Below are 57,671 nucleotides of genomic sequence, written 5' to 3'. Positions count from 1 at the left end.
GGCGGAGCGGTTCGCGCGGGCGCTGGCACCGCTGCGCCCGGACGGCCCGCCCGGCGAGCCGGACGCGCGCGTGTCCGCGCCGCTGCCGCAGTCGGCGCGGCTCCTGGACGAGCTGGGGCTGGCCCGCGCCACCCCCGCCTCGCTGATGGCGCGCTGGGCGGACGCGGCCGACGACGCGGAGGCGCTGGGCGGACGGGCGCGGGCGGTACTGGGTGCCGGGCCGCGCGGGCCGCTCACCGCCGACCTCGTGGCCGACGGGCCGCACCTGCTGATCGAGGGGCCGGTGGGCAGCGGCCGGACCGAGCTGCTGCGGGCCGTGGTCACCTCGCTCGCCGCCGGCGAGCGGCCGGACCGGCTGGCCGTGGTGCTGCTCGACGGCCGGGACGGGGTGGGCACGGGCGCCGGGCACGGCGAGGGCCTGCGCGCGTGCACGGACATACCGCATGTGACCACTCACCTGATCGCCAACGACCCGGTGCGCATGCGGGAGTTCGCCCAGTCGCTGACGGCCGAGCTGAAGCGCCGCGCGGAGTTGCTGGGCCGGACGGACTTCGCCCGGTGGCACGCCGGGCGGGAGGTGTCCGGCCGGATGGTGGCGCAGCGCACGTCCGCCGCCGGGGACATGCTCGCGCAGCGCACGTCCTCTTCCGCCTCCGGTGACATAGAAACGCCGCCCAGCTCCACCCTGCGGCTGCGGCCGGGCGCGGCGGCCCGGCGGCGCGCCGGCGCGGCGCCGCCCTTGCCCCGGCTCGTGGTGGTCGTCGACGACCTGGACGCGCTGGTCTCCCCCGCGCTCGGTTCGCCGGGCCGGCCCGCCGCGGGGTCGGTGATACGGGCGCTGGAGGCGGTGGCCCGGGAGGGCGAGCGGCTCGGTGTGCATCTGGTGGCGGCGGCCGCGGCCGGGGGACGTACGGCGGAGTCGGAGACGGCGCGCCGGGCGGCCCTGCGGGTCGTACTGGACGCCCCGCAGCCCGGGCCGGACCAGCCGGCGCCGGGACGGGGGCGGCTGGCGTACGCGGACGGGCGGACCGTGGGCTTCCAGGGCGGCCGGGTGACCGGCCGTATCCCGCGTACCGCGACACAGCGGCCCACGGTGGTCCCGCTGGACTGGCAGCGCATGGGTGACCCCCCGGCCCGCCGGCCGGTGCGGGAGCTGGGCAACGGCCCGACGGACCTGGCCCTGCTGGCGAGCGCGGTGGAGCGGGCGGCCCGGGAGGTCGCGGCGGCGGAGGTGCCGTCACTCCTCTAGGACCTGTCCGACGCTTCCCCTCGGTCGCGTAGAACCTGTCCGACGCTACCCGCCTGCCGCGCGCGACCTCTCCGCCACTCCCCGCCTGCCGCGCAGGACCTCTCCGCCACTTCCCGCCAGCCGCGCAGGACCTCTCCGCCACTTCCCGCCTGCCGCGCAAGCGCTGTCCGACGCTTGCCGTCCGTCGCGTTCGGGGCGATCACGCGAAGTGGCAGACAGGACCCAGCTGAACCGGCTGTCCCCGGCCGCCGGAAACCGGCACGCATGCACCCCTGGTCACGAGCCGGTCACGATGCACCGGTTGACACCGCAGGCGCTCTTGCCCGCCCGGAGCGGCCCGGCGTACACCGGACCGCACGGGACAGAGATCTGACGTTCAACGACGTTCAACGGAGAACGACCGAACGGGGAAGTGATGCACAGCAAGAGCAGCACGTTCCACACCCACAGGGCCGTCACCACACTCGCCGCCCTGCTCACCGGAGCCCTCGCGCTCACCGCCTGCTCCAGCAGTGACAACGACAAGAAGGACAACGGGGAGAAGAGCGACGGGGCCACCGGCTCCACCGTCTCCCTGCCGAAACTGAACGGCGCCCGTCTGGAGGTGGCGGCCGTCTGGACCGGTGGTGAGCAGGCCAACTTCAAGAAGGTCCTCGCCGAGTTCGAGAAGCGCACCGGCGCGAAGGTCACCTTCGTGCCCGCGCAGGACCCGATCATCAACTTCCTCGGTTCGAAGATCGCGGGCGGCCAGCCGCCGGACGTCGCGCTGCTGCCGCAGCCCGGCGCCATCAAGCAGGCCGTGCAGAAGGGCTGGGCCAAGCCCGTCGGGCCGGAGGGCCAGAAGGAGCTGGCGAAGAACTACTCACAGGGCTGGCAGGACATCGGCAAGGTCGACGGCAAGCAGTACGGCGTCTACTACAAGGCCGCCAACAAGTCGCTGATCTGGTACAACGCCAAGGTCTTCGAGAACGCGGGCGCCCAGGAGCCGAAGTCCTGGCAGGACCTGCTGACCGCGTCGCAGGCGGTGTACGACTCCGGGGTCACGCCGTTCTCGGTGGCCGGAGCGGACGGCTGGCCGCTGACCGACTGGTTCGAGAACATCTACCTCTCCCAGGCCGGACCGGAGAAATACGACCAGCTCGCCCAGCACAAGATCAAGTGGACCGATCCGTCGGTGAAGCAGGCGCTGACCACCCTCGCCCAGATCTGGGCCAAGAAGGACTATCTGGCGGGCGGCCAGGACGGCGCGCTGCAGACGGAGTTCCCGCAGTCGGTCACCCAGACCTTCACCGGCGGCGACCAGCCGAAGTCCGCGATGGTCTACGAGGGCGACTTCGTGCAGGTCAACATCGGTGAGACCAAGGCGAAAGTGGGCACGGACGCGAAGGTGTTCCCGTTCCCGGCCGTCGGCTCGGCCGCGCCGGTGGTCTCCGGCGGTGACGCGGCCGTGATCCTGAAGGACTCCAAGGCGGCGCAGGCGCTGATGACCTTCCTCGCCTCCCCGGACGCGGCCACCATCCAGGCCAAGCTCGGCGGCTACCTCTCCCCGAACAAGAACGTACCGGTGTCGGCGTACCCGAACGCGGTGCAGCAGAAGATCGCCAAGGCGCTGATCGCGTCCGGCGACGACTTCCGGTTCGACATGTCCGACCAGGCCCCGCAGGCATTCGGCGGGACGCCCGGCAAGGGTGAGTGGAAGGACCTCCAGGACTTCCTGAAGAACCCGAAGGACATCGCGGGCGCCCAGGCGAAGCTGGAGAAGGACGCGGCGGCGGCCTACGGGAACGGGGGCTGATCCGGCCATGGCGTCGGCAGCGGCGGCCGGGGCCCCACCGGGCCCCGCCGCGCCCCGCAGTCGCAAGAGCGTGACCGGCACCCGCAGGACCGTGGCAGCCCTGTTCCTGCTGCCCGCGCTGGTACTGCTCGGCGCGCTCGTGGTCTACCCGATCGGGTACTCGCTCGTCCGCAGCTTCTACAACGCCTCCGGCGACGGTTTCGCCGGCGTCGACAACTACAAGTCGCTCTTCACCGACGACGGCATCCGGACCGCCCTGAAGAACAACGTCATCTGGGTGGTGTTCGCGCCGACCGTCTCCACCGCGCTCGGTCTCGTCTTCGCGGTGCTGACCGAACGGGTGCGCTGGGGAACGGCGTTCAAGCTGGTCGTCTTCATGCCGATGGCGATCTCGATGCTGGCCGCCGGGATCATCTTCCGGCTGGTGTACGACCAGGACCCGGACAAGGGCGTCGCGAACGCGGTGTGGGTGGGCGTGCACGACACGTTCGCGCAGGCGTCGGCGTTCCCGAAGGCCCACCCGGGCCGCCGGTCGCCGCTGGTGGCCGAGGGCGGCGGTTTCGTCACCAGGGCCGCCGTGCACGCCGGGCAGCCGGTCACCCTGCCGCTCGTCGGCGTCGCCCCGGAACAGCTGCCGGACGGCGCGGAGAAGGCCGCCGCCGCCCGTCCGGAGCCGGCGAAGGTCACCGGCACCACCTGGCAGGACTTCACCCGCGGCAAGGGCGTCGGCAAGCTGGGCGCGCCCGATGCGTCCGAGGTGGGTTATGCCGGGATGCTGATCGAGGCGGTGAAGGACGGCAAGGTGGTCGCCTCGGCGAAGGCGGCCGGTGACGGCACCTTCACCCTGCCCGCGTCGGCCGACGGGGCTCGCCTCAGGCTGCCCGCGAGCAACTTCAAGGAGCCCTACAACGGGGTCGACTGGCTCGGCCCGGCGCTGGTCACGCCGTCGATCATCGGGGCGTACGTGTGGATGTGGGCGGGCTTCGCGATGGTGCTGATCGCGGCCGGCCTCGCGGGCGTGCCCCGGGAGCTGCTGGAGGCGGCACGGGTGGACGGCGCCTCCGAGTGGCAGGTGTTCCGCAAGGTCACCGTGCCGCTGCTGGCACCGGTGCTGGCGGTCGTCGTCGTCACGCTGATGATCAACGTGCTGAAGGTGTTCGACCTCGTGTTCATCATCGCGCCGGGTTCCTCCCAGGACGACGCGAACGTGCTGGCGCTGGAGCTGTACCGCAAGGGCTTCGCGGAGAGCCAGCCGGGCATCGCGAGCGCCATCTCGGTGTTCCTGCTGCTGCTGGTGATCCCGGTGATGCTCTTCAATATTCGCCGGCTGCGGCGGGAGGTGCGGCGATGACGCCGGATGCGCCTGACAACGACCGGGGGTCCGGGGGTCGCCCCCCGGGACGGCACAGCAATATTCGCCGGCTGCGGCGGGAGGTGCGGCGATGACGCCGGATGCGCCTGACAACGGCCGGGGGTCCGGGGGTCGCCCCCCGGGACGGCACAGCAATATTCGCCGGCTGCGGCGGGAGGTGCGGCGATGACGGTGACCGTCGGGAGCGTCGGGAAGGCCGAGCCGGTCCGGACGGCCGGGGCCAGGCAGTCGGTCGGTTCCCGTGTCGCCGAGAAACTGAGCGGCGGACTGGTCCGCGTGGTGCTGATCGTCGTGGGCCTGTTCTGGCTGGTGCCCACCATCGGACTGCTCGTCTCCTCGCTGCGCGCGCCGCAGGACATGAGCGCGAGCGGCTGGTGGACGGTGTTCTCCAAGCCGTCCCAGCTCACCGTCGACAGCTACCAGAAGCTGCTGGAGAACTCCGACATCACCAGCTCCCTGCTGAACACGGTGCTGATCACGGTTCCGGCGACCGCCCTGGTCGTGGTGATCGGGGCGCTGGCCGGGTACGCGTTCGCGTGGATGGAGTTCCCGGGGCGGGACTGGTGGTTCCTGGGCGTGGTGAGCCTGCTGGTGGTACCCGTGCAGGTGGCGCTGATCCCGATCGCCGAACTGTTCGGCAAGCTGGGGCTGTTCGGGACGATCTTCGGGGTGATCCTGTTCCACACCGGGTTCGGTCTGCCGTTCGCGGTGTTCCTGCTGCGGAACTTCTTCGCGGAGATCCCGCGCGAGCTGCTGGAGGCGGCCCGGCTGGACGGCGCGGGCGAACTGCGCCTGTTCGCACGGGTGGTGATGCCGCTGGGCGGCCCGGCGATCGCCTCGCTCGGCATCTTCCAGTTCCTGTGGGTGTGGAACGACATGCTGGTCGCCCTGGTGTTCACCAAGTCGGGAACGCAGCCGATCACGGTCGCCCTCCAGACGCAGGTACGGCAGTTCGGCAACAACATCGACGTGCTGGCGCCCGGTGCGTTCATCTCGATGGTGATCCCGCTGGCCGTGTTCTTCGCGTTCCAGAAGCAGTTCGTGACCGGGGTGATGGCGGGAGCGGTCAAGTAACCACGAAAGGGAGGCGTTCGGAGGGGCGGGCCGTCAGGGGACCGCCCCTTCGCGTTCACCTGAAGTAGCCCGAATGCCGTACGGAACCGTAACCAAGTCACTCCATCGGCCGTTCCCGGGCAGAACGCCCGCGCCGACCGACCCATGGATGTCCCTTGCCCAGGTTCAGTGTCATCGTCCCCGCGCACAAGGTCCAGGCGTATCTCTCCGAGTGCCTGGACTCGGTGCTCTCGCAGTCGTATCCCGATCTGGAACTGATCGCCGTCGACGACTGCTCACCCGACGCCTGCGGCGAGATCATCGACGAGTACGCGGCCCGGGACGCGCGCGTGAAGCCCCTGCACCTACCCGAGAACCAGGGGCTGGGCCGCGCCCGCAACGCGGGCATGGCGGAGGCGACCGGTGACTACCTGGTCTTCCTGGACAGCGACGACACGCTCACCCCGGACGCGCTGCGGTCGGTCGCCGACCGGCTCAAGGAGACCGGCGACCCGGACGTCCTGGTCTTCGACTACGCGCGCACCTACTGGGACGGCCGTCAGGTGCGCAACCAGCTCGCCGCCCACCTCACCGAACAGGGCCCGGCGCCGTTCCGGCTGGAGGACCGGCCGGGGCTGCTGCGGGTGCTGATGGTGGCCTGGAACAAGGCGTACCGGCGCGAGTTCGTGCGGGCCCACGGATTCACGTTCCCGCCGGGCTACTACGAGGACACCCCCTGGACCTTCCCGGTGCTGCTGACGGCCGAGTCGATCGCCACCCTGGACCGGGTCTGCGTGCACTACCGGCAGCGCCGGCAGGGCAACATCCTGGGCACCACCAGCCGCCGGCACTTCGACTTGTTCGAGCAGTACGAGCGGGTGTTCGCGTACGTCGAGGAACGGCCCGAACTCGCCCGCTGGCGGCCCGAGTTGTTCCAGCGGATGGTCGACCACTACGCGGTGGTGTTCACCCGGCGGGGCCGGCTGCCGCGCGGCAGTCACGGCGACTTCCTGCGCCGGGCCCGCGAGCACTACCGCCGCTACCGCGTGCCGGGGACCCGGCTCCGGACGCGGCACGCCCTGCTCCGCTTCGGCCTGCACCGCACGTTCCGGGCGCTCCGGCTGGCCGCGGCCGTCCGCCGGCGCACGCGGAAGTCCGCGGCACGGCTGGCCCGCGCCCTGCGCACCGGTGCGCTCCAGCTGCACTACCGGATCCAGCTGCGGCTGCCGCTGCGCCCGGACCGGGCGGTGTTCGCCGCCCGGGAGGGGCGCGGCGATCCGGCCGCGCTGGAGGAGGCGTTCCGCACGCACGCCCCGCACCTGAGCACGGCGTGGATCGCCCGGCCCGGGCAGGAGCACGCGGCGCCGCCGGGTCCGCGCCGGCTGACGCCCGGCACGGCCGCCTACTGGTCGGCGCTGGCCCGCTCCCGGTACCTGGTCAGCGACGCCGGCTTCGAGGGGCGGCTGCGCAAGCGGGCCGGGCAGGTCTTCGTGCAGACCCAGCAGGGCACCCCGCTGGGGCACGCGGGCCTCGATCTGCTGGAGCACCCGGCGGCGGCCCGGGACACGGACTTCGCGGAACTGCTGCGGGGCGTGGACCAGTGGGACTACGTCCTGTCCGGCAACCGGCACGCCACCTTGACCTGGGAACGGGTGCACCCGGGCCGCTACGCCACGCTGGAGTACGGGCTGCCCCGCAACGACGTCTTCCAGCGGGCGACCACGGCGGACGTGGCCCGGCTGCGCGCCTCGCTGGGCGTTCCACAGGGCGCGGTCGCGGTGCTGTACGCGCCTGCGTACCGCGATCACCGGCGCACCCAGCGCCCGCTGCTCGACCTGGAGCGGGTCCTGCGCCGCCTGGGCCCGCGCTTCGTGCTCCTGGCCCGCGCCCACTGCCCGGTGCAGGGCACCCGGATCATCGACGTCTCCGGCCACCCGGACCTGGCCGCCCTGTGTCTCGCCTCGGACGCGCTGCTCACCGACTACGCGCCCGTGCTGTTCGACTACGCGGGCCTGGACCGGCCGATCGTGGTGCACGCCGAGGACTGGACGGCGTACGAGGCGGCCCGCGGCGTCTATGTCGACCTGCCCGCCTTCCCGCCGGGCGCGGTGGCACGCAGCGAGGACGAGCTGATCGACATCTTCGCCACCGGGCACTGGCGCGGCTCGCGCTCGGCGCAGCTGCGGGCGGCGTTCCGGCAGCGGTTCTGCCCGTGGGACGACGGGCGCGCCGCCGAGCGGGTCGTACGGCGGGTGGTGCTGGGCGAGACGGAGCTGCCGCCGGTGGTGCCGCTCGCGGACCGGACACCGGTGCCGTCGGCCTGCGCGCGCTCCCCGCTGGCCACCGTGCCGCAACCTTCCGGCCCCCTTCCCGTCACCGGGAGCCACTGAACACCGTTGGTCCTTCCGGGAGTTCCCATGCCCCTCGGCTCGACGCGGCCCAGCCCGAGCCGGCCGTCCACCTGGCGTCCGGCGGGACGGCCCGGCCGCGTCCGCACGACGACAGAAAGAACCACATGCCCCGCTTCAGCATCATCGTCCCCTCCCACGGGGTCGCCGGCCGGCTGTCCCAGGCGCTGGACTCGGTCCTCGGCCAGTCCTTCGGCGACCTCCAGCTGATCCCGGTCTGCGACGCCCCCGACGCCCCGGCGGCAGCGGTGGCGGCCGGGTACGCCGAGCGGGACTCCCGGGTGACCCCGGTCCACTCGCCGCCGTCCGCCGGTCCGAGCGGGGCGCGCAACGCCGGGATGGCGGCGGCGACCGGCACGTATCTGCTGTTCCTGGACGGTGACGACCTGCTGCTGCCGGGCGCACTGGCCGCGCTGGACGCCCGGCTGTCGGAGATCGCGGACGTGGATGTGCTGTACGCCGAGCACGAGCGCGTCCCCTGGTGGGAGGGCGAGCCGACGAATCCGGCCGCGCCGCTGCTCGCGGAAGCTCCGCGGGGCGCCTTCGCTCCCGTCGAGCTGCCCAAGCTGACCGGCGTCCAGCTGCCGGCGTGGAGCGCCGTCTACCGCCGTGCCTTCCTCATCGAGCGGGAACTCACCTTTCCCGACGGTCACTTCACCGATCTCGGGTGGGGCGGGCTGGTCGGTGTCGCCGCCGGGCGGATCGCGGTGCTGCGCCGGACCGTCGTACGGCACCGGCTGCGCCGCCAGGGCAGCCGGCTCAATCTGCCCGGGCCGCACCAGCACGATCTGCTGGACCAGGTGGAGCGGGTGCTGACCGGGGCGGCCGAGCACGCCCTGCCCATCGAGCGGACCGGCCCCCTGTTCGACCAGCTGTTCGCCGTGGTGCTGAAGACGGCGTCCCGGCCGGAGCGGCTGCCCTCCGGGCACCGGGCGTTCTTCCGCCGCGCGGCCCGGCTCTACCGGAAGCACCGGCCGGCCGGGCACCGGGTGCCGGACGGCAGTCTGGGCGTGCAGCACCGGCTGCTGGCGTCGGGCGCGTACACCGCCTTTCGTGCGCTGCGCGGCAGCCGCCGGGCCGTCGACGGCGCCGCCCGGCGGCTGCCGCGCCCGCGCATGCTGCGCACCCGGCTGCGCTACGCCCGCGACCTGCGCCGCCCGCTCGACGAGAACCTCGCCGTGTACTGCGCCTACTGGGGCCGCGGCTACGCCTGCAACCCGGCCGCGATCCACGCCAAGGCCCGTGAACTCGCCCCGCACATCCGCTCGGTGTTCCTCGTCGAGGCCGGCCAGGAGCACGCCGTGCCGCGGGACGTCGAGTGCGTGGTGATCGGCTCCCGCCGCTACTGGGAGGTGCTGTCCCGCGCCAAGTTCCTGATCAACAACGCGAACTTCGCCGAGGGCATCGTCAAGCGGCGCGGCAGCGTGCACCTGCAGACCCAGCACGGCACCCCGCTGAAGACGATGGGCGTGGACCAGTCGACGTACCCGGTGGTCGCCGCGCGGTCCGGCAGCTTCACCAGGCTGCTGGGCCGGGTCGACCGCTGGGACTTCAACCTCTCCGCCAACCGCCACTCCACCCAGATGTGGGAGCGTGCCTTCCCCGGCTCCTACGAGCACCTGGAGTACGGCTATCCGCGCAACGACGTCTACTGCACGGCGACCGCCCGCGACGTGGCCCGGATCCGGCGCGAACTGGGCGTCCCGGAGGGCATGACCGCCGTGCTGTACGCGCCGACCCACCGCGACCACCACACCGGCTTCGAGACCGGCCTGGACCTGGAGGCGTTCTGCGCGGCGGCCGGTGAGGACGTCGTCGTGCTGCTGCGCACCCACTACTTCTACGACCGGGGCCGCCCCCAGGGCTCGGACAGGATCATCGACGTCACCGCGCACCGCTCCTCGGAGGACGTGTGCCTGGCCGCGGACGCGCTGGTCACCGACTACTCGTCCATCATGTTCGACTACGCCAACCTGGACCGGCCGATCGTCGTGTACGCCGACGACTGGGACGTCTACCAGGAGACCCGGGGCGTCTACTTCGACCTGCTCGCCGAGCCGCCGGGCGTGGTCGCCCGGACCCCCGAGGAGCTGGCCGCCGTCTTCCGCGACGGCTCGTACCGGGGCTCGGAGGCCGGGGCGCTGCGGGCCGCGTTCCGGGAGCGGTTCTGCCAGTTCGACGACGGGCGGGCCGCCGAGCGGGTGGTGCGGCGGGTGCTGCTCGGAGAACCGCCGGAGGCGGTCCCGCCCGTGATCCCGCTCGCGGAGCGCATCCCCGCCCCCGCCGCCGCGACCCTCGTGAGGAGCTGACCCGCCGTGCCCCGCTTCAGTCTGATCGTGCCCTGTTTCAAGGTGCAGGGCTTTCTGCGCGAGTGCCTGGACTCGGTGCTCCGGCAGTCCTTCGCCGACTTCGAGCTGATCGCCGTGGACGACTGCTCCCCGGACGGCTGCGGCGCGATCCTGGACGAGTACGCAGCGCGCGACCCGCGCGTGAAGGTGCTGCACCTGCCGGAGAACGTGGGTCTCGGCCGGGCCCGCAACGCGGGCATGCCCGAGGCGACCGGCGACTACCTGTTCTTCCTGGACAGCGACGACACGCTCACGCCGGGCGCGCTGCGGGCCGTCGCCGACCGGCTCACCGAGGCCGACGAGCCGGACGTGCTCGTCTTCGACTACGCGCGCACCTACTGGTGGGGCGGCACCCGGCGCAACGTCCTCGCCCAGGTCCTGGCCGAGGCAGGGGCGGACACGTTCACCGCCGCGGAGCATCCGCGGATCCTCGACCTGCTGATGGTGGTCTGGAACAAGGTCTACCGCCGGGAGTTCGTCACGGACAACGGCTTCGTGTTCCCGCCCGGCTACTACGAGGACACCCCCTGGACCTTCCCGGTCATGCTCAGCGCCCGCCGGATCGCCGCCTTGGACCGGATCTGCCTGAACTACCGGCAGCGCCGGCAGGGCAACATCCTGTCCACCACCAGCCGTAAGCACTTCGACATCCACGACCAGTACGAGCGGGTCTTCGCGTTCGTGGCCGAGCGGCCGGAGCTGGCCGGCTGGCGGCCGTACCTGCACCGCAAGATGGGCGAGCACTGCCTGGACATCCTCGCCAAACCGGACCGGCTGCCGCCCGCCGACAAGGCCGAGTTCTTCCGGCGTACGGCGGAGATGTTCCGCCGGCACCGGCCGGCCGGCGCCCTGGTGGACGGCGAGGTCGCCGCGCTGGCGGGCTCCTGGACGAGCTACCGGCTGCGACGGCAGGCGGCGCGGGCGGGACGGATGGCGGCCCGGCGGGCGGACCGGGTGCGCCGGACGGCCGCCGCGCGGGCCCGTACCGGCTGGGCGGGGCTGCACGCCCACCGCCCGCTGGACGACGGCCTGGTGGTGTACTCGGCGTCCTCGCACCGGGGCCTGCTGGGCGACCCGGCGGCCGTGTACGCCGCGGCGCGTGAGATCGCGCCGCAGCTGCGCGGGGTGTGGGTGGTACGGGACGCGGAGACGGCCGCGCAGCTGCCGCCCGACGTCGAGCACGTGATCGTCGGCTCCCGGCGCTATCTGGAGGTGACCGCACGCGCGAAGTTCTTCGTCAACGACGTCAACTGGCCGGGCACGCTGGTCAAGCGCCCCGGCAGCGTGCACATCCACACCCACCAGGGCACACCGCTGAAGTACCTGGGCGCCGACCTGCTGGACAAGCCGGGCGCGCGGCTCGGCTTCGACGTGCCGCAGATGCTGCGCCGGGCCGACCGCTGGGACTACAGCCTGGTCGCCAACCGGCACTCCGAGCTGGTCTGGGAGCGGGCCTACCCCTGCCACTTCGCCTCGGTGCGCACCGGCAGTCCGCGCAACGACGTGCTGGTGAACGGCGGCGCCTCGGACTTCCGGGAGCGGCACGGCATCCCGGCGGACCACACGGTCGTGCTGTACGCGCCGACCCGCCGGGACTACCGCCGGGGCGGGCACGTGGACCGGATCGACCTGGCCCGGTTCGCCGCCGACCTCGGCGAGGGGCGCACGCTCGTGGTCCGGCTGCACCCGTCGCTGGCGGACGGTCCCGCGCGGGGCCTGGGCCTCGCGGAGCTGGCCCGGCGCGGGGTCGTGGTCGACGCGACCGACGAGCCGCGGGCGGCCAACGTGCTGCTGGCGGCGGACGCGCTGGTCACGGACTACTCGTCCATCATGTTCGACTACGCCCACCTCGACCGGCCGATCGTGGTGCACGCCGACGACTGGCCGTCGTTCACGGCGAGCCGGGGCGCCTATCTCGACATCACCGCCGAGCCGCCGGGCCATGTCTCGCGCTCGTACCGGGAGCTGTCCTGGCTGTTCGCCGCGGGCACGTGGCGGGACGCGGAGTCGGCGCGGCTGCGCGCCCGGTTCCGGGAGCGGTTCTGCGAGTTCGACGACGGGCGGGCGGCCGAGCGGGTCGTACGGGTCCTGCTGCTGGGCGAGTCGATGCCCTGGCCCGCGGTCCGCATTCCGGGCCAGGCGTCGGCCCCGGACGCGCTGGCGTCGGCGTAACGGCCGCGGGGGCCGGCCCCCGGCCGGGACCGGCCCCCCCGTGCCACGGGGCCGGCGGTTACTCGATGACGAGGTCGACGTCGATGTTGCCGCGGGTGGCGTTGGAGTAGGGGCAGACCTGGTGGGCGGTCTCGACCAGCTTGCGGCCGGTCTCCTGGTCCACGGTGTCGGGCAGCTCGACGCGCAGGGTCACCTTCAGGCCGAAGCCCTCGCCCTGCTTGCCGATGCCCACCTCGGCGGTCACGGCCGCGTCGCTGACGTCGACCTTCGCCTGGCGTCCGACCAGCCCGAGGGCGCTGCCGAAGCAGGCGGCGTAGCCGGCGGCGAAGAGCTGCTCCGGGTTGGTGCCCTCGCCGTTGCCGCCCAGCTCCACCGGCGGGGCGAGCTTGAGGTCGATCCTGCCGTCGGAGGAGACGGCACGGCCGTCGCGGCCGTGGGTCGCGGTGGCGACGGCGGTGTAGAGCGCGTCCATGGAGATCATCCCTTGCGGAAGTCGAGTGTGGCGGCGGTCCCTGTCCTGTCCGCCGTACGACCATAAGTAGAGCACACAATTCAGTTGTGTACAACTAAATGCCGTGTGAGAGCTACCCTGGACTCATGACCGCCTCGCCCCCGCCTCCCGGCGCCCCGGGAACCCGAGCCGACTGGCTTCGGCTGGACCGCCAGATCTGCTTCTCCCTGCACGCCGCGTCCCGTGCCTTCAACGGCGTCTACCGCGTGATCCTCAAGGACCTCGGGCTCACCTATCCCCAGTACCTGCTGATGCTCGTGCTGTGGGAGCAGGGCGACCTGCCGGTCAAGGCGCTCGGCGAACAGCTGCGGCTGGACTCCGGCACGCTGTCCCCGCTGGTCAAGCGGCTGGAGGCGGCCGGTCTGGTACGGCGCGAGCGGAGCGCCGAGGACGAGCGGTCGGTCCGGGTCCACCTCACCGAGGAGGGCGCGGCGCTGCGCGAGCGGGCCCTGGAGGTGCCGCGCCGGATCATGTCGGCGACCGGCTTCGACCTGGCGGAGATCGGCGAGCTGCGCGCCCGGCTCGACCAGCTCACCGCCGCGCTGGACGCGGCGGCGCGGACGGAGGCCGTGGGCGGGCGCTGACCGGGCGGACGTAGAGGCGTACGGTCACCCCGCCCCGCACGGCCTCCGCACGGCCGACGAACTCCTGCCGGAGGACGGCGGCCTTCGCCCGCTCGACGGGGTCGCGCGGGGCCCAGCGGCCGGCGAGCAGCCTGCGGTCCCCGACGACCCACACCCGGTCCAGCCGGGCCAGCCTGCGGCGCAGCTCGCTCACGCCGGCTTCCCGTCCGTACAGCGTCCCGGACTCGGCCGCCCCCGCCACCAGCGCGACGTCCCGGGTCCCCCGCAGCGACCGGGGGTAGGTGAGCGCCACGTTCCGCAGGGGCGCCGGCACGAACAGCACGGGCTCACCGGCGCCCACTTCCCGCGCGGCCGCCCGGGAGACGGCAGCGAGGTCATCGGGCCGCCGACCGGGATCCCGGTCCCTCTGGAGAAGGGGGAACTGGTGCAGGAGCGAGAGCGCGACGGCGAGAACACCGGCGAGAGCGACAGAGGGCGACCACCACAGAGGACGCCTCCCCGACCGACCACCGCCGACCGACCCGCCCTCCCCCAGCACGGAGCGCCCCATCGGCCGGCCCTCGGCACCCTCACCACCCTCCCCCACCACAGGGCGCCCCATCGGCCGGCCCTCGGCACCCTCACCACCCTCCCCCACCACAGGGCGCCCCATCGGCCGGCCGTCGGCGTGTGGGCAGCCGTCGCGCGGGGCGGAACGGGTGGGCACGCGGCGACCGCCCAGCGGCAGGCGGCCGACCAGGGCCGCCACCCGCTCAGCCCCCGCGGCCACCACCAGCGGCGCCCCCGACAGCGCGTACAGCACGTACCGGTCGACGTACAGCGGCGACATCTGCGACACCAGCATCAGAACGGCCGGCGGCACCACCATCACCGGCAGCCCCACCCCCGCACACGTCATCTCCCCCCGCCGCCCCACCAGCCCGAGCAGCCCTACCAGAGCCAGCCCGAGACACACCGCGTACACCTCGTCCGTCGGCCCGAGAAACCCCCGCAGCAGCCCGCCCGCCGTCTCCGCCGTGGGCTCCCGCAGCCACGCCACCTGCGCCGCCTGCCCCCGCGACACCAGCACCATCGGCAGCAGTGCGAGGACGACCGCCGCCGCCGCGCGTCCCCAGCCCCGCCACACCCGCGCCCCGGCCCGCGCCGACGCCAGCGACACCGCGTGGGCGAGCAGCAGCAGGACGGCGAACTCGTGCAGCCAGCAGGTGAGGCCGAGCACGGTGCCGTACGCCCACCAGGAGCCGTCCCGCACGGCCCGTACGAACAGCAGGGTCGCGGCCGTGGCGCCGGCCGCGACCAAGGCGTAGGAGCGGCCCTCCTGGGCGTAGTGCCCGGCCATCGGCGTGACGGCGTAGAGCAGTCCGGCCCACAGGCCGACGCGCGGCCGGACCAGCCGGGTGCCGAGCGCCGCCACCAGGGCCGCCGAGCCGGCCGCCGCGCACACCGACGGCAGCCGGAGGGCGACCTCCCCGGGGTGGACGGCGAGGACGGCGTGCACCAGCAGGTAGTACAGGCCGTGCACCGCGTCCACGTCGTGCAGCAGCAGCCAGATCCGCGGCACCGTACGGCGCCCGACCTGGAAACTGACCGCCTCGTCGCGCCACATGCCGCCCCGGTCCAGCCGCCAGAGGCCGAGCGCCAGCATCACCAGCGCGGGCACGCTCACGGCGGTGGCCCGGCACAGCCGTTCCCGGGCGCGCCCGGGTGCCCTGCGCGGTGGGTGGCTCGTTGCACCGGTCGGCACGCCGGTGGTCGCTCCAGCCGCCCGACGCGACTGCGGTTTCACACGAAGCCCGACGTTCACCATGGCCCGATCTCTTGCGATTAGCCAATATTTGCGGCCGTTGACGGCGTATCAGCATGGATACACCATCCGCACCGCTTAGGCTCCCATGTGATGAACCGTCTCCGTGTCACCCCCGGCCCGGTCCTCACCCTCACCGCCATGTGGCTCTCCACCCGTGCCCTGATGCTGTGGCTGATCACCCACAGCGGAGGACGGCTGCTCGGCGGGGGTTCGGTGACCCGGGAGGTGTGGCGGCTGTACTTCCACTGGTACGGCGTGCTCGCGCACGGCTCCTTCCCGGCGCACGACACGCTGTGGCAGTACCCGCCGGGCGCGGGCGCGGTACTGCTGGCGCCCGGACTGCTGCCGGGCCTGACGTACTTCCAGGCGTTCGTCCTGCTCACCCTGGCCGTGGACGCGCTGACCGGGGCGGCGCTGGTCCGCGCGGGCACCCGGCCCGGGCGCAGCCTGCTCGGCGCGGCCGTGTGGACCGGCGGCCTGCCACTGCTGCTGCACCTGCCGCTCGCCCGGTACGACGTCCAGGTCACCGCCCTGGCCGTGCTGTCCCTGCTGGCCTCGGCGCGCTCCCCGCGCGCGGGCGGCGTGTTCGCGGCGCTGGGCGCGCTGGTGAAGGTGTGGCCGGCGCTGGTGCTGCTGGGCATGCCCCCGGGGCGGCCGGCCCGCAGCGCGTGGACGTGGGCGGCGTGGACGGCGATCACGTGTCTCGCCCTGCTCGCCGCCTGCCTCACCCACCCGTTCTCCTTCCTGCGGGAGCAGGGCGGCCGGGGTGTGCAGCTGGAGTCGCTCGGCGGTACGGCGCTCAACCTGGCCCGGCACGCCGGCTGGTCCGGCCGGGTCCGCTACCGGTACGGCGCGATGGAACTGGTCGGCCCGCACGTGCACGCCGTCGCCACCGCCTCCCTGGCGCTGACGGCGGTCTCCTTCGGGCTGCTGGTGCTGTGGCGGGTGCGGGCGCGGCACTGGAGCGAGGCCACGCCGTACGACGCGGCGCTGAGCGCGGTGCTGCTGTTCACGGTCACCAGCCGGGTCATCAGCCCGCAGTACCTGATCTGGCTGATCGGGCTGGCCGCCGTGTGCCTGACCTCACGGCACACCAGCCAGCGGCCGGTCGCGGTGCTGGTGCTGGCGGCGGCCGCGCTGAGCACGGTGGCCTACCCGTTGTGCTACCGCGAGATCATCGGCGGCACCTGGCCCGGCTGCCTGCTGATGCTGGCCCGGAACGGGCTGCTGACGGCCGGCACCGTATTGTCGTTCGTGCGGCTGTGGCAGGCCGCACGGCCACCGGCCGAAAAGATCGCGCCGGCGACGGAACCGCACCCCGATTCCCACCGTCTTCCGAAGCGAGCACTAAGCGCCTCTTAACGGAGTATTACAAAACATTTATAAGCTCCCGTCCGTGGACTCCATGCACCCAGAACAGCGAGACCCACACCCGGCACCGGTATCGGCACCGGAGCCGGGGTCCCAGGTCGCCGTCGTCGTCATCGGTTACAACGACCGCGCCCATGTGACCGCCGCCGTGCGTTCGGCGCTGGCGCAGGGGCCCGCGGTCGCCGAGGTGATCGCTGTGGACGACTGCTCCACCGACGGCAGTGACGAGCTGCTCGCCCGGCTGGCCGTCGGCGAGCCGCGGCTGCGAGTGGTGCGCCGGGAGGTGAACAGCGGCGGCTGCGGCAGCCCGCGCAACACCGGGATCGACGCGGCGACCGCGCCGTACGTGATGTTCCTGGACAGCGACGACGTGCTGCCGGCCGGTGCGGTGGACGCGCTGCTGGCGGCGGCGACGGAGGCGCGCGCCGAGGTCACGAGCGGCCTGTGCGTGCGCCGGGAGCTGCCTTCGGGGAGCGAACAGCCCTGGCAGGCGCCCCTCTACACGGCACGCACCGTCCTCGACCGCCCCTCCCAGAACCCCCGCCTGGTCCACGACACGCTGTGCGTCAACAAGCTGTATCGCACCGACTTCCTGCGCGAGCACGGCATCCGCTTCCCCGAGGGCCGCTTCCTCTACGAGGACTTCGTCTTCATCGCGCGCGTGCTCGCCGCCGCCCCGCGCCTCGCGCTCGTACCGGACCGGGTGTACGTGTGGCAGGTGCGCCGGTCGGCCGAGCGGCTGTCGCTCTCGCTGGACCGGGGGCGCGTCGCGAACTGGACGGCGCGTATCGAGGCGTGCGCGCTGGCGTACGACATTCTGCTGAGCGCCGGGCAGAAGGAGCTGGCGCGGGCGACGCGCGCCAAGTTCCTCGACCACGATGTGCGCATGTACGTGCGCGAACTGGGGCTGCGCGACGCGGACTACCAGCGCGCGTGGTGGACGCGCACCCGGGAGTACCTCGCGCGTTACGACGCGGCCGACTGGGAGCCGCACCCCGCCACCGCCGGCCGCCTGCTCGCGCGGGTGGTGCTGGCCTCCCCCGAACCGCGCGACCTGCCCAGGCTGCGGGAACTCGCCGCCCGCCCGGCGCGCCTGCTCCCGCCCTACGCCCGCACCCCCGACGGCGTCCCCGTGTGGTCCGCCGGTCTGCCCCAGGTCTCCCTGGCCCCGCTGCTGAACCGGCCCGTCTCCACGCTCCCGCTCGCGGTGGACGCGGAACTGCGCCCAGGCGCGCGTGCGTCGCTGCTGCGCCTGCGGCTGCACGAGCTGTACGGCAGGGTGGCCCAGGCGGGCCCGTGCGAGGTGGACGTGGCGTGGCAGGCACGCGAGGACGACCGCACCCGTGGGCGTACGACGGTGGCCTTCGCGCCCTCCGTCGCGGACACCTGGGCGGCGGAGGCGCCCGTCGACCTGGCAGGGCTCGGCTCGGGCACCTGGGACCTGCGGCTGACCGTCCGCTTCGCGGACGGCGAGCAGCGGGAGGTCACGGCGCACGCCCTCACGGGCGCCGGCCGGCTGCGGCGGCGTGTCGTCCCGAGCGCCGTGTACGGCGTGCTCCTGGCGCAGCCGTACGTCACGCACTCCGGCGCACTGGCGCTGCGGGTGGCGACCGGCCTGAGCGGAGTACTGAGGGTGGCCCGCGGCCGTCTTCGCCGCCTGCTTCACTGAGACGGGGACACGGGCCGGCACCGACACCGGCCCGGGACAGGGAAACGGACCGGCCACCGACACCGGCCCGGGACAGGGACCGGCCACCGACACCGCCCCCGGGCCGGGCGCGGGCCGGCCGACGAGCTGACGAGTTGAGCTGACGAGGAGACGGCCGCACATGACCTGGCTGATCACCGGCGGCGCCGGATACATCGGGGCGCACGTCGTACGGGCGATGACCGAGGCGGGCGAGCGCACGGTCGTCTACGACGACCTGTCCACGGGGCTCGCCGAGCGCGTACCGGCCGAGGTCCCGCTGGTGCGCGGCTCGGTCCTGGACGCGGACCTGCTGGCCCGGACTCTCGCCGGGCACCGGATCACCGGGGTCGTCCACCTGGCGGCGAAGAAGCAGGTGGGCGAGTCGGTGGACCGCCCGCTGCACTACTACCGGGAGAACGTGGAGGGTCTGCGCGTCCTCCTGGAGGCGGTGACGAGGGCCGAGATCCCCTCGTTCCTCTTCTCCTCGTCCGCGGCCGTGTACGGCATGCCCGACGTCGACCTGGTGACGGAGGAGACCCCCTGCCGCCCGCTGTCCCCGTACGGCGAGACGAAGCTGGCCGGCGAGTGGCTCGTCCGTGCCACGGCCCGGGCGACCGGCCTCGCCACGGCGTCGCTGCGCTACTTCAACGTGGCGGGCGCCGCCGCCCCGGAGCTGGCCGACACCGGCGTGTACAACCTGGTGCCGATGGTCTTCGAGCGGCTCACGGAGGGCGCGGCGCCGCGCGTCTTCGGCGACGACTACCCGACCGCCGACGGCACCTGCGTCCGTGACTACATCCACGTGGTCGACCTGGCCGAGGCCCATGTGGCCGTCGCCCGCGCCCTCGACTCCTCCCCCGGCGCCGATCTGACCCTGAACATCGGGCGGGGCGAGGGCGTCTCCGTTCGCGAGATGATCGACCGCATCAACTCCGTGACCGGCTACAACCGCCCCCCGACGGTCACCCCGCGCCGCCCCGGCGACCCCGCCCGCGTCGTCGCGTCGGCCGCCCGCATCGCCACGGAACTGGGCTGGCAGGCCAAGTACGACGTGCAGGACATGATCAGTTCGGCGTGGGAGGGCTGGGTGCGGCTGCATCCGGAGGCGGCGCGCTCGTAGGAGACCCGCCGTCGTGGTGCGGGCCGGCCGCGGGCCGCGGGGCCCGTCCCGGCCGTCCGCGCGGTTGTCCGCGTCCCCGCGTCCCCGCGTCCCCGCGTCCCCGCCCGGGCCACGGCGGCGCGGTGCGCGGAGCCGGCCGGTGCGGCCCGGCGGCCGGCCGGTGGCGTCACAGCGCCTTGAGCGCCCCCGCCGTGGCCCGTGCCAGTTTCTCCAGGTAGCCCTTCGGCAGTTTCGGGGAGCGGATCACCACCGCGCGCCAGTACAGAGGACCCGAGACGATGTCCAGCGCCAGGTCGGGGTCGACGCCCGCGCGGACCTCTCCCCGCCCCTCCGCCGCCGCCACGATCTTGCTGGCCACGCCCTCCTGGCCGTCCCGCAGCGCCTTCTGGAACGCCTCCGCGATGTCGGGATTGCGGGCCGCCTCGGCCTGGAGGTCGGGGATGATCTGGGACGCGACGGGGTGGCGCAGGGCGCGGGACGTGACCTCGTAGAGGAGGCGCAGGTCGCCCTCCAGGGAGCCCGTGTCGGGGACCGGGAAGCCGGTCACGGCCATCGCGGAGACGACGTCCAGGACCAGGTGGAGCTTCGAACGCCAGCGCCGGTACACCGCCGTCTTGCCCACACCGGCCCGGCGGGCGATCCCCTCGATGGACATGCGCGCGTAGCCGGCGGCCGCCAGTTCCTCGAAGACGGCCGCCCGGATGGCCTCGGTCACGTCCTCCCGCAGCACGGCCGCCCCGGCGGGCACCCGGCGGCGCGCAGGCGCCGGCGGCTCGTCGGCGGGCTCGGCGGCGTTCGTCGTCATACCTCACAGCATAGGGCGTTACGACGAAACGGTTGCGTTCCGACGTCGATTGGGCCTACTCTCACGTTGCGACGATACGGTCCCGTCCCGACGTAAGAGAACGTGAAGAGAAACGTAAGGAAACGACGGACGACGGGCACGGACGCGGCGGCCCCGGCGAGAGTCGGCCGCGGCACCCCCACCCCCGAGCGAAAGCAGCGGATGTGAGCCAGGTTCTCCACACACCGCCCCCCACCCGGGCCCCGGCCGCCGACGACCTCTCGGCACTCGCGGCCCGGCACGGCCTGTCGGTCAGCGGCGCCCGCCCGTCCCTGCCGGAGTACGTCCGCGAGCTGTGGGCCCGGCGCCACTTCATCAGCGCCTTCGCCACCGCCAAGCTCACCGCGCAGTACAGCCAGGCGAAGCTCGGCCAGGTCTGGCAGGTCATGACCCCGCTGCTGAACGCGGCGGTCTACTACTTCATCTTCGGCGTGCTGCTCGGCACCAAGCACAACGTGCCGGACTACGTCCCCTTCCTGGTCACGGGCGTGTTCATCTGGACGTTCACGCAGAGCTCGATCATGGCGGGCACCCGGGCGATCTCCGGCAACCTCGGCCTGGTCCGCGCCCTGCACTTCCCGCGCGCCGCCCTGCCGATCTCCTTCGCGCTCCAGCAGCTCCAGCAGCTGCTGTTCTCGATGGCCGCGCTGGTCGTCATCCTGCTCTGCTTCGGCGTGCCGGTCGCCGCTTCCTGGGTGCTGGCGATCCCGGCGCTCGTCCTGCAGTTCACGTTCAACGCCGGTGTCTCGATGATCGTGGCGCGGCTGGGTGCCAAGACCCCGGACATCGCCCAGCTGATGCCGTTCGTGCTCCGTACCTGGATGTATGTCTCCGGCGTGATGTGGAGCATCGACAAGCTGACCACGAAGGAGCCGCACGCCGTCAGGGTCGTGCTGGAGCTCAACCCCGCCGCCGTCTACATCGACCTGATGCGGTTCGCGCTGATCGACAGCTTCCACGCCGCGTCGCTGCCCCCGCACGTGTGGGCGGCGGCCACCGGCTGGGCCCTGCTCGCCGGCGTCGGCGGCTTCATCTACTTCTGGAAGGCTGAGGAGACGTACGGCCGTGGCTGAGCAGACCCAGACCGAGAAGATCCCCACCGTCATCGCCGACGACGTCGACATCGTCTACCGGGTCAACGGCACCGGCGCCGGCCGTGGCACCGCCACCGCCGCCCTGAACCGCATCCTGCGCCGCAGGCAGAGCGAGAAGGCGGCCGGGGTGCGCACGGTGCACGCGGTGAAGAAGGTCTCGTTCGTCGCCTACCGGGGCGAGGCGGTCGGACTCATCGGCACCAACGGTTCCGGAAAGTCGACCCTGCTCAAGGCCGTCGCCGGGCTGCTCCCGGTGGAGAGCGGGCACATCTACACCGACGGCCAGCCGTCCCTGCTGGGCGTCAACGCGGCCCTGATGAGCGACCTCACGGGCGAGCGGAACGTCTTCCTCGGCGGTCTCGCCATGGGCATGTCCCGGGAGCAGATCAAGGAGCGCTACCAGGACATCGTCGACTTCTCCGGCATCAACGAGAAGGGCGACTTCATCACCCTGCCGATGCGCACCTATTCCTCCGGCATGGCCGCCCGGCTGCGCTTCTCCATCGCCGCCGCCAAGGACCACGACGTCCTGCTGATCGACGAGGCACTGGCCACCGGCGACCGCTCCTTCCAGAAGCGTTCCGAGGCACGGATCCGCGAACTGCGGCAGCACGCGGGTACGGTCTTCCTCGTCAGCCACAACAACAAGTCGATCCGCGACACCTGCGAGCGGGTCCTGTGGCTGGAGCGCGGCGAGCTGCGCATGGACGGGCCGACCGAAGAGGTCATGAAGGAGTACGAGGCGTTCACCGGCGACAAGAAACCGGCCCCGAAGAAGCCCGCGCCGAAGGCGGAGGCCGCGAAAGCGGGCACACCGCAACCGGCCGCGCCGAAAGTGCCTCTTTCCTCCTGAGCCCTGCCTGCAATCACCCCCAGGGGTGACCATCCCTTTCATATACTTAGTGACAGTATGTTATGAAAGGTTAGCCCGAAGATATTGAGTCGAAGGAGTCCACTGCGATGCCCCAGCTGAGCCTGATCATCTACGGGCCGAACGCACAGGGGCGTCTGACCGAGCTGCTGGACTCCCTGGCGGCCCACCCCCTCACCGACGCCGAGGTGATCGTCGTCGCGGTCGGCGACTGGGCGCGGGAGACGGCCGAGAGCCACGCCCCCGAGACGATCGTCGTACCGCTGCCGGAGGGTACCGGTGACGCGGCGGCGCGGGCGGCCGGCGCCGCCCGCGCGTCCGGCCGCTGGCTGCACTTCGTCCACGCCAAGGACGGCCTGCCCGCCGGCGCGCCCCGCCTGATCGCCGAGCGGACCGCCGAACTGGACGGCGCGAGCGCCTCCGAACCCGGCGGCGCACCCGTGGACGTACTCCTCTTCGACCACGTCACCACCACCTGGCAGACCGCCGCCGCCCCCTCCCGCGACGGCCGCCACCTCGCCGCCGTCGGCCGCGCCGGCCTGCCCCTGGCCGACGCCGCCGACCTGCTGCGGCTCACCCCGCTGCTCGGCAACCGCGCCCTGCGTGCCGCCTTCTGGCAGGCCCACGAGGAGCAGCTGACCACCGACGACGAGCCGCGCGCCGCCCACGCGGCCCTGCTGCACGCCGGCCGCGTGGCCTGCCTGAACCAGACGGCGTACGAACACCGCGTGCTGCGCCCCGAGAGCCTGCCGCCGCGCGCCCCCGAGGACCGGCTCGCGCTCATCGACCGGTACGAGTCCCTGCTCCCGCTCACCCGGGACCGCCGCGCCCCCCACACGGTGCTGTACGACCTGATGGTGCGCGATCTGGTGCGCACCTTCGCCCGCGAGGACCTGCCCGACCCGGTGGCCCGCGAGTTCTTCCGCCGTGCCTCCCTGGCCACGGTCCGCTGGCGCCCCGAGGGCCACCGGCGCCCGGCGGGCCTGGAGGGCGTACGGCACGCGCTGCTGGAGGAGGGCGCGTACGCCAGGTACCGCGCGTTCCAGACGGCCAACCGCACCCGGCGCGCCGCCCGCAAGGCCGTACGCACCCGCAAGCGCGAGCTGGGCGCCAAGGTCCGCGACCACCAGTACCAGCGCGCCCTGACCCGCCCGCTGGACCCGAACCTCGCGGTGTTCTCGGCCTACTGGGACCGCGGAGTGGCCTGCAACCCGGCCGCGATCGCCGCGAAGCTCGCCGAACTCGCCCCGCACATCCACCCGGTGTGGGTGGTGAGCAAACAGAACACCGCCCTGCTGCCGCCCGGCACCGACCACGTCGTCCCCGGCACCCGTCGCTACTGGGAGACCCTGGCCACCGCCAAGTACCTGACGAACAACGTCAACTTCCCGAACGGGGTGGTCAAGCGCCCGGACGCCATCCACCTCCAGACCCACCACGGCACCCCGCTCAAGCGCATGGGCCTGGACCAGATGGACCACCCGGCCGCCGCCAAGGGCCTGGACTTCGCCGCCCTGCTGGCCCGCATCGACAAGTGGGACTACAGCGTCAGCGCCAACAGCCACTCCACCCGCATGTGGGAGCGCGCCTACCCGTCGCGCTACACCTCGCTCGACCACGGCTATCCGCGCAACGACGTCTACTACGGCAGCGATGCCCGGACCGTGCGCGCCGCCCGCGAACGCCTGGGCATTCCCCCCGGCAGGACGGCCGTTCTGTACGCCCCCACGCACCGCGACTACGAGGCCGGCTTCACCCCCCGCCTCGACCTCGCCGCCCTCGCCGACCGCCTCGGCGAGAACACCGTCCTCCTCGTCCGCGCCCACTACTTCTACGGCGGCGCCGCCTCCCCGCTGACCGGGCTGCGCCGCTCCGGCCGGATCATCGACGTCTCCTCCTACGACCCCGTCGAGGAACTGTGCCTGGCCGCCGACGCGCTGGTCACGGACTACTCGTCGATCATGTTCGACTACGCCAACCTCGACCGGCCGATCGTGATCTACGCCGACGACTGGGAGACCTACCGCACCACCCGGGGCGTCTACTTCGACCTCATGGCCGAGCACCCCGGCCAGGTCGCCCGCACCCAGGAGGAACTCGCGGAGATCTTCACCTCCGGCGCCTGGCGCGACGAGAGCGCGGCCAAGGCACGGGCCGCGTTCCGGCGCCGGTTCTGCGAGTACGACGACGGTCGCGCCGCCGAACGGATCGTACGGCGGGTGTTCCTGGGCGAACCGGAAGAGTCGCTGCCACCGGTGCTCCCCATCGAGGACCGCACCCCCGCCCCGACCCCCGAGGAGACCTCCGCATGACCAGCCCCGACGTCACGGTGACGGTCATCGTCTACAACGACGCGGCCCGCCTGCCGCGCGCGGTCGCCTCCCTGCTCGCGCAGACCCACGGGAACATCGAGATCGTCATCAGCGACGACCACTCGACGGACGAGACGCCCGCGGTCGCACGGGAGCTCGTGGCCCAGGACCCTCGCGTCCGGTACATCCGCCTGCCGGAGAACAGCGGCGGCTGCAGCGCCCCGCGCAACCGGGCCATCGAGATCGCCCGGGCGCCGTACCTGATGTTCCTGGACAGCGACGACGAACTGCCGCCGCGCGCGGTGGAGTTGCTGCTCGCCGCCCACCGGGAACGCGAGGTGGACTTCACCATGGGCGCGGTCCGCCGGGTCCGGGTGGACAACGGGCGCCGCACGACCTGGATGCCGCACGTGGTCGCCGAGCGCCGCACCGTGGAGGGCATCGAGGCGGACCCGAGGCTGCTGTTCGAGCACCTGTCGACCAGCAAGATGTACGCCCGCGCCTTCCTCGACCGCCACCAGCTGCGCTTCCCCGAGGGCATCCACTACGAGGACCAGTTGTTCTCGGCGCAGGCGTACTGCCTGGCGAAGGCGTTCACGATCATCCCGGACCCGGTGTACGTGTGGTACATCGAGCCGTTCGCCGCCGCGGCCTCCGCCTCCATCTCCAACCAGCGGCACAAGATCTCCAACGTCCGCGACCGCGTGCACGTCCAGCGGCTGATCGACGATTTCCTGGTCAGCAGCGGGCACGCGGGGCTGCGTGAGGACAAGGACTACAAGTTCCTCAAGCACGACTTCCGGATGTACGCCGGCGACCTGCCGTACCGGGACGAGGAGTGGCTGGCGTCCTTCGCGGACCTCATGAATCCCTACCTGGACACGCTGTCCCCCGGCGCGTACGACAGGCTGCCGCGGGCCGAGCGGGTGGTGCTGGAACTGCTGCGGGACGGCCGCACGGCCGAGGCCCGGGTGGCGGCGCGCGGACTGGGCCACGGGGTGGCGCCACGGCAGGTGACGACCGACGGCACGGGTGCGGCGTACTGGGGCGACAGCGCTCCGTCCACGGACCGCGCCCGCCGTGAACTGGACGTCTCCGATCTGGAGCTGGACACCCGGCCCTTCCCCACCGCCCAGTTCCGCCACGAGATCACGGAGCTGACTCCCGGCCCGGGTGCGGCCCTGACCCTCGCGATCCGCACGTACGACCCCGGTCTGCGTCTGCCCGTGGGCCCGCAGCGCGCGTCCCTGCTCCTGACTCCCGGCAGGCGTCGGATGACGGTCCCCTTCCGGCTCGACCCGGTCCGCCCCGGCGTCTTCGAAGGCACCGTCCGGCTCGACCTGGCCGCCGCCTCGCTCCCCGTCCACGGCTTCGAGGGCGTACGCCATCCCGTGATCCGGCTGGCCCAGCAGGGCCTGTCCAACGCGGCCCTGCTCCTGGCCCCCCTCGACTTCCCGACCCGCACGACCCGCGTCGGCGACCACCAGCTCACCGTCGAACCGGAGGGCCGCAACCCCGGCCGCCTGCAGATCCGCTGGCGTCCGGTGGGGGTGACGGCACGGGTGATCCGCCCGATGGTCCGGCGGGTCGACCGGCCCCGGGTACGGAGCGCTGTGCGGCTGGTGTCGAGCGTGCTGAGGTGACGACGGCGGCGCGACAGCGCCGTCGCGGTGCCTGTGCGTGAGCGGCCGCGGCTTCGTCGCACGTGCGGGCAAGCGCTGTCGCGGTGCCTGTGCGTGAGCGGCCGCGGCTTCGTCGTGGTCGCTCACGCGGTTCCCCGCGCCCCTTACGGGGGCGCCCACGCAGCTGCGGGCAGTCGTGCCGCTGGGGCGGCACGGGTGGGCGCGGCGGCACCCCGCCGGTGCGGGCGAGCGACCCCACGCCCCGGCCCGCCGCGGCTCAGGGCACCACTCGGTACAGGATCTGTCCGCCCGGTCCCGCCGCCGCCTCACGGAGCCACGGCGCCGCCGACCACCTGCCCGCCACGACCCACTTCACCCCGTACTCCCGCAGCACCGCCCGCCGCTCCGCCGCCCCCGTCCCCGGCGCGAAGTACCGCTCCACCGCCGCCTCCCGCCGCCCCGCGTCCTTCAGGAACACATCCGGATACCCGGGCGCCACGGTGTACGGCCCGTACGCGGGGATCTGCCGGGCCGGAAACGTACGGGTCATCACCACGTCCCCGTACTCCACCCCGGCCCGCATGATCCACTGATACCCGACCCACGGCGTCCGGTACTTCTCCGCGACCACCCCGGGCAGCGCGTCCTGCCCCACCACGTACCCGAGCGTCCCGACCTGCGTCCACGCGCCCACCGCCAGCGCGGCCGTCAGCACGCACGCCCACCCCCTGCGCACCGCCCGCCGCCCCGCGGACACGACCTCCAGCGCGGCCGCGAGCTGTGCCGGGACCAGCGCGGCGGGCAGGGCGCGGCCCCAGGAGTAGTGCCCGCTCAGACCCCCCGCCGCGAACACCAGCGCGCCGAGGGCGAAGAAGAACACCAGCGGGTCCCGGCGGTCCCGACGCCACCGCAGCGCCAGCGCCACCACCCCGAGCAGCACGAGCCCGAACCGCCCGGCCAGGTCCTCGTACAGCGGCCGGTGGATGGCCTCCAGGTCCCCACCCGCGGAGAACAGCGCGAAGAAGTCGTAGTACGGCCAGAGCCACAGCACGACCAGCCCCAGCACCAGCCCGGCGCCGAGCCGGAGCAGCGCCGTCCGGGCCGGCCGTGCCGCGAGCAGCGTGGCGAGGACGCCGAGGGACGCCACGACCCCGGTGAACTGGTGGCACAGCAAGGTCAGCGCCCACAGCGCCCCCAGTCCGAGCCACACCCCCCAGCCGGCCTGCCCGCGCAGCGCCCGCGTCAGCCATGCCCAGAGGTGGAAGGCGAGGCCGAGCGCGAAGACGCTGGGGTACGACACCGTCAGCGCGAGGGAGTTCAGCCCGAGGAAGCCGCTCCAGCTGAACAGCACCGGCCCCCAGAGGAGGAGCAGGCTCAGCAGCGCCAGGGCGGGGGCGGCACGGTGGGCGCTCAGGGTACGGACGTACCGCAGGACGCCGGTCACCAGCAGTCCCAGTCCGGCGAGCGCGGCCAGGCGCAGCACCACGAACACCGACAGGCCCGTCAGCTTGGCCACGACGCCGAGCAGCAGCATCCACGGTGAGTAGTACGGGCTCGGCGTGTCGGCGTCGACCAGCGGGTTGCCGGGGTGCACCAGGCTGTGGCGCAGGCGTTGGATCGTGGCCGCGTGCATGCCCAGGTCGCCCGCCCACGGCAGGCGGACGACGACCAGGAGCAGCAGCACCACGACGAGGGCCGCGGCGGCCTGCGCCGACATCCGGCCGACGCGGGCCGCGGAGCCACGCACCGGTGCCGTACGGCGCTTCGGTTCGGTATCGGACGGCACGGTCTGCATGATCCACCGACCCTACAACCCGAGCACACAAAAGGCGCCCCGGGCCGTGAAGTGCCCGGGGCGCCCTTCGTGCCGTCCGGCTACGAATGCGTGCGCAGCAGCGTCCGCATGGTGCGCATCGCCACCGACAGGTTGGCGAGGTCGAACGAGTCCGAACTGCGGATCTCGTCCAGGGTGGTGCGGGCCCGGCCCAGGATCGCGCTGTTCTTCTGCTCCCACGCCTTGAACCGCTGCTCCGGCGTCGACGTGCCGTTGCCGGCGGCGAAGACGTCCGCGGTGAGCGCCGCGTGGGCCGCGTACAGGTCCTCGCGGATGGAGGCGCGGGCCATGGACTGCCAGCGGTCGGCGCGGGGCAGCTCGATGATGCGGTCCATCAGCTGGGTGATGTTCAGCCGGTCGGCGAGGTCGTAGTAGATCTCGGCGACGTCCAGCGGCTCCTTGCCCAGGCGGTCGGCCACCGACACGATGTCGAGCGCCGGGAAGGCGGAGGAGAAGCCGGCCACGCGGGTGGCCAGCTCGTCCGGGACGCCGGCCGCGGACAGCTCGTCGTACACGTGCTGGTACCACTCCAGGTCCGCGCCCTTGAGCAGCTTCGGCAGCTCCTGCCAGACCCGCTCGACCCGGTCGGCGAAAAACTCCATCGTCTCGGCGAGCTGGAGCGGCTGCGGCCGGTTGTTGAGCAGCCAGCGCGTACCGCGCTCGACCAGGCGGCGCGAGTGCAGCCGGATGCGCGTCTGGACGGCCGCCTCGACCCTGTTGTCCAGGGCCTCGACCGCGTCCCACACCGGTGCCGAGCGGAAGATCGTGCGGGCCGCGGTCTGGGCGCGGACGATCTCCTCCAGGGAGGCGCCGGTCTCCTCGCGCAGGCGGTGCAGGTACGTCGTACCGCCCGTGTTGACCGTGTCGTTGACCAGCACGGTGGTGGTGATCTCGCGGCGCAGCGGGTGGTTGTCGATGGCCTCGACGAAGCGCTCGCGCAGGGCCGTCGGGAAGTACGCGTGCAGCAGGGTGCGCAGGTACGGGTCGTCCGGCAGCGAGGTGTGCAGCAGCTCCTCGGCCACCGTGATCTTCGTGTACGCCAGGACGACGGCCGTCTCCGGGCCGGTCAGACCCTGGGTCTGGGCGAGGCGCTCCCGGATCTGCCGGTCGGTCGGCAGGAACTCCAGCGCCCGGTCCAGGTGGCCCTCGCGCACCAGGTGGCGGATGAACCGCTGCTGGGCGTGGAGCATGTCCTTGGCCTGGAACAGGGCGTTGGCCAGGGCGGTGTTCTGCGCGTAGTTGTTGCGCAGGACCAGCGCGCCGACCTCGTCGGTCATCTCGGCGAGCAGCTTGTTGCGCTGCTTGACGGTCATGTCGCCCTCGGCGACCAGGCCGTTCAGCAGGATCTTGATGTTCACCTCGTGGTCGGAGGTGTCCACGCCGGCGCTGTTGTCGATCGCGTCGGTGTTGATCCGGCCGCCCCGGAGCGCGAACTCGATCCGGCCGAGCTGGGTCAGGCCCAGGTTGCCGCCCTCGCCGACGACCTTGACGCGCAGGTCGGCGCCGTCGACGCGGATGGCGTCGTTGGCCTTGTCGCCGACGTCCGCGTTCGACTCCGAGGACGCCTTCACGTACGTACCGATGCCGCCGTTCCACAGCAGGTCCACCGGCGACTCGAGGATCGTCTTCATCAGGTCGGCCGGGGTCATCTTGGTGACCTTGTCCTCGATGCCGAGGGCCTCGCGGATGTGGCTGTTGAGCGTGATCGCCTTGGCGCTGCGCGGGAAGATCCCGCCGCCCGCGGAGAGCAGCTCGGTGTTGTAGTCGGCCCAGCTGGAGCGGGGCAGCTCGAACAGGCGGCGGCGCTCGGCGTAGGAGGTGGCCGCGTCCGGGGTGGGGTCGATGAAGATGTGCCGGTGGTCGAAGGCGGCGACCAGGCGGATGTGCTCGGAGAGCAGCATGCCGTTGCCGAACACGTCGCCGGACATGTCACCGATGCCGACGACCGTGAAGTCCTCGGTCTGCGTGTCCACGCCCAGCTCGCGGAAGTGCCGCTTCACGGACTCCCAGGCGCCGCGCGCGGTGATGCCCATGCCCTTGTGGTCGTAACCGGCCGAGCCGCCGGAGGCGAAGGCGTCGCCGAGCCAGAAGTTGTACTGCTCGGCGACCCCGTTGGCGATGTCCGAGAAGGTCGCGGTGCCCTTGTCGGCGGCGACCACCAGGTAGGTGTCGTCGCCGTCGTGCCGGACCACGTCCTGCGGCGGCACGACCTCACCGGCCACCATGTTGTCGGTGATGTCGAGCAGCGCCGAGATGAACGTCTTGTAGCTGGCGACGCCCTCGGCCAGCCAGGCGTCGCGGTCCACACCCGGATCCGGCAGCTGCTTGGCGACGAAGCCGCCCTTGGCGCCGACCGGCACGATCACGGTGTTCTTCACCATCTGCGCCTTGACCAGGCCGAGGATCTCCGTACGGAAGTCCTCGCGCCGGTCGGACCAGCGCAGGCCGCCTCGGGCGACCTTGCCGAAGCGCAGGTGCACGCCCTCCACGCGCGGCGAGTACACCCAGATCTCGTACGCCGGGCGCGGCGCGGGCAGGTCCGGGATGGCCTGCGGGTCGAACTTCATGGAGACGTAGTCGTGCGGCTCGCCGCCGAGCGTCTCCTGGAAGAAGTTCGTGCGCAGGGTCGCCTTGATGACGGTCAGGAACGACCGCAGGATGCGGTCCTCGTCCAGGCTGGCCACCTGCTCCAGGGCCGCGTCCAGCTCTTCCAGCAGGGCGTCGGTGATCTCGAGCCCGGCCTTCTGCCGGTCCGGGGACATCCGCGCCTCGAACAGGGAGACGAGGAGCCGGGTGGTGTGGACGTTGTTGCGGAGGGTGTCCTCCATGTAGTCCTGCGAGAAGGTCGAGCCGGCCTGCCGCAGGTACTTGGCGTAGGCGCGCAGCACCATCGCCTGCCGCCAGGTCAGCCCGGCGCTCAGCACGAGGGCGTTGAAGCCGTCGTTCTCGGCCTTGCCGGTCCAGGTCGCGGCGAACGCCTCCTGGAACCGCTCACGGCCGTCCTCGCCCAGGTAGTCGCCGTTGCCGCCGCCGAGCGACTTGGGCATGCGCAGCCCGAAGTCGTAGATCCAGGCGGTGGTGCGGTCCGCGCAGCGCAGCTCGTACGGCCGCTCGTCGGTCACCTCGACGCCGAGGCGGCTGAGCACCGGCAGCACCTTGGAGAGGGAGACCGTGCCGCCCTTCTGGTAGATCTTGAAGCGGCGCTCGTCGGGCACGGCGCCCACCGGCTCGTACAGGCTCAGCGAGAATGCCTTGTCCTCGCTGAGCTGCTCCAGATGGACCAGGTCGGCTACCGCGGCCCGCGGGCTGTGGTCGGCCTTGTAGCCCTCGGGGAAGGAGTGGTTGTAGCGGCGCAGCACCTCGGCCGCGTGCTCCTCGCCGCACTCGGCGGTCAGCGCCTCGGCGAACGCGTCGGCCCAGGAGCGGGCCGCCTCGACCAGGCGCGCCTCGATGCGCTCCTTGTCGGAGTCCGACAGCTGGGGCAGCTCGGTGCCCTGCGGGACCCGGACGACGAAGTGCAGCCGGGACAGGATCGACTCGGTGTTCCAGGCGGTGAAGTCGACGCTGATGCCGCCGAGCTCCTCCTTCAGGATGTCGATGATCCGCAGGCGGACGCCGGTGGTGTAGCGGTCACGCGGGAGGTAGACGAGGGCCGAGTAGTAGCGGCCGTACTCGTCCTGGCGCAGGTACAGCCGCAGCCGCCGGCGCTCCTGCAGGTAGAGCACGCTCGTGACGATCGACTGCAGCTCGGCGACCGGCGTCTGGAACAGCTCGTCGCGCGGGTAGGTCTCCATGATCTGGAGCAGGTCACGGCCGTCGTGGCTGTTGGGGGAGAACCCGGCGAGCTTCAGGACCTCCTCGACCTTGCGGCGGATGACCGGGACCCGGCGGACGGACTCGGTGTAGGCGGCGGAGGAGAACAGGCCGAGGAAACGGCGCTCGCCGATGACGTTGCCGTCCGCGTCGAACTTCTTGACGCCGATGTAGTCCAGGTACGACGGCCGGTGCACGGTGGCCCGGCTGTTGGCCTTGGTCAGCACGAGCAGTTTGTGCTCGCGGGCCTTGGCGCGGGCGTCGGCCGGGAGGCGTTCGAAGGAGGGGCTGACCGGGTGCTGCTCGTCCTCGGCGTGGTGCGGGTCCGAGCGCAGTATGCCGAGACCGGTGCCGGGCACGGCGGCGAGCGTGTCGTCCTCGCGCAGCCGGTACTCGCGGAAGCCGAGGAAGGTGAAGTGGTCCGCGGACAGCCAGTGCAGCAGCTCACGCGCCTCCGCGACCTCGGGCCGCGGCAGGTCCGCGGGGGCGGGCTCGCTCTCCAGGCCGTCGGCGATCCGGTTCGCCGCGTCCCGCATCTTCTCCCAGTCCTCGACGGCCTCCCGGACGTCGGACAGGACGCGCAGCAGGTCGGCGGAGATCTGCTTCAGGTCGGCGCGGTCGGTCTCCCGGTCGATCTCCACGTGGATCCAGGACTCGACGTGCGCGTCGTGCGGGAGGTCGCCGGTGGGCGGGGTCCGCAGCACCTCGATCAGTTTGCCGGTCAGATCACGCCGGACGACGACCTGCGGGTGGATGACGACGTGGATGCCACGCCCCTGCCGGGTCAGCTCGTTGGTCACCGAGTCGACGAGGAAGGGCATGTCGTCGGTGACGACCTCCACCACGGTGTGGCTGCAGGTCCACCCGTTCTCTTCCACGGTCGGCGTGTGCACCCGGACGTTCGCGGTGCCCTGGGGGCGGTTCTCGGCGAGACGGTAGTGCGAGAGCGCGGCGCCGAAGACGTCGACCGGGTCGCGGTCGGCGATGTCTTCCGGGGCGGTGTGCAGGTAGTAGCGCTGGAGGAACGCGAGCACTGTTTCGCTGTCCGGGGTGCCGGGGGTGCCCTCGCTCGTCGTCCCGGTCGGTAGGTGCCCCCCGACCGGGCTGTTCTCAGCTACCCGTGCGGCCCTCTCGAGCAGCTCGGCCTTGGCTTCGTCCAGCTTGGTCTGCATTGTCCTCTGACTCCTGTCGCGCGCCGTTGCGTGACGTAGAAGGAAGTACGGTCTCTTCCCTTGCGACACAACGCCACGGCCCGGGGTGTCCGGTCGGTTCCGACGGTATGCCGCGAGGAGAGATGAGCGGGGGGAATTCGGCCATTGTGGGGGCGTCCGTCGGGTGTGACGCTGCTCTCGGCATCGCCGTGGCCCGGACCGTCCTCGGCGTACCGGGGGCTTCCGCGCCCCCGTCCCGCCCGCGAAGACCAGCGACCGCCGCCCGGTCACGGAGGTGTTCCGTGCAACCCGGGCGCAGGGCAGGGGCAGCATCGCCCCCGCGAGATATCGCGCTGATCACGCCACAAGGCTATCGCCCCTCACCCCGGGTCCGTCATGAGCCGTATGTGTACAAAACCAAGGGGTGAAGTTTGACGTTCTGCACAGCGGCGGGCCGGGGGCGGGTGGCGTATCCGGTCGCGCCCTCGCGCCCGCGGTCGCACCCTGAAAACCACCGGGCCCTCTTGGCAGGCGCGCCCGGCGGCGGCACGGTGCCCTGAGTTCCACCGCACGGCCCGGCGTCCCGCCGGCACGGCCCAGCGTCCCACCCGCAGAGCCCGGAGTCTGCCTCGAGGAGCCGACATGCCCACGAAGATCCTCATCGTCACCGGTGACGCAGCGGAGTCCCTGGAAGTCCTCTACCCGTACCAGCGGCTGCGGGAAGAGGGTTACGAGGTCCACATCGCGGCCCCCACCCGCAAGACGCTCCGCTTCGTCGTCCACGACTTCGAACCCGGCTACGACACCTACACCGAGAAGCCCGGCTACACCTGGCCCGCCGACCTGGCCTTCTCCGAGGTCGACCCGGGTGCGTACGCGGCCCTGGTCATCCCCGGCGGCCGGGCCCCCGAGTATCTGCGCAACGACCCCGAGCTGCGCAAGATCCTCAAGGCGTTCTTCGACGCGGACAAGCCCGTCGCCCAGATCTGCCACGGCCCGCTGCTCACCGCCGCGATCGACTCGCTGCGGGGGCGCAGGGTCACGGCCTACCCCGCGCTGGAGCCGGACATGCAGGCGGCCGGAGCGGGCTTCCAGGACGCCGAGACGGTCGTCGACGGCACCCTGGTCTCGGCCCGGGCGTGGCCGGACCATCCGGCGTGGATGCGGGAGTTCATCAACGTGCTGCGCTCCGAGGCACCGGTGAACTGACCCCGCCCCGCCGGCCCGGCCGTGAGGCTACGCCGCCGTACGTGCGGAGTCCCGCTGCCGGGCTCACCCCGCCCGGGACCCCACCGACGCACTCACCACCGCACTGCCGGGACCCCGCCGACGGGCTCACCGCACCCTGCCGGGACCCCGCCGGCGCACTCACCGCCGCACTGCCGGGTGGGCTCGGGTTCGTCCGCCACGGCGGCTACGCCGCTATCTTCCGGGCCTCCGCCACGGCCTCGGCCAACGTGTCCACCACCGGCACGCCCGCGTTCCGCAGACTGGCCCGGCTGTGCGACCCGCCGGTGTAGAGCACAGCCCGCGCCCCCACATGCAGCGCGGCGAGCGCGTCGTCCGCGGCGTCCCCGATCACCACCGTCCGCGCCGGCTCCACCAGCCCCATCAGCGCCTCCAGATGCCGCACCATGTGCTCGGCCTTGCTGCCACCGGACGGCCCGGTACGCCCGTCGACGCGTAGGAAGTGCGCCTCGATGCCGAAACCCCGGACCAGCGGCACCAGCTCCTCGTGCCCGTACATGCTCAGCAGCGACTGGCTGTGTCCCGCCGACCGCCACCCCGCGAGCAGCTCCTCCGCCCCCTCGGTGAGCCGGCACCGCACCCGGTGCTCGGAGTAGTGCCGGTGGAAGACCCCGTCCATCAGCTCCCACTCGGCGTCGGTCGGCAGCCGGCCGAGCAGCCGCTCGTAGAACTTCGGCACCGGCACGCAGTACAGCGAGCGGTACTGCTCCAGCGTGATCGGTGCGAGCCCCAGCTCGGCGAAGGCCGCGTTCGTCGCCCCGATGATGGCGTCATTGTCGTGGAACAGCGTCCCGTTCCAGTCCCAGACGATGTGCGCCCGTCCGTGCATCCCCATGTCCAAGACCGTACCCGCCCCCACCGACAATCAGAGCGCCGTCCCGGGCAGCCCGGGTCAGCCCCGACCGATCAGGTTCGGGATCTCCTGCGTGGCGAACCACAGCAGCTCGTGGTCGTCCGCCCCGTCGACGACGAACTGCGCGTCGTCGTCCCCGCCGTCCGCCGCGCCCAGCGCGTCCGCCGCCGCGGCCACGTCCGGCTCCGCGTCCTCGGCGTCGACGTGCACGGAGGCCGCCTTCGCGAGCGGCACCGACACCGACACGGTCACCATGCCGAGGGCGGACGGTTCCAGCCCGCGGTCCGGGTCGACGCTCGCGGCGCCGTCGGGCACGTCCACGGCGACCACGGTCCGGCGCCGTACCGCCTCCGGGTCCGCCGCCAGCAGCCGCAGCGAGGCCAGTGCGGCCCGGCCGAGCGCCGCGTACTCCAGCTCCTCGATGTCCTCGGAGAGGTACCACTCGCGCAGGGCGGGCGTGACGGCGTACGCGACGAACGGGCCGCTCCCCAGCTCACCCGTCCTGTGCGCCTCGGCGAGAGCGGGGAGGGTCAGGGGGACGTAGACGCGCATGCTGGCCGCTCTTTCCTGGTCAAAGGCTCCGCTGGGGCACCTGGGAGAACGGCTGTGGCGCGTCTCCCGGAGGGCCTTCAGGATACGTGCGCCCGTCCCCTTTCGGGTCCCTGCCCGCAGCCGCGGAGGCGTCCACTCCGGGCCCGCGATTCACCCTCTCCCGCCGCTTGCCCATGGGGCCGGGAGTCCCCCGCGTCCCACGGATAGGTGAACATCCCGCGCCCTGTGCCGCCCGCCGTGCCTTCCTTGCGAGTCCCTCCCGGGCCCCGTACAAGATCCCCACCAGCGAGTTACCGCCCGGTATCCCGGGCCCGCCGAACGGGGAGTCCCATGAACAAGGTCATGAGCCGCACCGCACAGCCCCGCCCGCGGCACCGCCCGCCGACCCGCCGGGACTCCCGGCGCCCCGGCGGCGCACCGCCCCGCACGCCCAGCCGGCCGGCGGCCACGCGCACCGAGAGGACCCTTACGGCGCCGGAGTCAGCCGTACGGCAGCCGCGCCCGACCGACCTCTTCGCGGACCGCCTGCTGGCCGTCCTGAGCGGTCAGCGGCCCGTCCACTGGATGCTCCGGCACACCGCGGGCCGCGCCTACGACGATCTGGCCCGGCTTGCCGAACTCAGCCCCCTGCGGACCCACGGCGCCGGTCCGGTCGTCCACGACATCGGCTACTACGTCCCCAGCGAAGGCGCCCTGGAGGTCTTCGCCCGCATCGCCGCCGGGGACCGGCTGCGGGCGATGGCCTTCCGCCTGGAACGGGGCAAGGACCTGCGCTGGCGCTGCACAGCGGTGGAGACGGGCACGGCGTGACACCGCGGGCCCTCCCCCCGTGCCGCCGTGACACCACGGACGGTCGTGCGGCTGCGGGTGCGTGGAAAGACGGCGTCGAGTTCGGCGAGCGGGTGGGCGAGGGAGAGCCCGATCACCCTGTTCCGCGTACCCCTGAGGAGCTGTCATGCCGGTGCGGGGCGGGGAGCCCGGTCACGCGATCGCCGTGCCCCTGAGGAGCTGTCATGCGGCTGCGAGGCGTGAGCCCCGATCGCGCGGTTGCCGCGGTCATGAGGAGCTGTCATGCGGCTGGGGCGCGGGGAGCCCGGTCACGCGATCGCCGTGCCCGGGTGGGCCGCCGTCCCGTCGGCTGCGGCCCACCGCACGGCAACGCAGCAGGGCCGGGCCCCGAAAGAGACCCGGCCCTGCTCAGAACTGGCTCTGGCGCCCTACTTCTTGCGGCGCCGCCCGCCCTTCGCCTGCCGGCGCCGCTCCGCCCGCGTCAGACCGTCCGACTCGGACCGCACCGGCTCCTCGTCCTCCAGGTCCCGCTCGACGATGCCGCCCTCACCGTCCACCGTCGGCGCGGAGAAATGCAGATCCCGGCGCTGCGGAACGTCCAGTCCCTTCGCGCGGATCTCCGGACGCGCGCCCGCCTGCGCCGGCACCGTGTCCTGCACGCCCTCGCCGACCGGCTGGGCCTCCTCGACCGGGACCTCCTCGACCTGCTGCTCGACCTGGACCTCCAGGTTGAACAGGTAGCCGACGGACTCCTCCTTGATGCCGTCCATCATCGCGGTGAACATGTCGAAGCCCTCGCGCTGGTACTCCACCAGCGGGTCCTTCTGCGCCATCGCGCGCAGACCGATGCCCTCCTGGAGGTAGTCCATCTCGTAGAGGTGCTCGCGCCACTTGCGGTCCAGGACCGACAGCACGACCCGGCGCTCCAGCTCACGCATGATCTCGGAGCCGAGCTGCGCCTCGCGGGCCTCGTACTGCTGCTGGATGTCCTCCTTGATGGACTCCGAGATGAACTCGGCGGTCAGACCGGCCCGGTCGCCGGCCGCGTCCTCCAGCTCCTCGATGGTGACCTTCACCGGGTAGAGCTGCTTGAAGGCGCCCCACAGCCGGTCCAGGTCCCAGTCCTCGGGGAAGCCCTCGGAGGTCTCCGCGTGGACGTACGCGTCGATCGTGTCGTTCATGAAGTGCTGCACCTGCTCGTGCAGGTCCTCGCCCTCCAGGACGCGGCGGCGCTCGCCGTAGATGACCTCGCGCTGCCGGTTGAGCACCTCGTCGTACTTCAGGACGTTCTTACGGGTCTCGAAGTTCTGCGTCTCCACCTGGCCCTGCGCGGACGCGATAGCGCGCGTGACCATCTTGTTCTCGATCGGCACGTCATCCGGCACGTTGGCCATGGACATCACGCGCTCGACCATCTGCGCCTTGAACAGTCGCATCAGGTCATCGCCGAGGGAGAGGTAGAAGCGGGACTCGCCCGGGTCACCCTGACGGCCGGAACGGCCGCGCAGCTGGTTGTCGATGCGCCGCGACTCGTGCCGCTCGGTACCGAGGACGTAGAGGCCGCCGAGGTCCTTGACCTCCTCGAACTCGGCCTTGACCGCCTGCTCGGCCTTCTCCAGGGCGGCGGGCAGGGCCTGCGCCCACTCCTCGATGTGCTCCTCCGGGTCGAGGCCCCGCTGACGCAGCTCCGCCTCGGCGAGGTCGTCGGGGTTGCCACCGAGCTTGATGTCCGTACCACGGCCGGCCATGTTGGTGGCCACGGTCACCGCGCCCTTGCGGCCGGCCTGCGCGACGATCGACGCCTCGCGCTCGTGGTGCTTGGCGTTCAGCACCTCGTGCTGGATGCCGCGCTTGCTGAGCTGCTGCGAGAGGTACTCCGACTTCTCGACGGAGGTCGTGCCGACGAGGATCGGCTGGCCCTTCTCGTGCTTCTCGGCGATGTCGTCGACGACCGCCTCGAACTTGGCCACCTCGGTGCGGTAGATCAGGTCCGACTGGTCGTTGCGGACCATCGGCCTGTTGGTCGGGATCGGGACCACGCCGAGCTTGTAGATCTGGTGGAACTCGGCGGCCTCGGTCATCGCCGTACCGGTCATGCCGGAGAGCTTGCCGTAGAGGCGGAAGAAGTTCTGCAGGGTGATGGTGGCGAGTGTCTGGTTCTCGTCCTTGATGTCCACCCCTTCCTTCGCCTCGATCGCCTGGTGCATGCCCTCGTTGTAGCGGCGGCCGGCGAGGATACGGCCGGTGTGCTCGTCGACGATCATGACCTCGCCGTCGATGACGACGTAGTCCTTGTCGCGCTTGAACAGCTCCTTGGCCTTGATCGCGTTGTTCAGGTAGCCCACGAGGGGGGTGTTCACCGACTCGTAGAGGTTGTCGATGCCCAGCCAGTCCTCGACCTTGCTGACGCCGGACTCGTGGATGGCGACCGTGCGCTTCTTCTCGTCGACGTCGTAGTCGCCGGTCTCCTCGAGGCCCTTGAGCGGGTTGCCTGCCTCGCCGCGCTTGAGGCGCGTGACCAGCTTGGCGAAGTCGCCGTACCACTTGGTGGCCTGGTCGGCCGGGCCGGAGATGATCAGCGGCGTACGGGCCTCGTCGATGAGGATGGAGTCGACCTCGTCGACGATGGCGAAGTTGTGGCCGCGCTGGACCAGCTCGTCCTTCGACCACGCCATGTTGTCGCGCAGGTAGTCGAAGCCGAACTCGTTGTTCGTGCCGTAGGTGATGTCGCACGCGTACTGCTCGCGGCGCTGGGCCGGGGTCATGCTGGCGAGGATGCAGCCGACGTCCAGGCCGAGGAACTTGTGGACGCGGCCCATCATCTCGGAGTCGCGCTCGGCCAGGTAGTCGTTGACCGTGACGATGTGGACGCCGTCGCCTGACAGGGCGTTCAGATACGCGGGCAGGGTGCCGACGAGGGTCTTGCCCTCACCGGTCTTCATCTCGGCCACGTAGCCGAGGTGGAGCGCGGCGCCGCCCATCAGCTGCACGTCGTAGTGACGCTGGCCGAGGACGCGCTTGGCAGCCTCGCGCACCGTGGCGAAGGCCTCAGGGAGCAGGTCGTCCAGGCTCTCACCGTCGGCGTACCGCTGCTTGTACTCATCGGTGAGGGCCCGCAGCTCGGCGTCGGAGAGGTCGACGAAGTCCTCTTCGATGGAGTTGACCTGGTCCGCGATGCGGTGCAGCTTGCGCAGGATCTTGCCTTCGCCTGCACGCATGATCTTCGAGAGGACGGACACGGGGGCTGGTCTCCTTGCCGGTCGGGCCTGGGACGGTCGGTTTTCCATGTGACGTACTGAGCAACGGCCATCGTATGCGAGGACCCGGCCACGCCGGGAGGGCCTGGCGACGCGACGGCTGCTTCACCGGGGACAACGGGCGCGGCGTGCGGATAGTGCCGCATCGGCGTGAGGAATTGAGCGAAATGTGATCACCCGCTCACGCACCGCGAAAAGGGTGGCTCAGGACGGGCGTCCCGAGCAGAATCGGGCGATGGAACCCGTCACGCTCACCACGGACCGCCTCCTGCTGCGCCCGGTCGGCCCCGACGACACCGACGCGGTCTACGAGGCCGTGCAGGACCCCGACATCCAGCGCTGGACGACGGTCCCCTCGCCCTATCTGCCCGAGCACGCGATCGGCTTCACGGAGCAGATCGTCCCCGAGGGCTGGTCGCAGGGGTCGATCTTCACCTTCGGCATCTTCGCGGGCGGGGAGCTGGCGGGCATGCTCGCCCTCTCCATGCGCTCGCTGGGCACGGCCGAGATCGGCTTCTGGGCGGCCAAGGAGCACCGCGGCCGCGGATACGTCGTGGAGGCCACGCTCACCGCCTGCCGGTGGATCTTCACCGAGGTCGGTGTCGACCGGGTCGAATGGCGGGCCGAGGTCGGCAACCACGCCTCCCGCGCGGTGGCCGAACGCGCGGGCTTCACCGTGGAGGGCACACTGCGCTCCGGCATCAACAACAAGGGGGTGCGCCGGGACTGCTGGGTCGGCTCCCTGCTCCCCTCGGACCTGGGCCTGCCGTCCACGGCCCCGTATCTGCCCGCGCGCGCCTGAACCCGAGGGAGAAGCCGAGGCGGAGAACCCGAGCCGGAGAAGCCGACGTCCCTCCGGTGATCGCGTGGCTCGTCCCCGCGAACGCGCAGCTCGTCGCGGGCTGTCAGTGGCACCCTCTATCGTCCGAGGCATGACGACCCTTCCGCGCCCCATAACCACCCTCACCGCGGACGACGCCCGCCGGATCGTGCTGCGGGCCCAGGGCCTGCTCGGCGCGCCCGACCGGCGCGCGGGGGTCCGGGGGGTGTTGCGCCACCTCGGGGCGGTCCAGCTCGACACGATCTCGGTCCTCGCCCGCTCCCACGAGCTCGTGCCGTACGCCAGGCTGGGCGCGGTCGGCCGCAAGGCCGTGCAGGCCGCGTACTGGACGGACACGCACGCCTTCGAGTACTGGTCGCACGCGGCCTGCATCCTGCCCATCGAGGAGTGGCCGCACTTCGCCTTCCGCCGCCGCGCCTACCGCGACCGCCCGCACTGGCACCACGAACTCCCCGAGGGCGCCTACGACCAGGTCATCAAGCAGCTGCGCGCGGAGGGTCCGCTGACCGCCACGGAACTGGGCGGCGCGAAGAAGACGAACGACTGGTGGGACTGGTCGGGCACCAAGGTCGCCGTGGAGCGGGCGCTGATGTACGGCGAGGTGGTGTGCGTGGAGCGGCGCGGCTGGAAGCGGGTGTACGACCTCGCCGAGCGTGCCGTCCCGGCCGCGCTGCTGCACGACGAGCTGGACGACACCGAGTGCCTGCGCCGTCTGGTCCGGCTGGCGGGCGAGTCGCTCGGCGTCGGCACGCGGGCGGACATCGCCGACTACCACCGTCTCAGGGGCGAGCAGGTCGAGGCGGTGATCGCGGACTCGGGCCTGGTGCCGGTCGAGGTCGAGGGCTGGGCCAAGCCGGCCTGGGCCGACCCGGTCGCCCTGGCGGCGCCGCCGCGCGGCCGGCACCGCACCACGCTGCTGTCGCCGTTCGACTCCCTGATCTGGGAGCGGGCGCGCACGGAGCGGATCTTCGGCTTCACCCACCGGCTGGAGGCGTACGTCCCCAAGCCCAAGCGGGTCTACGGCTACTTCGCGATGCCGGTGCTCGCCGGCGGCCGGCTGGTCGGGCGGGTTGACCCGGCGCGCGAGGGCCGCACGCTGGTGGCCAAGCAGGTCACCCTGGACGGCCCGAAGGCGGTCCCCGCGGTCGCCCAGGCCCTGGTCGAGGCGGCTGCGTGGGTCGACTGCACGAACGTCCGCGTCGAGCGCGCGGACGCACCCGAGCTGCGCGAGCCCCTCACCAGGGAACTCGCCGGTCTCCTCGGATAGGCCGCGCCGCGAGCTAGCGGATCTCCAGGATCTTCTCCCGCATCGCGTAGACCACGGCCTCCATCCGGGAGTGCAGCTGCAGTTTCTCCAGGATGTTGCGGACGTGGTTCTTCACGGTGTTCTCGGAGATGAACAGTTCCTTGGCGATGTCCCGGTTGTTCATGCCCGTGGCGACGAGTTTGAGGACCTCCAGCTCCCGGTCGGTCAGCCGGGGCGCGGGCACCAGCCGGCGCTCGTCGGTGCGCTGGATCATCGACTTGAACTCGGTGAGGAGTTTCGACGCCATCGACGGGCTGATCTGCGACTGTCCGTCGGCCACCGCGCGAATGGCGGTGGCCACCTCGTCGGTCGAGATCTCCTTGAGGAGATAGCCGGTCGCGCCCGCCTTGATCGCGTCGTAGAGGTCGGCCTCCTCGTCGCTGATCGTCAGCATGATGATCTTCGCGCTGGGGGCGACCTCCTTGATGGAGGTGCACGCCTCGATCCCGCCGCGCTTGGGCATGCGGACGTCCATCAGCACGATGTCGGGCAGCAGGTCGGCGGCCTTGTCGACGGCCTCGGCGCCGTCGCCCGCCTCCCCGACGACCTGGATGTCCTCCTCGGCCGCGAGCACGATCTCCAGGCCGCGCCGGAAGAGGGCGTGGTCGTCCACGACCAGGACTCTGATCGGCTCCTTGCGTGGAGTGCCCAGGTCCGGGCCCATGCCGATGACATCGTCGCCGGCGCCCCCGTCCCGCATCGGTCCGAAGGTGTCCGCCATCGTTCCTCCCCCTGAAGGCTGTGGCCTGTAGTCCTGTGCCATCGCCAACCCAAGGCAGCGGCCCACCGGTTGGGCCGGTGCGGCCATGATTCCATGCCTGAGCGACACCGAGGTGACCTGCGGGGCGCGAAGTGGTCGCACACCGGTGCCCCTGGGGGCGCACGCGCGCTCCAGGGGCACCGGCTCAGCTTCTGCCGGGCGGGTCAGCCGCCCAGCGTGCCACCCGCCGCGGGGGCCTGCGCCTCGGTGACCATCGGGTCCGTGCTGAGGTGGATCACGCCGTAGTCGTAAGCGTGTCGCCGGTAGACGACGCTCGGCTCCTTCGTCTCGGAGTCGACGAACAAGTAGAAGTCATGACCGACCAGTTCCATCTCGTAGAGGGCCTGGTCGAGGCTCATCGGAGCGGCGACGTGGGTCTTCTCGCGGACGACGAGGGGGCCTTCGCCCTGGACCTCGAGCGAGCCGATCTTCTTGGTCGGCACTCCGTCCGTCTCCTCCTCGTGGACGGGGAGGCCGTTGCCGTTGAGCGTCGCCGCGTCCGGGACGTGGTCGGCGACCTCCGCCGCCGGGATCCGGCGGGCGCCTCGCCGCGAGAACCGCTTGTCGTGCTGCTTGCGCAGCCGGGCATCCAGCTTCTCCGCCGCGAGGTCGAGTGCGGCGTACGGGTCGCTGGCCGCTGCCTCCGCCCGGATCACCGGACCGCGGGAGCGGAGCGTGATCTCCACTCGGTCACAGCGGTCGGCCTGTCGCGGGTTCGGTTCCTTGGACACCTCGACGTCGAGGCTGATCACCTTGGCATCGAGCCTCTGGATCTTCTCCAGCTTCAGCTTCTCGGCCACGTGCTTGCGGAACCGCTCGGGCACCTCGGTCTTGCGGCCTTTGACGACGATGTCCACGCAGAACTCCGTTCCCGGATCACTCCGCCGCATCGGCGGAGCATCTCCCTTTCGCACCAGGTCCGGTGATCACCGGACCTCGGACTCGGTGACTTCCACCTCCTCCTCCCCCATGGGCGAGATCTCCACCCCACCGGTGCGGGTGATTGCGGAATACCCGCGGCACGGCATTCGGATAGGCGAGGTGTGGCCTGCGCCTTTCCTCACAACCGAACATATCTCGCCCGGACGGATGTCGTCACCCTCTACTGCGGCGTACCTCCGTTCAGGTGAATTGGCCCTCTCGCTACCTGCAACGACGCAGGTCGGCGGTCAGTTCCTGTTTATTTCGAAAGAATCGCGCGGAGCGGCGATCACGGCGGCATGGAGCATCCGTTCGGGGGTGTTCGCCGCTCCCTTTTCCGGTGCACTGTGCATCCACTCCCTCCCCGCCGGCCGTGGGCCGATCCGTCGTTCCTCCCTACCTTCCCGGGTTATCGCCCGATACACGACCGTCCTGTCATCACGACGGGACACCGTCGCTTCCCGCAGGGCCCGCGCCGCCTCCGCGAGACTGGCCCCCGTCGTCATGAGGTCGTCGACGAGCACCGCGCGGCCCGTACCGAGCAGCCGGCCGGCTCCCGTGGTCACCTCCAGCGCCCCGGCGATGTTCTCCAGGCGCTGCCGCGCGTCGAGCCTCGCCTGGTCCGCCACGGCCCGTCGCTGACGCAGCACGGCCGCCACCCGGGCCGGTGTGCCGGTGCGCCGCAGTTCCCCGGCCGCCGCGAGCGCCATCCGCCGCACCGGATCGTGCCCACGCGCCCGTACGGCCCACCGGGCGGAGGGCACGGGAACCAGCAGCACGGGTCCCCGCCACGACCACCCCACCGCCCCGACACCGAGACCGTGCCCGGTCCCGGGGCCGACACCTGGGCCGACACCGGGACCGTGACCGGCACCGGGGCCGACGCCGATTCCGGCACCACCGCCTTCGCCGAGGCCCGCCCGCACGGCCCCCGCCAGCGCCGTGCCCAGCGGTCCCGCGAGTGCCAGCGCGCCCCGCTCCTTGTGGGCGAGCAGCAGCGCACGCACCTCAGCCGCGTACGGAGCCACCGCGTGCACCACCGGCAACCCGGCCGGCTCCGGCTCCGGCCGCGCCCGCCGCGGCACGCTCCCGTCCAGCGTGGCCCGGCACCGCGCGCAGAGGGCCGTACGAGGTGCGCCGCAGCCCGCGCAGTCGGTCGGAAGCACCAGGTCGGTGAGGTCCTGCCACCACCCCCGCATGACCACCACTGTGCCAACGCCGCCGCCGACCGGCCACCCCTGTGGACAACGGCCTGTGGAAAACCCGAAGCACCACGCACAGCGCGCCACACACCCCGGATAAGGCACCACAACTACCAGCGAGGCGCTCCGAGTACGGGCGGGAGCGGCGACAGCACGGGGGGCGGGGGGAGCGGCGACAGCACGGGGGGGGCGGGGGCGAGCGGCGACAGCACGGCAGGAGCGGCCACAACACGGGCGCGAGGGGTCGCGGCACGGGGCGCGGGCGGTCGCCGCACGGGCCGCGTACGGTCGCCGCACGGGCCGCGGGCGGCCATCCCGTCGGAAGGGGCCTGACGGCCCGTCCGCCCCCCGTCCGCCCCCGGTCTGCCCCCCGTCAGCCCGGATAGACCGGCGCCGTGCCGTCCTTGTCGACCTTCTGCCACTGCGCCCCGGACGGCAGCCGGACGACCCCGTCCTCCGAATAGGCCACCAGCGGCACCCGCTCGTCCTCGGACGCGGCGATCGCCTTGACGCTGGTCAGCGCGCCCGGTGCCGGGCCGTCCAACGTGGATCCGTCGACCTGGACGTACCGCATCTGCTGCACGCCCCCCTGCTCCTGGCCGACGACGAGCAGCCTGCTGTCCCCGGCCCAGGAGATGGCGCTGACCTTCTCCAGGTCCGGTGTCGCCGACCGAAGTCCGTCCACCGAGATGCCCTGCCCGGTCCCGTCGTCGCGCTGGATCCGGCCGATGAACAGGGACTGCTTGCCGTCCTTCTCGACGACCAGCGCGATCCGCGCCCCGTCGGCGGCCACTCGCGCGTCCTTGATCTGGCCGGACAGGTCCGGGACGGCGACCCGCTCCGGTTTGGCGACGCCCTGTTCCAGGACGAACAGGCGGGTCCGGTGCGGGTCGCTGTCGGCCACCCACAGGTCGCCGCGGGCGTCCCAGCTCGGGGTGGCCAGCCGGCCGGCGGGGGTCGCACCGGCGCTGGTCACCAGCGGCTCGTCGAAGGAACCACCCGCCGCCAGCGAGGTCACGTACAGCGATCTGCCCTCGTCACCGACCCCGGCCGCGGTGTGCTCGTCCCGCGACACCGCCACCGACCGCAGTCCCTTGCCGCCCTCGCCCAGCGGGCCGGGCACCGGAACCGAGCCGGTGCCGGTGCTCGCGGTCGGCACCCGCACCACCCGGCGTTTGCCGTCGATGAAGTACACGTACTCGGGATGCTTGGACGACCCGTGCCATGCCTCGGACTCGGCTCGTTCGTCGGTCAGTTCGCACAGCCGGTCGTCGCCGGTGCCGCGCAGCTCGACGGACTCCAGTGTCGGCGCCAGGTTCCGCAGGGTGAACAGCACCTGTGTCGCCATCTCGGTGCACTTGCCCGCAGCGACATGGGACGCCTTGAGGTTCAGCGGAACGGTCAGCTTGTTCTGGTCGTCCGGAGCCAGCCCGGACACGCCCTGCTGCAGCGCCGTACCGGTCGGGAAACTGGACCTGACCACCGGCCCGAGCCAGGCGGTGGGCCCCTTCAGCAGCGAACGGACCATCTGGGTCATCGCGTCCACCTTGCCGCGCACGAACACCGGGTCGGCGACCGCCACCGGCTGCCCGCTCGCCCCGACGGACGTGTTGGAGGCGAAGTAGTACTTGTCGACGGACGTGTAGTTCCGCTGGAAGTCCGACTTGCCCATGACGACGCCGTCGGGCAGTCCGTCGATGCGCCACTGCCCGCTCTTGGCGTCCTTCGTCAGGTGCAGCTTCTCGCGGTAGGAGCCGCCCGCGGGCTGGTATGCCTGCTGCGCGTCGACGCTGGCGACCCGGCTGCCGGCCAGTACACAGGTGACGCTGTTGGTCTCCTCCCGGCCGCCCGGGCCGCAGTCGGTCTCGATGCTCGGCCCGTTCGCGAGGACGGTGGTCGAGCGCTCCGGCCGCCAGGCGTGCGCCGCGTCGGTGGTGAGGTACTTGCGAGCCGTGTCGTACTGCGGGTCGTCGCTGGTCAGCGCCTCGAGGAAGCCCTGCATGATCTCGCCCGGACCGGCACCGTCGGCCGGCGGCATGGCGAACACGCGGACCCCGGTGTCCTGCCGCGGCGTGGACTCCACATCCCGCAGGTCCCCACTGTCGGGCATCGAGGCGCACCCGGCCAGCAGTACGAAGCCCAAGGCGGCGTACGCCACCGCGCGCCCCGGCCGCCGCCGTGCGCCCCCCGTGCGGTCAGCGGCCACGAAATGCCTCCCCTGGCTCGGTCGAGTCCTTCGGCGTGCCGGCCTCCGGCCGTTCCTCACTCGTCTCGGGCGCCGGACGTCCGGCCGGCCCGTCGCCCGGACGCGGTGTCCCGCCGGCGGGGCGGGACACCACGCGGGCGCCGTTTCCGTTGCCGGGCAGGGCGGTCGGGTCGGCGGCGGGGGTCGCGGCGGACCGCCGGGGCGCGATCTGCGCCCGCGGCGGCAGCGCGGACGTCTGAGCGCCGGCGTGCTGCACCGGAACGGTCGCCCGCTTCTCCTCGCCGCCGCGCGGCAGTCCGGCGTCGTCCAGGCCGCGGTTGCGCCGCGAGTCCTTGGGCTCCAGCGGTATGGGCGAGCCCCGCAGCGGCTCGTCGGCGGTCCTGGGCAGCGTCAGCCGGAACTGGGAGCCGCCGCCCGGCTCACCCCACGCCTGCAGCCAGCCGCCGTGCAGCCGGGCGTCCTCCAGGGCGATCGACAGCCCCAGACCCGTACCTCCCGTGGTACGCGCGCGTGCCGGGTCGGCCCGCCAGAAGCGGCTGAAGACCCGCGTCGCCTCACCCGGCTTCAGGCCGACGCCGTAGTCCCGCACCGCGACGGCCACGGCCCCGCCCGCAGCGGCGAGCTTGACGACGACGTCCTTGCCGTCGCCGTGCTCGACGGCGTTGACGACGAGGTTGCGCAGTACCCGCTCCACACGCCGGGCGTCCGCCTCGGCGACGACCGGCTGCTGGTCGCCGATCACGCGTATGTGCGTGCCCTTGCGTTCGGCGAGCGGCTCGGCGCCGCTCACCACCCGCCGGACGACCTCCCTGAGGTCTATCGGCTCGGCCTCCAGCGCCGCGGCGCCGGCGTCGAAGCGGCTGATCTCCAGCAGGTCCGCGAGCAGCGACTCGAACCGGTCCAGCTGATCGGCGAGCAGCTCCGCCGACCGCGCGGTCACCGGGTCGAAGTCCTCGCGCGCCTCGTGGATGACGTCGGCGGCCATCCGGACGGTGGTCAGCGGGGTGCGCAGTTCGTGCGAGACGTCGGAGACGAACCGCCGCTGCATCCGCGACAGGTCCTCCATCTGCTGGATCTTGACCTGCAGGTTCTGCGCCATCTTGTTGAATGCCTCGCCCAGGCGCGCGATGTCGTCCTCGCCGGTGACCTTCATCCGCTCCTGCAGCCGCCCGGCGGACAGCCGCTCCGCGATCCCGGCCGCCATCCGCACCGGCGTGACGACCTGCCGCACCACCAGCCAGGCGATGGCGCCGAGCAGGACCACGACGAACAGCCCGGCGGTGGCGAGAGTGCCCTTGACCAGGCTCAGGGACTTCTCCTCCTGCGTGAGCGGGAAGAGGTAGTACAGCTCGTACGGGCGGCCGTTGGGGTCGTTGACCTGCTTGCCGATGGCCAGGCCCGGCTGCGATTCCTTGCCGCCGAAGTAGCTGATCCGCGTGTTGCTCTGCACGGCCGTCGTACCGCTGTTGACCCGCTCGCGCAGGTCGGCGGGCACGCTGGAGGTCGGGTTGACGTTCCCGGAGCCGCGGGGGCTGCGTCCGCCGCCGCTGTCGTCGCCCACGGGCAGCGTCACCACGTCGAAGGCGCCCGCGCCGCCACTGGACAACGACTCCACGAGGTCGCTCATCCACTGGATGACGTTCTGCGACTGCCGCCCGTCCGCGGTCGTCGCCGTGCCGTCACCGGTGGCGGCGCCGGTCCCGGAGGCCGCCTCGTCGGCCCTCTGCTTGGCCACCGCGAACCCGCCGGTGGCCTGGCTCTGCGACGCCTTCACCTTCGCGTCCAGCAGGCCGTTGCGCACCTGCCCGATCACGACGAAGCCCAGCAGCAGAACGACACCCAGCGACATCAGCAGCGTGGTGGCCACGACCCTGAGCTGGATGTTGCGCCGCCACAGCCGCATCACCGGCAGCAGCGGACGGCGCACCCAGCGCAGGAACAGCCGCAGGACCGGACTGCCCTGGACCCCGCCTCGCAGCAGGCCGCCCTCGAACAGTCTCCTCAAGCGTGTTCCCGCCGCCCGGCCGACAGGCCGCCCCGGCCGGGTCCCGGGCCCGCCGGGAGCCGAAGCGGCGCTGTCCCCGGACATGTCAGCTCGGCCCGGCCTTGTAACCGACACCACGGACGGTCACCACGATCTCCGGCCGCTCCGGGTCCTTCTCGACCTTGGAGCGCAGCCGCTGGACGTGCACGTTGACGAGGCGCGTGTCGGCCGCGTGCCGGTAGCCCCACACCTGCTCCAGCAGCACCTCGCGCGTGAACACCTGCCATGGCTTGCGCGCCAGAGCGACCAGCAGGTCGAACTCCAGCGGCGTCAGCGCGATCGACTGGCCGTCCCGCTTCACCGAGTGCCCGGCGACGTCGATGACCAGGTCACCGATGGTGAGCTGCTCCGGCGCCGGCTCCTCCGACCTGCGCAGCCGCGCCCGGATCCGGGCCACCAGCTCCTTCGGCTTGAACGGCTTGACGATGTAGTCATCGGCACCCGACTCCAGGCCCACGACGACATCGACGGTGTCGCTCTTGGCCGTGAGCATCACGATCGGCACCCCGGACTCCGCCCGGATCAGCCGGCAGACCTCGATGCCGTCCCGCCCGGGCAGCATCAGGTCGAGCAGCACCAGATCGGGCTTGCTCTCACGGAAAGCGGCCAGCGCCTTGTCGCCGTCGGCTACGAAAGACGGCTCAAAACCTTCACCACGCAGCACGATGCCGAGCATCTCGGCCAGTGCGGTGTCGTCGTCGACGACAAGGACTCGTCCCTTCATAAACGACATCATCCCATTCTCGTAACGACGACAGAGGCGCAGGTGAGCAGGCTCACTGGCCTGTGACGATAGTCGTACGGGGCCGTCACTGTCTGCCCCGGTCCCCCGGCCTTGATCCAGTGAGGGCTCCCGACCGGCCCGACGGCGCCCCGGCCGGTCCGCATCTGAGTAGCCGTGCTCATGGTGCGGGCGCCCGCCAGCACAGCATGCTGGACGGCATTCGGGCCGTTCGCCCGCGGAGGGGAACGGTGGTGAGCATGGAACGCGGGAGCGGGCCGTCGACCGGCCGGCAGGTCAGGGTCAGCCTGGCCCTGGCCGTCATCGACCTGATGGTCATCGCCTGGCTGGTGTTCGGCTACGGCATGCAGACCTGGGCCGACGGCTACGACAGCGGGAATCCGCCCAGTGCGCCCGAGGTGGCGCTGCACGGAATGTGGCTCCTGGCCTGCGGCGCGGTCGTCACGGGCGGCGGTCTCCTCGCCCTGCGCCGGCGCATCGCGGGCATCGTGCAACTGGTCGTCCTGGGCGCCGGAGCCGGGCTCCTCGCCATTTCCGCGGCCGGCCGTTAGGACACGCCCGCCGGGTGCCGCGACGTCAGCCGCAGAGGGTCACCGGCGGCCCCTCCCCCGGCCCGTCACCGCAGGGAGAGAGGCCGCTCGCTCCGGCCGAACCCGAACCCGACACGCCCCGTTCGCTCCGGCCGAACCCGAACCCGACACGCCCCGTTCGCTCCGGCCGAACCCGAACCCGACACGCCCCGCTCGCTCCGGCCGAACCCGACACCGCCCCGTCAGGTGATCGTCACCTCACGCGACCTGGCACACAGCTCCGCGAGAGCCTCCGCCGTCACGGGCGAAACGACTCCCTCCTCGGTGACGATGGCCGTCACCAGCTCGGGCGGCGTCACATCGAACGCCGGGTTGTACGCCTGGGTCCCCAGCGGCGCCACCGCCAGCCCGCCAGCCCCGGCCCCCGGCCCATGGGGTGCCAGGAGCTCGGTCACCTCGGAACCGGGGCGCTGCTCGACCTCTATGGACGCCCCGTCGGGGGTGTCCGGGTCGACCGTCGTCACCGGCGCCACCACGATGAACGGCACATGGTGGTACCGGGCGAGCACGGCGAGCGGATAGCTCCCCACCTTGTTCGCCACCGAACCGTCCGCAGCGATCCGGTCCGCCCCGATCAGCACCGCGTCCACCTCACCCGCCGCGAACAGCGAACCGGCCGCGTTGTCGGTGAGCAGCGTGTACGCCATCCCGGTGCGGGCCGCCTCGTACGCCGTCAGACGAGCGCCTTGGAGCAGCGGACGCGTCTCGTCCACCCACAGCCGCCGCAGCCGACCCACCCGGTGCGCGGCGAGCGCCACCGCGAAGGCCGTGCCCTCCCCGCCCGAGACCAGCGATCCGGAGTTGCAGTGGGTGAGGACCCGGTGCCCACCGCCGGGCAGCAGCTCGTCCAGCAGCGCCAGGCCGTGGGCCGCCATCCGCGTACTGGCCTCGGCGTCCTCCCGGTGCAGCGCCCGCGCCGCGGCCAGCGCCGCCACCGCGGCGGCGGTCGGGTCACCGGTCCTGACCAGCTCCGCCTGGTGCGCGGACTCGGCGCGGCGCACCCCGACGGACAGGTTCACCGCGGTGGGCCTGGCCCCTTCGAGCGCCCGCGCCGCCTCGGCCACCTCGAAGCCCCGGGCGGCGGCGAGCGCGACGCCGTACGCTCCGGCGATCCCGAGCAGCGGCGCCCCGCGCACGGCGAGCGAACCGATCGCATCCACCAGCGCCGACGCGTCCGTGCACACCAACTCGACCTCTTCGGCCGGGAGTCTCGTCTGATCGAGAAGGACCAGCACGGGACCTTCTGGTGGTTCCTCCCATCTGATCACCGGTATCTCGGTCGGCCGCTTTTCCCCACCGGTTCGCGCCTGCTGATCAGCCATGCCGTCAGTCTGCCCCGGATCCGGCGGACAATTGAAGGCGTCGGGTCCCCACTGCTGCCGGTACCCCGGTGACCAGCCCATGGCACGATGGCTGCCAACCTGCCGCCGCGACCGCGGACGGGCACCGAGAAGGAGCTTCGATGACAGACACTCCGGGCTGGGCCTCGCCCGGATCCTCCCCGTCGTCCGAGGGGCGGGAACCGGGTGCGTCCGGCCCCGCCGAGCCCGCCGGCCGCCCCGGCCCCGTCGAGCCCACGCCGCAACCGGGCGCGGACCCGCAGGGCGCAGGCACGAAGTGGTCCAAGGAGCAGCCGCCACCCGGCCAGTGGCCGGCACCCACCGGTGCCCCCAGCCCCGAGCAGGCCCCACCGCCCCCACCGCCCGGCCCGGGCTGGGGCGGCCGACCTCCCGGCGGTCCGGGCCCCGGCGGATACGGCGGCGGATACGGCGGCCCGCCCGCCGGTCACGGCGGTTACCCGGCGTGGGGCGGCGGCTGGGGCGGCCCGCCGCCCGCCGCCAAACCCGGTGTCATCCCCCTGCGGCCGCTCGGCGTCGGCGAAATCCTGGACGGCGCCGTCTCCACCATGCGCACCTACTGGCGTTCGGTCCTCGGCATCTCGCTGGCGGTCGCCCTGGTCACCGAGATCAGCCTGGTCCTGCTGCAGGGCCTCGTCCTCAACGACGCCCTCGGCAGCACCTCTCTCGACAGCCGGACCGCCACCCCCGACGAGGCGTTCCGCGCCCTGCGCGACACCATGATCGGCACCGGGCTCGTGACGGTGATCTCCGCAGCCGCCATCATCGTCACCACCGCCCTGATCACGACCATCACCAGCCGTGCCGTGCTCGGCAGGCCGGTCAGCACCGGGGAAGCCTGGCGTGAAGCCCGCCCGCAGCTCCCGAAGCTGTGCGGTCTGCTCATCCTGCTCGGGCTGCTCATCGTCGGGGTGATCGCCGCCGGGGCGCTGCCCGGCCTCCTGATCCTGCTCGGCGGTGACAACGACGGCGGCGGCGCCGCGCTGTTCGCCCTGGGCATCCTCGCCGCCACCGTCGTCGCGGTGTGGCTGGGAGTCCGCTACTACCTGGCCGCGCCCGCCCTGATGCTGGAACGGCAGGGCATCGGGAGGTCCATGAGCCGCTCCGCCAAGCTGGTGCGCGGCTCCTGGTGGCGCATCTTCGGCATTCAGCTGCTCGCCGCGCTCATCACGGGCATCGTCTCGGCGATCGTCACCATCCCCTTCGCCGTCATCGGCGCCGCCGTGAGCGGCGACGGCATGGCCGACTTCCTCGCCACCAACAGCGGACACGTCGGCTGGACGTTCCTGATCATCCGGGGGATCGGCTCCGTGGTCGGCACCACGCTGACCCTTCCGATCAGCGCCGGCGTGACGGTGCTCCTCTACATCGACCAGCGCATCCGCCGCGAGGCCCTCGACCTCGAACTGGCCCGCGCGGCCGGCGTCCAGGGCTACGGCACCGGCGCTCCCGGTGCCGTCCCCGGGAGCTGATGCGGTGAGCCTCACGGGGGGAGTTCTCACGGCTGCGGCCCCCTCGGGCGCTGCCGCCGCGGTCGTACGCAGGCTGTCGCGGGCGACGGGCCGGCCCGTCCTGGTGACCGGCGGCTCGGGCGACGAGCCGCCGGTGACCATCCCCCGCGATCCCGCACGGGACGCGGCCCGGCGCGAGCTGTCCAAGCGGATGTACCACGAGAACGACCCCAGCCTCCTCCAGCGCGGCCTGAACGCGTTCTGGGACTGGATCGACCGGCTGTTCGGCACGGCCGCCTCGGCCACCCCCGGCGGCACGGCCGGCCTGGTCGTCGTGATCCTCTTCGTCGTCGCCGTCCTGGCCGCCCTCTGGTGGCGCCTCGGCACCCCCGGCCGCCGGCCCCCCTCCGCCGCGGCCCTGTTCGACGAGCGGCCCCGCAGCGCCGCGGAACACCGCGCGGCCAGCGAGGCACACGCGGCCCAGGGCCACTGGAACCAGGCCGTCCAAGAGCGCATGCGCGCCATCGTCCGCTCGCTGGAGGAACGCGCCCTGCTCGACACACGCCCCGGCCGCACCGCCGACGAAGCGGCCGCCGAAGCCGGCCGTGTCCTTCCCGCGCACTCGGACCGACTGCGCGCCGCGGCCCGTGAGTTCGACGACGTCACGTACGGCGGACGCAGGGTGGGTGAGCAGTCGTACCACCGCTTCGCCGAACTCGACCGCGACCTGGAACGCACCAGGCCGGTCCTCGCCGACAGCACCGCCGGCACGCCCCGGAGCACCCGCCGGAGGGCCGCCGAGTGACCACCGAGGCCGCTCCCACGACCACCGAGGCCACGCCCACGACCACCTCCACCGCGCTCACCGGCCGCCAAGTGTGGACCCGGGCGCGAGGCATCACCCTCGCCGTCGTCCTGATCCTGGCCGCGGCCGTCGCCATGGCCGCCGTACGCTCCACCGCCCGCCACGGCGAACTGGACCCGCGCTCCGCCGACCCCTACGGAAGCCGCGCCGTCGCCGAACTCCTCGGCGAGCGGGGTGTCTCCACACGCGTGGTCACCACACTCGGCGGGGCACGCGCCGCCGCCGGCCCGGACACCACCCTGCTGGTCGCCGTACCCGACCTGCTGACTCATCGTCAACAGACCCGGCTGCACGCGGCGACCGCGGCGTCCGGTGGGCGCACCGTCCTGGTCGCATCCGGCAGCTGGTCCGTCGAACGGCTCGCCCCCGGGGTCACCGCGGACCCCGCCACCAGCGACAACTCCACGCTGGCCCCCAACTGCACCCTGCCCGAAGCCCGGCGTGCGGGCACCGCCGACACCGGCGGAATCCGCTACACCACCACCCACCTCGGCGCCGACTCCTGCTACCCCAGCGAGCGCCTCGCCACCCTGCTGCGTATCCCCGCGGTCTCCGGGGGCGGCGACACCGTCGTGCTCGGCGCGCCCGACATCCTCTACAACGACCGCCTCGACGAGCAGGGCAACGCCTCCCTCGCCCTTCAACTCCTCGGCTCCCGCCCCCATCTGGTCTGGTACCTCCCCTCACTCTCGGACGCCTCCGCCGCCGGAACCGACGAGCAGAGGAGCCTCTTGGACCTGCTCCCCTCGGGATGGCTCTGGGCCACCCTGCAGCTCTTCATCGCGGCGGCCCTCGCCGCCTTCTGGCGGGCACGCCGCTTCGGCCCCCTTGTGGCCGAGAAACTCCCCGTCGCGATCCGCGCCTCCGAGACCACCGAAGGCCGCGCCCGCCTCTATCGCAAGGCCAACGCCCGCGACCGCGCAGCCGCCGCTCTCCGCGCCGCCACCCGCACCCGCCTCGCCCCCCTCGTCGGCGTCCCCCTCGCCCAGGCACACACCCCCGAGGCCATGCTCCCGGCCCTGTCCGCCCGCCTCGCGAGTGACGGGCAGACCCTGCACTCCCTCCTCTTCGGACCGCCGCCCGGCGACGACGCGGCCCTCATCGCACTCACCGACCAACTCGACGCCCTCGAAAGAGAGGTACGCCGTTCATGATGGACCCGACCACTGACAACGCCGGGCAGAGCGAGGACGCGGGCACCGCCCGGGCCTCCCTGGAAGCCCTGCGCGCCGAGATCGCCAAAGCCGTGGTCGGCCAGGACCCCGCCGTGACCGGACTCGTCGTCGCCCTTCTCTGCCGCGGTCACGTACTCCTTGAAGGAGTCCCTGGAGTCGCCAAAACGTTGCTCGTCCGCGCCCTCGCATCCACGCTCGAACTCGACACCAAGCGTGTCCAGTTCACCCCGGACCTGATGCCGAGCGACATCACCGGCTCCCTCGTCTACGACACCCGCACCGCCGAGTTCTCCTTCCAGCCCGGCCCGGTCTTCACCAACCTCCTCCTCGCGGACGAAATCAACCGCACCCCTCCCAAGACCCAGTCGTCGCTCCTGGAGGCCATGGAGGAACGCCAGGTCACGGTCGACGGCACGCCACGCCCGCTCCCCGAACCCTTCCTGGTCGCCGCGACCCAGAACCCGGTCGAGTACGAAGGCACCTACCCCCTCCCCGAAGCGCAACTGGACCGTTTCCTCCTCAAACTGACGATCCCTCTGCCCTCACGACAGGACGAGATCGACGTCCTCACCCGGCACGCCTCGGGCTTCGACCCACGCGACCTGCGCGCCGCCGGCGTTCGCCCGGTCGCCGGGCCCGCCGATCTGGCGGCGGCCCGTGCCGCGGTCGCCCGGACGACCGTGTCACCCGAGATCACCGCCTACGTCGTCGACATCTGCCGCGCCACCCGCGAGTCGCCCTCCCTCACCCTGGGCGTCTCCCCGCGCGGGGCCACCGCCCTGCTCGCCACGGCACGCGCCTGGGCCTGGCTGACGGGCCGCGACTACGTCATCCCCGACGATGTGAAGGCCCTGGCCCTGCCCACGCTGCGGCATCGCGTCCAGCTGCGCCCCGAGGCCGAGATGGAGGGCGTGACCGCCGATTCGGTCATCAACGCCGTCCTCGCCCACGTTCCGGTCCCGCGCTGATGGCGCTCACCGGTCGCGCCGCCCTCCTCGCTGCCCTCGGCTCGATCCCCGCCGGCCTCCTGGAGCCGGGCTGGACGGGCCTCCTGGCGGTCAACGGCCCCCTGGCCCTGGCCTGCGCCTGCGACTACGCGCTGGCCGCGCCGGTACGCCGTCTGCTGCTGACCCGCTCCGGCGACACCTCCGTCCGTCTCGGTGACACCGCGGACGTCACCCTGACGATCACGAATCCGTCCCGCCGCCTCCTGCGGGCCCAGCTGCGTGACGCCTGGCCGCCCAGCAGCTGGCGGACGGGCACCGAGATCGAGGCGTCCCGGCACCGGGTCACCGTCCCCCCCGGTGAACGCCGACGCGTGACGACACGACTGCGCCCCACGCGCCGTGGCGACCACCAGGCCGACCGCGTCACCATCCGCTCCTACGGCCCCCTCGGCCTGTTCGCCCGCCAGGGCGCCCACAGGGTGCCCTGGACGGTACGCGTCCTGCCCCCGTTCACCAGCCGCAAGCACCTTCCGTCGAAGCTCGCCCGATTGCGCGAGCTCGACGGCCGCACCAGTGTGCTGACCCGTGGCGAGGGAACGGAATTCGACAGCCTGCGCGACTACGTCCCCGGAGACGACACCCGCTCGATCGACTGGCGGGCCACGGCCCGGCAGTCCGCCGTAGCCGTGCGCACCTGGCGTCCCGAACGCGACCGGCACATCCTGCTGGTCCTGGACACCGGCCGTACGTCGGCCGGCCGAGTCGGCGACGCCCCACGCCTGGACGCCTCCATGGACGCGGCCCTGCTGCTGGCGGCCCTCGCGTCCCGCGCCGGCGACCGCGTGGCCCTGCTCGCCTACGACCGCCGGGTGCGCGCCCTGGTCCAGGGCCGCTCGGCGCACGACGTCCTGCCTTCCTTGGTCAACGCGATGGCCGCGCTTGAACCCGAACTCGTCGAGACCGACGCTCGTGGGCTCAGCGCCACCGCTCTGCGCACCGCGCCTCGGCGTTCCCTGATCGTGCTTCTCACGACGCTGGACGCGGCACCGGTGGAACAGGGCCTGCTTCCCGTCCTTCCACAGCTCACTCAGCGCCACACTGTTCTGATCGCCTCGGTGGCGGATCCGCACATTGCCCGTATGGCTGAGGCCCGGGGCGACGCGGGGGCCGTGTACGAGGCGGCGGCAGCGGCTCAGGCGCAGAACGAGCGTCGGCGTACCGCGGAGCAGCTTCGTCGTCATGGGGTGACGGTGGTGGACGCGGCTCCGGAGGATCTGGCGCCGGCGCTTGCGGACGCCTATCTGACCCTGAAAGCAGCGGGCCGGCTCTGAGCAATTGCCAGTTCGATCCGCCCCTGTCCCGTCGGGGCTGTCGAGACGGAGAAGGAAAAGGGCCAGTAACGCAGAAAACCCCCGCATCGGCCCGATGCGGGGGTTTTCTCAAAAATTGTTCGGCGGCGTCCTACTCTCCCACAGGGTCCCCCCTGCAGTACCATCGGCGCTGTGAGGCTTAGCTTCCGGGTTCGGAATGTAACCGGGCGTTT

General features: G+C 72.3%; 40 protein-coding genes and 1 rRNA gene (1 of these 41 running past the window's edge). 25 read left to right on the top strand and 16 right to left on the bottom strand.

Annotated elements, in window-relative coordinates; all coding sequences use genetic code 11:
• The 7 genes from ACIGYR_RS07550 to ACIGYR_RS07520 all read left to right on the top strand — a co-directional run.
• Positions 1-1,249, top strand: partial view of an FHA domain-containing protein gene (locus ACIGYR_RS07550; RefSeq protein WP_399596439.1) — the 3' end only. Its footprint begins 3,749 nt before the window's first position; 1,249 of the gene's 4,998 nt are visible here — the last part of the coding sequence; its start codon lies beyond the left edge, outside the window; it ends in the stop codon at positions 1,247-1,249.
• Positions 1,250-1,664: 415 nt separating this feature from the next.
• Positions 1,665-3,044 (top strand): ABC transporter substrate-binding protein, encoded by a 1,380-nt coding sequence (locus ACIGYR_RS07545; RefSeq protein WP_391845003.1) that lies wholly within the window; start codon positions 1,665-1,667, stop codon positions 3,042-3,044.
• Between the two features lie 70 nt (positions 3,045-3,114).
• On the top strand, positions 3,115-4,395 hold the full coding sequence (locus ACIGYR_RS07540; protein ID WP_399596442.1) for a carbohydrate ABC transporter permease: 1,281 nt from the start codon (positions 3,115-3,117) through the stop codon (positions 4,393-4,395).
• A gap of 186 nt (positions 4,396-4,581) precedes the next feature.
• Entirely contained in the window at positions 4,582-5,490 is a 909-nt protein-coding gene (locus tag ACIGYR_RS07535) for a carbohydrate ABC transporter permease (protein WP_399596444.1), read from the top strand.
• Positions 5,491-5,645: 155 nt separating this feature from the next.
• The gene (locus ACIGYR_RS07530; protein ID WP_399596446.1) at positions 5,646-7,859 is read left to right on the top strand and encodes a CDP-glycerol glycerophosphotransferase family protein; all 2,214 of its coding nucleotides are present in this window, start codon (positions 5,646-5,648) and stop codon (positions 7,857-7,859) included.
• Positions 7,860-7,984: 125 nt separating this feature from the next.
• Entirely contained in the window at positions 7,985-10,186 is a 2,202-nt protein-coding gene (locus ACIGYR_RS07525) for a CDP-glycerol glycerophosphotransferase family protein (RefSeq protein ID WP_399596448.1), read from the top strand.
• 6 nt (positions 10,187-10,192) lie between these two features.
• Positions 10,193-12,397, top strand: coding sequence for a CDP-glycerol glycerophosphotransferase family protein (locus ACIGYR_RS07520; protein WP_399596450.1), 2,205 nt, complete (start codon positions 10,193-10,195; stop codon positions 12,395-12,397).
• A gap of 58 nt (positions 12,398-12,455) precedes the next feature.
• On the opposite strand, the gene ACIGYR_RS07515 is transcribed toward ACIGYR_RS07520, so the two are convergent.
• Positions 12,456-12,869 (bottom strand): organic hydroperoxide resistance protein, encoded by a 414-nt coding sequence (locus tag ACIGYR_RS07515; protein ID WP_351207029.1) that lies wholly within the window; start codon positions 12,867-12,869, stop codon positions 12,456-12,458.
• Positions 12,870-12,994: 125 nt separating this feature from the next.
• On the opposite strand from ACIGYR_RS07515, the gene ACIGYR_RS07510 reads away from it, so the two are divergent.
• A complete protein-coding gene (locus ACIGYR_RS07510) occupies positions 12,995-13,492 on the top strand; it encodes a MarR family winged helix-turn-helix transcriptional regulator (RefSeq protein WP_399596453.1) in 498 nt (165 codons plus the stop codon).
• On the opposite strand, the gene ACIGYR_RS07505 is transcribed toward ACIGYR_RS07510, so the two are convergent.
• A complete protein-coding gene (locus ACIGYR_RS07505) occupies positions 13,440-15,158 on the bottom strand; it encodes a glycosyltransferase family 39 protein (protein ID WP_399596555.1) in 1,719 nt (572 codons plus the stop codon). The genes ACIGYR_RS07510 and ACIGYR_RS07505 overlap by 53 nt on opposite strands.
• A 231-nt stretch (positions 15,159-15,389) precedes the next feature.
• Here ACIGYR_RS07505 and ACIGYR_RS07500 point away from each other — a divergent pair, with 231 nt between their 5' ends.
• The 3 genes from ACIGYR_RS07500 (at position 15,390) to galE (ending at position 19,480) form a co-directional block, all read left to right on the top strand.
• Complete coding sequence (locus tag ACIGYR_RS07500) at positions 15,390-16,661, top strand: glycosyltransferase 87 family protein (RefSeq protein ID WP_399596455.1); 1,272 nt, start codon at positions 15,390-15,392, stop codon at positions 16,659-16,661.
• Positions 16,662-16,704: 43 nt separating this feature from the next.
• Positions 16,705-18,339, top strand: coding sequence for a glycosyltransferase family 2 protein (locus tag ACIGYR_RS07495; RefSeq protein WP_399596556.1), 1,635 nt, complete (start codon positions 16,705-16,707; stop codon positions 18,337-18,339).
• Positions 18,340-18,499: 160 nt separating this feature from the next.
• Positions 18,500-19,480: a UDP-glucose 4-epimerase GalE gene (gene galE / locus ACIGYR_RS07490; RefSeq protein WP_399596457.1), complete on the top strand. Its 981-nt coding sequence runs from the start codon at positions 18,500-18,502 to the stop codon at positions 19,478-19,480.
• A 166-nt stretch (positions 19,481-19,646) separates the two neighbouring features.
• On the opposite strand, the gene ACIGYR_RS07485 is transcribed toward galE, so the two are convergent.
• Entirely contained in the window at positions 19,647-20,285 is a 639-nt protein-coding gene (locus tag ACIGYR_RS07485; protein WP_399596458.1) for a TetR/AcrR family transcriptional regulator, read from the bottom strand.
• 203 nt (positions 20,286-20,488) lie between these two features.
• Here ACIGYR_RS07485 and ACIGYR_RS07480 point away from each other — a divergent pair, with 203 nt between their 5' ends.
• From ACIGYR_RS07480 to ACIGYR_RS07465, 4 genes are all read left to right on the top strand, one after another.
• Complete coding sequence (locus ACIGYR_RS07480; RefSeq protein ID WP_391844986.1) at positions 20,489-21,397, top strand: ABC transporter permease; 909 nt, start codon at positions 20,489-20,491, stop codon at positions 21,395-21,397.
• Positions 21,390-22,271 carry an ABC transporter ATP-binding protein gene (locus tag ACIGYR_RS07475; RefSeq protein ID WP_399596459.1) on the top strand — a complete coding sequence of 294 codons (882 nt, stop codon included), beginning with the start codon at positions 21,390-21,392 and terminating at the stop codon, positions 22,269-22,271. Before ACIGYR_RS07480 ends, ACIGYR_RS07475 begins: the two co-directional genes overlap by 8 nt.
• A 107-nt stretch (positions 22,272-22,378) precedes the next feature.
• Positions 22,379-24,601 (top strand): CDP-glycerol glycerophosphotransferase family protein, encoded by a 2,223-nt coding sequence (locus tag ACIGYR_RS07470; protein WP_391844983.1) that lies wholly within the window; start codon positions 22,379-22,381, stop codon positions 24,599-24,601.
• Positions 24,598-26,244 carry a glycosyltransferase family 2 protein gene (locus ACIGYR_RS07465; protein WP_399596460.1) on the top strand — a complete coding sequence of 549 codons (1,647 nt, stop codon included), beginning with the start codon at positions 24,598-24,600 and terminating at the stop codon, positions 26,242-26,244. Before ACIGYR_RS07470 ends, ACIGYR_RS07465 begins: the two co-directional genes overlap by 4 nt.
• Before the next feature lie 256 nt (positions 26,245-26,500).
• On the opposite strand, the gene ACIGYR_RS07460 is transcribed toward ACIGYR_RS07465, so the two are convergent.
• Entirely contained in the window at positions 26,501-27,940 is a 1,440-nt protein-coding gene (locus tag ACIGYR_RS07460; RefSeq protein ID WP_399596557.1) for a hypothetical protein, read from the bottom strand.
• Between the two features lie 158 nt (positions 27,941-28,098).
• Complete coding sequence (locus ACIGYR_RS07455; protein ID WP_399596461.1) at positions 28,099-33,042, bottom strand: NAD-glutamate dehydrogenase; 4,944 nt, start codon at positions 33,040-33,042, stop codon at positions 28,099-28,101.
• 621 nt (positions 33,043-33,663) lie between these two features.
• Here ACIGYR_RS07455 and ACIGYR_RS07450 point away from each other — a divergent pair.
• Positions 33,664-34,230, top strand: a complete 567-nt coding sequence (locus tag ACIGYR_RS07450) for a DJ-1/PfpI family protein (protein WP_391844978.1) — start codon at positions 33,664-33,666, stop codon at positions 34,228-34,230.
• Between the two features lie 205 nt (positions 34,231-34,435).
• Here ACIGYR_RS07450 and ACIGYR_RS07445 read toward each other — a convergent pair whose 3' ends face one another.
• Together ACIGYR_RS07445 and ACIGYR_RS07440 are read right to left on the bottom strand one after the other, a co-directional pair.
• A complete protein-coding gene (locus ACIGYR_RS07445; RefSeq protein WP_391844976.1) occupies positions 34,436-35,104 on the bottom strand; it encodes an HAD family hydrolase in 669 nt (222 codons plus the stop codon).
• A gap of 57 nt (positions 35,105-35,161) precedes the next feature.
• Complete coding sequence (locus ACIGYR_RS07440) at positions 35,162-35,674, bottom strand: DUF6912 family protein (protein ID WP_399596463.1); 513 nt, start codon at positions 35,672-35,674, stop codon at positions 35,162-35,164.
• Between the two features lie 330 nt (positions 35,675-36,004).
• Between ACIGYR_RS07440 and ACIGYR_RS07435 the strand changes: the two genes are divergently transcribed.
• Positions 36,005-36,484 (top strand): Rv3235 family protein, encoded by a 480-nt coding sequence (locus ACIGYR_RS07435; RefSeq protein ID WP_399596465.1) that lies wholly within the window; start codon positions 36,005-36,007, stop codon positions 36,482-36,484.
• Positions 36,485-36,891: 407 nt separating this feature from the next.
• Here the strand turns inward: ACIGYR_RS07435 and secA are convergent, their stop codons facing one another.
• Positions 36,892-39,702 carry a preprotein translocase subunit SecA gene (gene secA / locus ACIGYR_RS07430; RefSeq protein ID WP_391844972.1) on the bottom strand — a complete coding sequence of 937 codons (2,811 nt, stop codon included), beginning with the start codon at positions 39,700-39,702 and terminating at the stop codon, positions 36,892-36,894.
• 253 nt (positions 39,703-39,955) lie between these two features.
• Here secA and ACIGYR_RS07425 point away from each other — a divergent pair, with 253 nt between their 5' ends.
• On the top strand, positions 39,956-40,522 hold the full coding sequence (locus tag ACIGYR_RS07425) for a GNAT family N-acetyltransferase (RefSeq protein ID WP_399596467.1): 567 nt from the start codon (positions 39,956-39,958) through the stop codon (positions 40,520-40,522).
• 130 nt (positions 40,523-40,652) lie between these two features.
• On the top strand, positions 40,653-41,828 hold the full coding sequence (locus ACIGYR_RS07420; RefSeq protein ID WP_399596468.1) for a winged helix-turn-helix domain-containing protein: 1,176 nt from the start codon (positions 40,653-40,655) through the stop codon (positions 41,826-41,828).
• Positions 41,829-41,841: 13 nt separating this feature from the next.
• Here ACIGYR_RS07420 and ACIGYR_RS07415 read toward each other — a convergent pair whose 3' ends face one another.
• The 6 genes from ACIGYR_RS07415 to mtrA form a co-directional block, all read right to left on the bottom strand.
• Positions 41,842-42,588: a response regulator gene (locus tag ACIGYR_RS07415; RefSeq protein ID WP_391844966.1), complete on the bottom strand. Its 747-nt coding sequence runs from the start codon at positions 42,586-42,588 to the stop codon at positions 41,842-41,844.
• 203 nt (positions 42,589-42,791) lie between these two features.
• Positions 42,792-43,484, bottom strand: coding sequence for a ribosome hibernation-promoting factor, HPF/YfiA family (gene hpf / locus ACIGYR_RS07410; protein ID WP_399596469.1), 693 nt, complete (start codon positions 43,482-43,484; stop codon positions 42,792-42,794).
• Positions 43,485-43,796: 312 nt separating this feature from the next.
• Complete coding sequence (locus ACIGYR_RS07405) at positions 43,797-44,747, bottom strand: ComF family protein (RefSeq protein WP_399596471.1); 951 nt, start codon at positions 44,745-44,747, stop codon at positions 43,797-43,799.
• Positions 44,748-45,123: 376 nt separating this feature from the next.
• Positions 45,124-46,956, bottom strand: coding sequence for an LpqB family beta-propeller domain-containing protein (locus ACIGYR_RS07400; protein WP_399596472.1), 1,833 nt, complete (start codon positions 46,954-46,956; stop codon positions 45,124-45,126).
• The gene (gene mtrB, locus ACIGYR_RS07395) at positions 46,946-49,045 is read right to left on the bottom strand and encodes an MtrAB system histidine kinase MtrB (RefSeq protein WP_399596474.1); all 2,100 of its coding nucleotides are present in this window, start codon (positions 49,043-49,045) and stop codon (positions 46,946-46,948) included. The genes ACIGYR_RS07400 and mtrB overlap by 11 nt, the downstream gene beginning before the upstream one ends.
• Position 49,046: 1 nt before the next feature.
• Positions 49,047-49,736 carry a two-component system response regulator MtrA gene (gene mtrA / locus ACIGYR_RS07390; protein WP_187279108.1) on the bottom strand — a complete coding sequence of 230 codons (690 nt, stop codon included), beginning with the start codon at positions 49,734-49,736 and terminating at the stop codon, positions 49,047-49,049.
• A gap of 245 nt (positions 49,737-49,981) precedes the next feature.
• On the opposite strand from mtrA, the gene ACIGYR_RS07385 reads away from it, so the two are divergent.
• The gene (locus tag ACIGYR_RS07385) at positions 49,982-50,293 is read left to right on the top strand and encodes a hypothetical protein (protein ID WP_399596476.1); all 312 of its coding nucleotides are present in this window, start codon (positions 49,982-49,984) and stop codon (positions 50,291-50,293) included.
• Between the two features lie 221 nt (positions 50,294-50,514).
• Here the strand turns inward: ACIGYR_RS07385 and mtnA are convergent, their stop codons facing one another.
• Entirely contained in the window at positions 50,515-51,654 is a 1,140-nt protein-coding gene (gene mtnA, locus ACIGYR_RS07380; RefSeq protein WP_399596477.1) for an S-methyl-5-thioribose-1-phosphate isomerase, read from the bottom strand.
• Between the two features lie 140 nt (positions 51,655-51,794).
• On the opposite strand from mtnA, the gene ACIGYR_RS07375 reads away from it, so the two are divergent.
• Genes ACIGYR_RS07375 through ACIGYR_RS07355 form a run of 5 tightly spaced genes read left to right on the top strand, consistent with a single transcriptional unit; the run spans position 51,795 to position 57,459 of the window.
• The gene (locus ACIGYR_RS07375) at positions 51,795-53,162 is read left to right on the top strand and encodes a glycerophosphoryl diester phosphodiesterase membrane domain-containing protein (RefSeq protein WP_399596479.1); all 1,368 of its coding nucleotides are present in this window, start codon (positions 51,795-51,797) and stop codon (positions 53,160-53,162) included.
• A gap of 4 nt (positions 53,163-53,166) precedes the next feature.
• Positions 53,167-53,946, top strand: coding sequence for a DUF4129 domain-containing protein (locus tag ACIGYR_RS07370; protein WP_399596481.1), 780 nt, complete (start codon positions 53,167-53,169; stop codon positions 53,944-53,946).
• On the top strand, positions 53,943-55,160 hold the full coding sequence (locus ACIGYR_RS07365; protein ID WP_399596483.1) for a DUF4350 domain-containing protein: 1,218 nt from the start codon (positions 53,943-53,945) through the stop codon (positions 55,158-55,160). The genes ACIGYR_RS07370 and ACIGYR_RS07365 overlap by 4 nt, the downstream gene beginning before the upstream one ends.
• Positions 55,160-56,149 (top strand): AAA family ATPase, encoded by a 990-nt coding sequence (locus tag ACIGYR_RS07360; RefSeq protein ID WP_399596484.1) that lies wholly within the window; start codon positions 55,160-55,162, stop codon positions 56,147-56,149. Before ACIGYR_RS07365 ends, ACIGYR_RS07360 begins: the two co-directional genes overlap by 1 nt.
• The gene (locus tag ACIGYR_RS07355; RefSeq protein WP_399596485.1) at positions 56,149-57,459 is read left to right on the top strand and encodes a DUF58 domain-containing protein; all 1,311 of its coding nucleotides are present in this window, start codon (positions 56,149-56,151) and stop codon (positions 57,457-57,459) included. Before ACIGYR_RS07360 ends, ACIGYR_RS07355 begins: the two co-directional genes overlap by 1 nt.
• A 117-nt stretch (positions 57,460-57,576) precedes the next feature.
• Here ACIGYR_RS07355 and rrf read toward each other — a convergent pair.
• Positions 57,577-57,671, bottom strand: a 5S ribosomal RNA gene (gene rrf / locus ACIGYR_RS07350); the annotation flags it as partial.

This window comes from Streptomyces sp. NPDC053076 (assembly GCF_044546845.1).
Lineage (GTDB): Bacteria > Actinomycetota > Actinomycetes > Streptomycetales > Streptomycetaceae > Streptomyces.
Note: the sequence above shows the minus strand (reverse complement) of the source record. Positions and strands in the feature narration are given on the sequence as shown.

Bases quoted from the DNA above. Each gene is read 5' to 3' on its own strand.
- ACIGYR_RS07515 (WP_351207029.1), bottom strand. From the start codon at position 12,869: ATGGACGCGCTCTACACCGCCGTCGCCACCGCGACCCACGGCCGCGAC.
- galE (WP_399596457.1), top strand. From the start codon at position 18,500: ATGACCTGGCTGATCACCGGCGGCGCCGGATACATCGGGGCGCACGTC.
- mtnA (WP_399596477.1), bottom strand. From the start codon at position 51,654: ATGGCTGATCAGCAGGCGCGAACCGGTGGGGAAAAGCGGCCGACCGAG.
- ACIGYR_RS07445 (WP_391844976.1), bottom strand. From the start codon at position 35,104: ATGGGGATGCACGGACGGGCGCACATCGTCTGGGACTGGAACGGGACG.
- ACIGYR_RS07485 (WP_399596458.1), bottom strand. From the start codon at position 20,285: ATGACGACGAACGCCGCCGAGCCCGCCGACGAGCCGCCGGCGCCTGCG.
- ACIGYR_RS07545 (WP_391845003.1), top strand. From the start codon at position 1,665: ATGCACAGCAAGAGCAGCACGTTCCACACCCACAGGGCCGTCACCACA.
- ACIGYR_RS07355 (WP_399596485.1), top strand. From the start codon at position 56,149: ATGGCGCTCACCGGTCGCGCCGCCCTCCTCGCTGCCCTCGGCTCGATC.
- ACIGYR_RS07375 (WP_399596479.1), top strand. From the start codon at position 51,795: ATGACAGACACTCCGGGCTGGGCCTCGCCCGGATCCTCCCCGTCGTCC.
- ACIGYR_RS07405 (WP_399596471.1), bottom strand. From the start codon at position 44,747: ATGCGGGGGTGGTGGCAGGACCTCACCGACCTGGTGCTTCCGACCGAC.
- ACIGYR_RS07435 (WP_399596465.1), top strand. From the start codon at position 36,005: ATGAACAAGGTCATGAGCCGCACCGCACAGCCCCGCCCGCGGCACCGC.
- ACIGYR_RS07455 (WP_399596461.1), bottom strand. From the start codon at position 33,042: ATGCAGACCAAGCTGGACGAAGCCAAGGCCGAGCTGCTCGAGAGGGCC.
- ACIGYR_RS07440 (WP_399596463.1), bottom strand. From the start codon at position 35,674: ATGCGCGTCTACGTCCCCCTGACCCTCCCCGCTCTCGCCGAGGCGCAC.
- ACIGYR_RS07470 (WP_391844983.1), top strand. From the start codon at position 22,379: ATGCCCCAGCTGAGCCTGATCATCTACGGGCCGAACGCACAGGGGCGT.
- ACIGYR_RS07495 (WP_399596556.1), top strand. From the start codon at position 16,705: ATGCACCCAGAACAGCGAGACCCACACCCGGCACCGGTATCGGCACCG.
- ACIGYR_RS07385 (WP_399596476.1), top strand. From the start codon at position 49,982: ATGGAACGCGGGAGCGGGCCGTCGACCGGCCGGCAGGTCAGGGTCAGC.
- ACIGYR_RS07420 (WP_399596468.1), top strand. From the start codon at position 40,653: ATGACGACCCTTCCGCGCCCCATAACCACCCTCACCGCGGACGACGCC.
- ACIGYR_RS07500 (WP_399596455.1), top strand. From the start codon at position 15,390: ATGAACCGTCTCCGTGTCACCCCCGGCCCGGTCCTCACCCTCACCGCC.
- mtrA (WP_187279108.1), bottom strand. From the start codon at position 49,736: ATGATGTCGTTTATGAAGGGACGAGTCCTTGTCGTCGACGACGACACC.
- ACIGYR_RS07450 (WP_391844978.1), top strand. From the start codon at position 33,664: ATGCCCACGAAGATCCTCATCGTCACCGGTGACGCAGCGGAGTCCCTG.
- ACIGYR_RS07460 (WP_399596557.1), bottom strand. From the start codon at position 27,940: ATGTCGGCGCAGGCCGCCGCGGCCCTCGTCGTGGTGCTGCTGCTCCTG.
- ACIGYR_RS07525 (WP_399596448.1), top strand. From the start codon at position 7,985: ATGCCCCGCTTCAGCATCATCGTCCCCTCCCACGGGGTCGCCGGCCGG.
- ACIGYR_RS07425 (WP_399596467.1), top strand. From the start codon at position 39,956: ATGGAACCCGTCACGCTCACCACGGACCGCCTCCTGCTGCGCCCGGTC.
- ACIGYR_RS07465 (WP_399596460.1), top strand. From the start codon at position 24,598: ATGACCAGCCCCGACGTCACGGTGACGGTCATCGTCTACAACGACGCG.
- ACIGYR_RS07535 (WP_399596444.1), top strand. From the start codon at position 4,582: ATGACGGTGACCGTCGGGAGCGTCGGGAAGGCCGAGCCGGTCCGGACG.
- ACIGYR_RS07360 (WP_399596484.1), top strand. From the start codon at position 55,160: ATGGACCCGACCACTGACAACGCCGGGCAGAGCGAGGACGCGGGCACC.
- mtrB (WP_399596474.1), bottom strand. From the start codon at position 49,045: ATGTCCGGGGACAGCGCCGCTTCGGCTCCCGGCGGGCCCGGGACCCGG.
- ACIGYR_RS07415 (WP_391844966.1), bottom strand. From the start codon at position 42,588: ATGGCGGACACCTTCGGACCGATGCGGGACGGGGGCGCCGGCGACGAT.
- ACIGYR_RS07510 (WP_399596453.1), top strand. From the start codon at position 12,995: ATGACCGCCTCGCCCCCGCCTCCCGGCGCCCCGGGAACCCGAGCCGAC.